At 65.3% G+C, this 57,671-nt stretch carries 46 protein-coding genes (1 of these 46 running past the window's edge); 29 read left to right on the forward strand and 17 right to left on the reverse strand.

The features are described from left to right. Nucleotides 1–143: 143 nt before the first annotated feature. Complete coding sequence (sodC, locus tag VGN46_RS09375) at nucleotides 144–674, forward strand: superoxide dismutase [Cu-Zn] SodC (protein ID WP_331643023.1); 531 nt, start codon at nucleotides 144–146, stop codon at nucleotides 672–674. A gap of 134 nt (nucleotides 675–808) precedes the next feature. Here the strand turns inward: sodC and VGN46_RS09380 are convergent, their stop codons facing one another. From VGN46_RS09380 to VGN46_RS09395, 4 genes are all read right to left on the reverse strand, one after another. After that, on the reverse strand, nucleotides 809–1,876 hold the full coding sequence (locus tag VGN46_RS09380; RefSeq protein ID WP_331643025.1) for a GGDEF domain-containing protein: 1,068 nt from the start codon (nucleotides 1,874–1,876) through the stop codon (nucleotides 809–811). Nucleotides 1,877–2,212: 336 nt separating this feature from the next. Next, nucleotides 2,213–3,133, reverse strand: coding sequence for an oxygenase MpaB family protein (locus tag VGN46_RS09385; RefSeq protein ID WP_331643027.1), 921 nt, complete (start codon nucleotides 3,131–3,133; stop codon nucleotides 2,213–2,215). Nucleotides 3,134–3,136: 3 nt separating this feature from the next. Beyond that, nucleotides 3,137–4,099 carry a CorA family divalent cation transporter gene (locus tag VGN46_RS09390; protein WP_331643029.1) on the reverse strand — a complete coding sequence of 321 codons (963 nt, stop codon included), beginning with the start codon at nucleotides 4,097–4,099 and terminating at the stop codon, nucleotides 3,137–3,139. Nucleotides 4,100–4,159: 60 nt separating this feature from the next. Continuing rightward, nucleotides 4,160–4,585 carry an OsmC family protein gene (locus tag VGN46_RS09395; RefSeq protein WP_331643031.1) on the reverse strand — a complete coding sequence of 142 codons (426 nt, stop codon included), beginning with the start codon at nucleotides 4,583–4,585 and terminating at the stop codon, nucleotides 4,160–4,162. A 136-nt stretch (nucleotides 4,586–4,721) separates the two neighbouring features. On the opposite strand from VGN46_RS09395, the gene VGN46_RS09400 reads away from it, so the two are divergent. The 4 genes from VGN46_RS09400 to VGN46_RS09415 all read left to right on the forward strand — a co-directional run bounded on the left by VGN46_RS09400 (nucleotide 4,722) and on the right by VGN46_RS09415 (nucleotide 12,082). Further along, a complete protein-coding gene (locus VGN46_RS09400) occupies nucleotides 4,722–5,012 on the forward strand; it encodes a GNAT family N-acetyltransferase (protein WP_331643033.1) in 291 nt (96 codons plus the stop codon). 140 nt (nucleotides 5,013–5,152) lie between these two features. Next, nucleotides 5,153–7,207: a S9 family peptidase gene (locus VGN46_RS09405; protein ID WP_331643035.1), complete on the forward strand. Its 2,055-nt coding sequence runs from the start codon at nucleotides 5,153–5,155 to the stop codon at nucleotides 7,205–7,207. 251 nt (nucleotides 7,208–7,458) lie between these two features. Further along, nucleotides 7,459–9,003 (forward strand): putative bifunctional diguanylate cyclase/phosphodiesterase, encoded by a 1,545-nt coding sequence (locus VGN46_RS09410; RefSeq protein ID WP_331643037.1) that lies wholly within the window; start codon nucleotides 7,459–7,461, stop codon nucleotides 9,001–9,003. Further along, nucleotides 8,993–12,082, forward strand: coding sequence for a diguanylate cyclase (locus tag VGN46_RS09415; protein ID WP_331643039.1), 3,090 nt, complete (start codon nucleotides 8,993–8,995; stop codon nucleotides 12,080–12,082). Before VGN46_RS09410 ends, VGN46_RS09415 begins: the two co-directional genes overlap by 11 nt. Before the next feature lie 182 nt (nucleotides 12,083–12,264). Here VGN46_RS09415 and VGN46_RS09420 read toward each other — a convergent pair whose 3' ends face one another. From VGN46_RS09420 to VGN46_RS09435, 4 genes are all read right to left on the reverse strand, one after another. After that, the gene (locus VGN46_RS09420; protein WP_331643041.1) at nucleotides 12,265–12,474 is read right to left on the reverse strand and encodes a cold-shock protein; all 210 of its coding nucleotides are present in this window, start codon (nucleotides 12,472–12,474) and stop codon (nucleotides 12,265–12,267) included. A 54-nt stretch (nucleotides 12,475–12,528) separates the two neighbouring features. Then, nucleotides 12,529–12,741: a hypothetical protein gene (locus tag VGN46_RS09425; protein ID WP_331643043.1), complete on the reverse strand. Its 213-nt coding sequence runs from the start codon at nucleotides 12,739–12,741 to the stop codon at nucleotides 12,529–12,531. Nucleotides 12,742–12,776: 35 nt separating this feature from the next. Then, nucleotides 12,777–12,980, reverse strand: coding sequence for a cold-shock protein (locus VGN46_RS09430; protein WP_331643045.1), 204 nt, complete (start codon nucleotides 12,978–12,980; stop codon nucleotides 12,777–12,779). Between the two features lie 162 nt (nucleotides 12,981–13,142). Continuing rightward, on the reverse strand, nucleotides 13,143–13,625 hold the full coding sequence (locus VGN46_RS09435) for a YajQ family cyclic di-GMP-binding protein (protein WP_331643047.1): 483 nt from the start codon (nucleotides 13,623–13,625) through the stop codon (nucleotides 13,143–13,145). A gap of 87 nt (nucleotides 13,626–13,712) precedes the next feature. Between VGN46_RS09435 and VGN46_RS09440 the strand changes: the two genes are divergently transcribed. The 4 genes from VGN46_RS09440 to VGN46_RS09455 all read left to right on the forward strand — a co-directional run bounded on the left by VGN46_RS09440 (nucleotide 13,713) and on the right by VGN46_RS09455 (nucleotide 17,080). Next, a complete protein-coding gene (locus tag VGN46_RS09440; RefSeq protein ID WP_331643049.1) occupies nucleotides 13,713–14,888 on the forward strand; it encodes an NAD(P)/FAD-dependent oxidoreductase in 1,176 nt (391 codons plus the stop codon). 14 nt (nucleotides 14,889–14,902) lie between these two features. Then, nucleotides 14,903–15,781 (forward strand): NAD(P)-dependent oxidoreductase, encoded by an 879-nt coding sequence (locus VGN46_RS09445; protein WP_331643051.1) that lies wholly within the window; start codon nucleotides 14,903–14,905, stop codon nucleotides 15,779–15,781. Between the two features lie 100 nt (nucleotides 15,782–15,881). Further along, nucleotides 15,882–16,163 carry a hypothetical protein gene (locus tag VGN46_RS09450; RefSeq protein WP_331643053.1) on the forward strand — a complete coding sequence of 94 codons (282 nt, stop codon included), beginning with the start codon at nucleotides 15,882–15,884 and terminating at the stop codon, nucleotides 16,161–16,163. A 62-nt stretch (nucleotides 16,164–16,225) separates the two neighbouring features. After that, nucleotides 16,226–17,080 (forward strand): nitrate reductase, encoded by an 855-nt coding sequence (locus tag VGN46_RS09455; protein ID WP_331643055.1) that lies wholly within the window; start codon nucleotides 16,226–16,228, stop codon nucleotides 17,078–17,080. 4 nt (nucleotides 17,081–17,084) lie between these two features. Here the strand turns inward: VGN46_RS09455 and VGN46_RS09460 are convergent, their stop codons facing one another. Further along, nucleotides 17,085–17,960 carry a PhzF family phenazine biosynthesis protein gene (locus tag VGN46_RS09460; protein WP_331643057.1) on the reverse strand — a complete coding sequence of 292 codons (876 nt, stop codon included), beginning with the start codon at nucleotides 17,958–17,960 and terminating at the stop codon, nucleotides 17,085–17,087. 127 nt (nucleotides 17,961–18,087) lie between these two features. Between VGN46_RS09460 and VGN46_RS09465 the strand changes: the two genes are divergently transcribed. From VGN46_RS09465 to VGN46_RS09515, 11 genes are all read left to right on the forward strand, one after another. After that, a complete protein-coding gene (locus VGN46_RS09465) occupies nucleotides 18,088–18,696 on the forward strand; it encodes a rhomboid family intramembrane serine protease (protein ID WP_331643060.1) in 609 nt (202 codons plus the stop codon). A gap of 163 nt (nucleotides 18,697–18,859) precedes the next feature. Continuing rightward, entirely contained in the window at nucleotides 18,860–19,759 is a 900-nt protein-coding gene (locus VGN46_RS09470; RefSeq protein ID WP_331643062.1) for a hypothetical protein, read from the forward strand. Nucleotides 19,760–19,867: 108 nt separating this feature from the next. After that, nucleotides 19,868–20,467: a hypothetical protein gene (locus VGN46_RS09475; RefSeq protein WP_331643064.1), complete on the forward strand. Its 600-nt coding sequence runs from the start codon at nucleotides 19,868–19,870 to the stop codon at nucleotides 20,465–20,467. 170 nt (nucleotides 20,468–20,637) lie between these two features. Continuing rightward, nucleotides 20,638–22,878, forward strand: a complete 2,241-nt coding sequence (locus VGN46_RS09480) for a DNA internalization-related competence protein ComEC/Rec2 (RefSeq protein WP_331643067.1) — start codon at nucleotides 20,638–20,640, stop codon at nucleotides 22,876–22,878. 162 nt (nucleotides 22,879–23,040) lie between these two features. Continuing rightward, the gene (locus VGN46_RS09485) at nucleotides 23,041–26,337 is read left to right on the forward strand and encodes a GH92 family glycosyl hydrolase (protein WP_331643133.1); all 3,297 of its coding nucleotides are present in this window, start codon (nucleotides 23,041–23,043) and stop codon (nucleotides 26,335–26,337) included. A 185-nt stretch (nucleotides 26,338–26,522) separates the two neighbouring features. After that, on the forward strand, nucleotides 26,523–27,179 hold the full coding sequence (locus tag VGN46_RS09490; protein WP_331643069.1) for a MotA/TolQ/ExbB proton channel family protein: 657 nt from the start codon (nucleotides 26,523–26,525) through the stop codon (nucleotides 27,177–27,179). Nucleotides 27,180–27,182: 3 nt separating this feature from the next. Beyond that, entirely contained in the window at nucleotides 27,183–27,611 is a 429-nt protein-coding gene (locus VGN46_RS09495) for a biopolymer transporter ExbD (protein ID WP_331643072.1), read from the forward strand. Further along, a complete protein-coding gene (msbA, locus tag VGN46_RS09500; protein WP_331643074.1) occupies nucleotides 27,608–29,389 on the forward strand; it encodes a lipid A export permease/ATP-binding protein MsbA in 1,782 nt (593 codons plus the stop codon). The genes VGN46_RS09495 and msbA overlap by 4 nt, the downstream gene beginning before the upstream one ends. A 2-nt stretch (nucleotides 29,390–29,391) precedes the next feature. Beyond that, complete coding sequence (lpxK, locus tag VGN46_RS09505) at nucleotides 29,392–30,372, forward strand: tetraacyldisaccharide 4'-kinase (RefSeq protein WP_414675243.1); 981 nt, start codon at nucleotides 29,392–29,394, stop codon at nucleotides 30,370–30,372. Between the two features lie 197 nt (nucleotides 30,373–30,569). Further along, complete coding sequence (locus VGN46_RS09510) at nucleotides 30,570–31,826, forward strand: ABC transporter permease (protein ID WP_331643078.1); 1,257 nt, start codon at nucleotides 30,570–30,572, stop codon at nucleotides 31,824–31,826. After that, a complete protein-coding gene (locus VGN46_RS09515) occupies nucleotides 31,826–33,061 on the forward strand; it encodes an ABC transporter permease (protein ID WP_331643080.1) in 1,236 nt (411 codons plus the stop codon). The genes VGN46_RS09510 and VGN46_RS09515 overlap by 1 nt, the downstream gene beginning before the upstream one ends. Nucleotides 33,062–33,268: 207 nt before the next feature. Here VGN46_RS09515 and VGN46_RS09520 read toward each other — a convergent pair whose 3' ends face one another. After that, nucleotides 33,269–33,718 carry a glycine zipper 2TM domain-containing protein gene (locus VGN46_RS09520; RefSeq protein ID WP_331643082.1) on the reverse strand — a complete coding sequence of 150 codons (450 nt, stop codon included), beginning with the start codon at nucleotides 33,716–33,718 and terminating at the stop codon, nucleotides 33,269–33,271. A gap of 129 nt (nucleotides 33,719–33,847) precedes the next feature. Here VGN46_RS09520 and VGN46_RS09525 point away from each other — a divergent pair, with 129 nt between their 5' ends. After that, nucleotides 33,848–35,287, forward strand: a complete 1,440-nt coding sequence (locus VGN46_RS09525; protein WP_331643084.1) for a deoxyribodipyrimidine photo-lyase — start codon at nucleotides 33,848–33,850, stop codon at nucleotides 35,285–35,287. 13 nt (nucleotides 35,288–35,300) lie between these two features. Here the strand turns inward: VGN46_RS09525 and VGN46_RS09530 are convergent, their stop codons facing one another. From VGN46_RS09530 to VGN46_RS09540, 3 genes are all read right to left on the reverse strand, one after another. Continuing rightward, entirely contained in the window at nucleotides 35,301–36,701 is a 1,401-nt protein-coding gene (locus tag VGN46_RS09530; protein ID WP_331643086.1) for a serine hydrolase domain-containing protein, read from the reverse strand. 93 nt (nucleotides 36,702–36,794) lie between these two features. Beyond that, nucleotides 36,795–37,961: a cation:proton antiporter gene (locus tag VGN46_RS09535; RefSeq protein ID WP_331643088.1), complete on the reverse strand. Its 1,167-nt coding sequence runs from the start codon at nucleotides 37,959–37,961 to the stop codon at nucleotides 36,795–36,797. A 55-nt stretch (nucleotides 37,962–38,016) separates the two neighbouring features. Beyond that, the gene (locus tag VGN46_RS09540; RefSeq protein WP_331643090.1) at nucleotides 38,017–39,492 is read right to left on the reverse strand and encodes an MFS transporter; all 1,476 of its coding nucleotides are present in this window, start codon (nucleotides 39,490–39,492) and stop codon (nucleotides 38,017–38,019) included. A 101-nt stretch (nucleotides 39,493–39,593) separates the two neighbouring features. Here VGN46_RS09540 and ligA point away from each other — a divergent pair, with 101 nt between their 5' ends. The 3 genes from ligA to VGN46_RS09555 are packed head-to-tail and all read left to right on the forward strand — an operon-like array spanning nucleotide 39,594 to nucleotide 43,326. Next, on the forward strand, nucleotides 39,594–41,984 hold the full coding sequence (ligA, locus tag VGN46_RS09545) for an NAD-dependent DNA ligase LigA (RefSeq protein WP_331643092.1): 2,391 nt from the start codon (nucleotides 39,594–39,596) through the stop codon (nucleotides 41,982–41,984). Then, nucleotides 41,981–42,934 (forward strand): EF-P lysine aminoacylase EpmA, encoded by a 954-nt coding sequence (gene epmA / locus VGN46_RS09550; RefSeq protein ID WP_331643094.1) that lies wholly within the window; start codon nucleotides 41,981–41,983, stop codon nucleotides 42,932–42,934. Before ligA ends, epmA begins: the two co-directional genes overlap by 4 nt. Nucleotides 42,935–42,942: 8 nt before the next feature. After that, nucleotides 42,943–43,326 carry a VOC family protein gene (locus VGN46_RS09555; protein ID WP_331643096.1) on the forward strand — a complete coding sequence of 128 codons (384 nt, stop codon included), beginning with the start codon at nucleotides 42,943–42,945 and terminating at the stop codon, nucleotides 43,324–43,326. A 95-nt stretch (nucleotides 43,327–43,421) separates the two neighbouring features. Here the strand turns inward: VGN46_RS09555 and VGN46_RS09560 are convergent, their stop codons facing one another. Together VGN46_RS09560 and sbcB are read right to left on the reverse strand one after the other, a co-directional pair. After that, nucleotides 43,422–44,111 carry a DUF2461 domain-containing protein gene (locus tag VGN46_RS09560; protein ID WP_331643098.1) on the reverse strand — a complete coding sequence of 230 codons (690 nt, stop codon included), beginning with the start codon at nucleotides 44,109–44,111 and terminating at the stop codon, nucleotides 43,422–43,424. 7 nt (nucleotides 44,112–44,118) lie between these two features. Beyond that, entirely contained in the window at nucleotides 44,119–45,543 is a 1,425-nt protein-coding gene (gene sbcB / locus VGN46_RS09565; protein WP_331643101.1) for an exodeoxyribonuclease I, read from the reverse strand. Nucleotides 45,544–45,605: 62 nt separating this feature from the next. Here sbcB and orn point away from each other — a divergent pair, with 62 nt between their 5' ends. From orn to VGN46_RS09585, 4 genes are all read left to right on the forward strand, one after another. Further along, nucleotides 45,606–46,172 carry an oligoribonuclease gene (orn, locus tag VGN46_RS09570; RefSeq protein ID WP_331643103.1) on the forward strand — a complete coding sequence of 189 codons (567 nt, stop codon included), beginning with the start codon at nucleotides 45,606–45,608 and terminating at the stop codon, nucleotides 46,170–46,172. A gap of 3 nt (nucleotides 46,173–46,175) precedes the next feature. Further along, nucleotides 46,176–47,081 carry a dihydropteroate synthase gene (gene folP, locus VGN46_RS09575; RefSeq protein WP_331643105.1) on the forward strand — a complete coding sequence of 302 codons (906 nt, stop codon included), beginning with the start codon at nucleotides 46,176–46,178 and terminating at the stop codon, nucleotides 47,079–47,081. Between the two features lie 128 nt (nucleotides 47,082–47,209). Further along, nucleotides 47,210–48,613: a phosphoglucosamine mutase gene (gene glmM / locus VGN46_RS09580; RefSeq protein WP_331643107.1), complete on the forward strand. Its 1,404-nt coding sequence runs from the start codon at nucleotides 47,210–47,212 to the stop codon at nucleotides 48,611–48,613. Nucleotides 48,614–48,685: 72 nt separating this feature from the next. Further along, on the forward strand, nucleotides 48,686–49,618 hold the full coding sequence (locus tag VGN46_RS09585) for an isopenicillin N synthase family dioxygenase (protein ID WP_331643109.1): 933 nt from the start codon (nucleotides 48,686–48,688) through the stop codon (nucleotides 49,616–49,618). Nucleotides 49,619–49,952: 334 nt separating this feature from the next. Here VGN46_RS09585 and VGN46_RS09590 read toward each other — a convergent pair whose 3' ends face one another. Both VGN46_RS09590 and VGN46_RS09595 read right to left on the reverse strand, forming a co-directional pair. After that, on the reverse strand, nucleotides 49,953–50,849 hold the full coding sequence (locus VGN46_RS09590; protein ID WP_331643111.1) for a DMT family transporter: 897 nt from the start codon (nucleotides 50,847–50,849) through the stop codon (nucleotides 49,953–49,955). An 88-nt stretch (nucleotides 50,850–50,937) separates the two neighbouring features. Next, nucleotides 50,938–53,904, reverse strand: coding sequence for an alpha/beta fold hydrolase (locus tag VGN46_RS09595; RefSeq protein WP_331643113.1), 2,967 nt, complete (start codon nucleotides 53,902–53,904; stop codon nucleotides 50,938–50,940). A gap of 225 nt (nucleotides 53,905–54,129) precedes the next feature. On the opposite strand from VGN46_RS09595, the gene VGN46_RS09600 reads away from it, so the two are divergent. Next, nucleotides 54,130–57,671: the 5' portion of an autotransporter-associated beta strand repeat-containing protein gene (locus tag VGN46_RS09600; protein ID WP_331643115.1), read on the forward strand. 5,725 nt of this gene lie beyond the right edge of the window; 3,542 of the gene's 9,267 nt are visible here — the first part of the coding sequence; it begins with the start codon at nucleotides 54,130–54,132; the stop codon falls past the right edge of the window.

Raw genomic sequence — 57,671 nt, forward strand, 5'->3', positions numbered from 1 at the left:
GCGCGCGATGGGTCTTGCCGCGAGCACCCATCGCGCGCAAGCGCGCTCCTACAGGGGTAGGCCTTTGCAACCCGTGTGGACGTGGTGTGCACGTACGGTGCAGTATCCCAAGCTACGCCTTATCCACCCACCGGGAGTGCAAGATGAGAAAGATCGCAATCGTAGCCGCAGGGCTGCTCGTGTGCGCCGCGGCACAAGCCGCCGATAACAGTGTGACCGTGCCGATGACCCTGGTGACCACGGATGGCACCGGTGCCTCGGTCGGTACGGTGACGGTCAGCGAAAGCGCAGGCGGCCTGGTATTCACCCCGAACCTCAAGGGCCTGCCGGCGGGTGAACATGGTTTCCATCTGCACGAGAAGCCGAGCTGTGCCCCGGGTGAGAAGGATGGCAAGAAGGGCGCTGCGCTCGCGGCGGGCGGTCATTTCGACCCGGAGCATTCCGGCAAGCACGAGGGGCCGGATTCGATGGCCGGCCATGAAGGCGATCTGCCGAAGATCACCGTGGGCGCCGATGGCACCGATACGACCGCCGTGACCGCGCCGCGGCTGAAGAGCCTGGGCACGTTGAAGGGGCATGCGTTGATGATCCACGCCGGTGGCGACAATTATTCCGATCAGCCGAAGCCGCTGGGCGGTGGTGGGGAGCGGATTGCCTGTGGTGTGGTGAAGTAAATCGCACACCCATCGCGCGCAAGCGCGTTTGGAGGGTGCGGCTGCGCCGCCGTGTCTTCATTCGCGCGCAAGCGCGCTCCTACAACAGCCGCTTTTGTAGGAGCGCGCTTGCGCGCGATTGAGGCCGCGCCGCTTTAGAACAGATCGATGCTGCCCAGGGTGACCGGCGCCGCGAGCTCACCGCGCGCGGTCAGGCTCTCAAACCCCTGCACGCTGTTCCGCCCGTTCTGCTTGGCGTAATACAGCGCCTTATCCGCGCGGTCGAGCACGATCTCGGGGTAATCGTGTTCGCTGATCCGCGCATAGCCGATGCTCACCGTGACGTGGCCGACCTGTGGGAACGCCCACTGCGCGACGTGTTCGCGGAAACGCTCCAGCGCACCGGCGGCGGAGGCCTCGTCTTCCGAGGCGAGCAACATCACGAACTCCTCGCCGCCGAAACGAAACAGCACATCATTCTGGCGGAAGCAGGCGCGCATCTGCTGCGCGAGCATCAGGATCACCTCGTCGCCATAGACGTGGCCCCAGGTGTCGTTGATGCGCTTGAAATGGTCGATATCGAGGATGGCGAGGTAGATCTGCGCTACGTCCTCGGTGAGGAGGCGGCGCTCTTCGTCACGCCGGGCCGCACGCGCCCGCTGGCGTTGCAACTTCAACAGCCGCTGCAAACGCTGTTCAAAGCTGCGGCGGTTGTACAAACCCGTGAGCTTGTCGCGCTCGCTTTCGTTGAGCAGGGCGATGTAGTTGGCGTAGATGCGGGCGAAGCCTTCCACCATCGTGCGCACGCCGTCGAGGCTGTCATCGGCTTCGAGCATCAGTGCGCCGATCGCGACATGTTCGCGGATGATCGGCACGACCAGGCGGCAACGGCCGTCGTCGGTCACGTCGGAGATGACTTCCAGCGTTTCCATGGCACAGACGATCGTGTCCACGGGATCACCATCGCGCATGGGCTCCACGGCTTCGACGACGCAGCGGCCCTCCGCGTTGCGGGTGCAGACGGTGAGCGATTCCACCGGGTGCATCAGGCTGTCGCCTGCCTTGCACAGGGTCACGCTCTTCACCGCGACCAGTTCGGCCATGGACAACACGAGGCTGTGGTCCAGGGCGTCGATGTCGCGGTGGTGGGTGAACTCCGCCACGGAGGCGAGGAGTCGGGATTCCGGCAAGCCACCGGCGAGCGAATGCCAGGCCGCGCTCACGGCCGGCCCATGCCCGCGGCCAGCGTGCCGCGCGTGAACAGTTGAAGTCGCACCGAACCCATCCTCCCCCGAGAAGGCCCCCTGTCAGGCCTGGTGATCGCGACGCAGGAAGAAGTTGCCCACTTCCCCTTGCTAGGTATAGCGACCGCAAAGTCGGCAACTTTAGTGCAAATTCTCGCGAAATGGTGAGAACTGTGACGTGTGTCTCAGGATATCCCTTCACATTTGTAGAAACCCCCTGTAGGAGAGCGCTAGCGCGATGGGTGCTCGCGGCAAGACCGGTCGCGCGCAAGCGCGCTCCTACAGGGCGAGTACCGGTCGCGCGCAAGCGCGCTCCTACAAGGGGGGCCAGGTGGTTAGCAGGGCGCGGTCGACGCCTACGCGGTGGCAGGAGCGGGTGGCGACGCCGTCGGTCAGGGCGGCGCGGAACAGCGGGGCCATGCCGCGTAGGGTGGCGGCGGCCATGCGGGCCTTGATCTGGTCGGGGCCGGTGCGCCGGAGCAGGTCGCTGGCCCATGCCGGGAGGAGGAACGCGCCGGCATGGAGGAAGACGTCTCGCGATAGCCCGGCCAGTGGTACCGGCAGGTCGAGGTCGGCCAGCACCTCGAGCACGACGCGGGTACGCTCGGTGTAAGCGAGCGTGGGGATGACGTCGGCCAGGTAATCGTCGAGGGCCGCCACCGAACCCGGCACGTCGCGCGCGCCCAGTGCTTCGGCGACACGGCGCGTCTCGTTGAAATACGTGTCGGCCGCCGCGTCGGGCACGGCGATCGGCCCGTACGCGCGGAAGCCGGCGAGGAAGCTGGCCATCTCGCTCACGTGTACCCAGGTCAGCAGGTCCGGATCGTCGGCAGCGTAAGGCAGGCCGGCCTCATCCACCCCGCGCACCTGCGCATGGATGGTCCGTACCCGCGCGATCATGCCGTGCGCCTCCGCCGTCGGCGCGTAGGTGGTGCCGCCGACGAAGGTGGTGGTCCGACGCAGCCGCCCGACCAGGTCCTCGCGGAAGTTCGAGTGGTCCCATACGCCGGCCAGCGCGCGCGGGTGCAGCGTCTGCAGGTATAGCGCACAGAGGCCGCCGGCGAGCATCCCGCAGAAGTCGTTATGGATACGCCAGGTCACTGACGTCGGCCCGAACAAGCCAGGATCGCCCGGCGGGTGGTCGTAATCGATACCGCCGGAAGGCGGCTTGGGGAAGGCGGTCATCACCCAGCGCCGGATCGGCGCGGAAGCGGGGCGTAGCAGGTTGCGAAGCATGCTTCAGTCCCCCGACCACCAGCCACGCCATTTAAAGAACAGCACCGGCAGGATCATGCTCACCACGATGATCAGCAGCGCGATCGGATAGCCCCAGTGCCAGTCCAGCTCCGGCATGTACTTGAAGTTCATGCCCCAGATGCCGGCCAGGATCACCGGCGGGATCGTCGCGACCGAGGTGACCGTGAGCACCTTCATGACGTGGTTCTGGTCGGTGCTGATGAAGCCGAGCGTCGCATCGAGCAGGAACTGCAGCTTGTTGGTGAGCTGGTCGTCGAACTCATCCAGCGTGCGCAGGTCGTGCTCGACCACGCGCAGGCGCACCTCCACCGCATCGGGCATCCAGTCGGGCTTCTTCGCCCGCACAAACGAGACGATGCGCTGCACACCAAGCATCGAGGAACGATTGCGCGCCTGCATGCCTTCCAGTCGCCCCACCTCGAGCATATAGCTGCGCAGCACCGGTGTGCCGAGCCGTTCCGGGGTGAACACGCGATCGGATAGCTTCTTCAGCTCGGCCGAGACATCCTCCATGCGCTGCGCGCCGAGGTTCACGATGGCCTCGACCAGGGTCGCCAGCACGTCGGCGCTGTTTTCCCAGTTCTGATGCGTGCAGCTTTCGTTCGCCATGTCGAACGCCGGCGATTCGCTGAAGCGCAGTGTCATCAGTACGTGGTTGGTGACCACGATACCGACCGGCTGCGCCGCATGGCCATTGTTCGTATCGGCGAAATAGGGGATCGACAGGTACATCGCGTCGTCATCCGTACGGATACGACTGGATAGCGCCAGGTTCACGATATCGGAACGCTCGGGCACGCGCAGGCCGGTGATTTCACTGGCGCAGTGGCGCTCGGCGTCGCTGGGTTCGAGCAGGTCGATCCAGATGGGTGCCTTCGGGCGGCCCATCCCGGGCATCCAGACCGTCGGGCGTTCGTGGTGTCCGTGTTCGTGGATGATCAGCACGTGTGTTCGGATTCCTGGCTACCGGGGGCACCGCCGGGCGAACCCGGCGGCGCGGGCAGTCTACGCCTCCAGCGAGGCGTCCAGCGTGATCTCAGCTTTCAATACCTTGGAGACCGGGCAGCCTTCCTTCGCCTGTTTCGCGATCCCGGCGAACGTTGCCTGATCGGTGCCGGGAATTTTCGCCTTGGCGGTCAGGTGGACCTTGGTGATGGAGAAGCCTTCGCCATCCTTCGCCAGGGTGACATCGGCCTTCGTCTCGATGCGGTCGGCCGTGAGGTTGTTGTTGCCGAGCATGAGCGCCAGCGCCATGGTGAAGCACGCGGCGTGTGCGGCGCCCAGCAGTTCTTCCGGGTTGCTGCCTGGTCCATCCTCGAAGCGTGACGCGAAGCCATACGGCGCGTCCTTAAGCACCCCGGTCTGGCTCGAGATGAGTCCCTGGCCTTCTTTGATGTTCCCGGTCCAGACGGCTTTGCCCCATTTCTGCATGATGCTTCTCCGGCGCGTGGTGGTGGGTGATGGATTGTGGTTGCGAAGGCGCGCATGCTTGCGCATCGATAAAGCTAACGCCCCGGCCATCGACAGAATGCGAAAGGGCGCCCGTGCTGGCTTGGAGAGAACGACGATGAGTGCGAACCCGAAACCGCTGGAAATTACCCACGAGCGCGTCAATGCGGTGTTCCTGGTGAAGGTGGATGGGCACGAGTGCGAGCTGGATTACCGGCTGGACGGCAAGACCATGGTTATCACCCACACCGGCGTGCCCGAGCCGGTCGCCGGCCGCGGCATCGCCAACCTGCTGACCCGCAAGGCCGTGGAAGTGGCCGCCGACAACGGCTGGAAAGTCCACCCCGCCTGCTCCTACGCCGTGCGCTGGTTCGAGCGCAACACCGAATACAAGAACCTGCTGGTCTGACCGGCATCGCTGGCTTTATGTAAGAGCGCGCTTGCGCGCGATGGCGTTTCCCGCAAGCCCCATCGCGCGCAAGCGCGCTCCTACAGGGTGATTCAGGTGTGGTAGGTTTCACGACTCCTACACGCCCTGAGCCAAGACCGATGCGTACAACGTGGATCGCCGCCGCCGTAGCGCTTGCCTGTGTCACTTCTGCCCAGGCCGAGCCTGCCCCGAAAGTCGACGATCCGCGCATCGCTGCCATCCTGGAAAGCCTGGCCAAGGTGCGCACCGTGGAATCCGTCGCGCTCTCGCCGGATGGCAAGCACCTGGCCTGGGCGGTGAAGACCGATGGCAAGCCGGTGTTGCAGGTCGCCGATGCCGATGGCCGTAATGCGCGTCGCGTGACCACGACGAAAGGCTGCAGCGAAACCAGCGCGGCCTGGGCCTCCGATTCGAAGCATCTCGCCTTCCTTTCCGATTGCGCCGGCAAGGGCGCGGGCGTGGAAGAGGGCAAGCAGAATGACATCCAGGTGGTCGATACAACGACCAAAGCCGCGCCGCAGCGTCTGACTCACCTCACCGGCTACGTCAGCGGCCTCGAGTGGTCGGCTGACGGCAAGCAGCTCGCCTTCCTTTATGTCCCTAACGCCACCCGCCGCGCCAGCGCGACGGCCGCGGCGAAACCGCAGCTGGGCGAGATCGGTGTGGAAGGGATCGAGGTGCAGCAGGTCGCGACCGTCGGCGCCACGGGCGGTGCGGTCCACGTGCTTACCCCAGCAGGCCTGCACGTTTACGAGTACGCGCTTTCGGCCGATGCCAAACGCATCGCCTATGTGGCCGCCGAGCCGCCGGGTGACAACAACTGGTGGGTGGCCAAGCTCTATGTCCAGGCTGCCAGTGAAGGCGCCAAGGGCAACGTGATCGTCGATACCAACACCTTGAAGGGCCCGTTGAAGGATCTGCAACTGGCCGTGCCGCGCTTCTCCCCGGATGGCGCACGGATCGCCTTCATCGGTGGCCTTATGAGCGACCAGGGTTCCACCGGTGGCGATATCTGGACCGTGCCCGCGAACGGTGGCACGCCAGAGGACATCACCCCGGGTACCCGCACCACGCCGGTGTGGCTGTCGTGGGCCGCCAATGATCGTCTCGTGGTCTCCGAACAGGTCGCCGGTGCCAGCCGCGTCTCGAGCTACGCGGTGCCGGCCGAAGGCGCCGCCACGCCGACCACCCTGTTCGACCTGCCGATGTCGCTCGGCGATGGCCGTCTCTCCATGTCGCTGTCGCTGAACCAGGACAACAGCCGCGCCGCCTTTGTTGCCAGTAGCTTCGACCAGCCATACGAAGTGCATGTCGCCGACCTCGCCAGCAAGGCCGCTCCGGCCGCCGTGACCTCGTTCAACGCCGGCCTCAAGCCGTCGTGGGGCAAGGCCGAATCGATCACCTGGAAGAATGAGGGCCATGATGTCCAGGGCTGGCTGCTCTACCCGGCCAACTACGACCCGGCCAAGCGCTACGGCATGATCGTCACGATCCACGGCGGCCCGGCCGCTGCCGTGCTCCCACGCTGGCCCGGCATCGGCTACGGCGCGGCACCGCTCTCGGCGCTGGGCTACTTCGTCTTCATGCCCAACCCGCGCGGCAGCTTTGGCCAGGGCGAGGCCTTCGTCCAGGCCAACCGCAAGGATTTCGGCTACGGCGACCTGCGTGATGCGCTCGCCGGCGTCGATACCATCGAGAAGAGCCACCCGGTGGACGACAAGCGCCTCGGCCTCACCGGCTGGAGCTATGGCGGCTTCATGACCATGTTCGCGGTGACCCAGACCGATCGATTCAAGGCCGCCGTGGCGGGCGCCGGCATCTCGAACTGGCAGAGCTACTACGGGCAGAACCTGATCGACCAGTGGATGAAGCCGTACTTCGGCGCCTCGGTGTACGACGACCCGGGCGTTTACGGCAAGAGCTCGGCGATCAACTACATCAAGCATGTGAAGACCCCGACCCTGGTGGTCGTGGGCGAGCGCGATGCCGAGACCCCGGCCCCGCAGTCGTTCGAGTTCTGGCACGCGTTGCGGGCCCAGGGCGTGCCCACCTCGCTGGTGGTTTACCCGGGTGAGGGCCATGGCTTCGCCCGCGATGCCAGCCGCCGTGATGTGCTGGCCCGTGCCCTGGCCTGGTTCGACAAGTACCTCGCCGCCCCGGCCAAGGGGGGCTGACCGCCCCCCCGGGACGAACGGCACGGATTGCGTTTTTCTGCGGAGGCAGCATCATGCGTGCTGGACCCGCCAGTCTCACCCAAGGTGAAGACGGCGGGACGCGGCATGGTCAGGGGCATTAAAGTTGGGAGTGCCCATGGCCGATAAGCCAGGGATAAGTCATATCGCGCCCGGGCTGTCCCCAGGTTCCCTGGCGATGTCACGATGGTTGATGGGTCCCAGCGCCTGGCACAGCCAGGCCGGAGCGAGGCGTGCTGACAATTAGCGTCGAATACGGCATCCACCATGCCGTCTCGAAGTGCGCACGCTGGCCCTTTGCGGGGCCGGGCGAATCCAGCTGCTCCGGGTTCAGCACCAGCGGTGCCGGCTTAGGCTGGCTGGTCTCGCTGGTGGTGGTCCTGGCGGTGGCCTCCATCGTCATCGCCATGCTGGTCACCCAGCGCCGCAAGCTCAATGCCCGCCTGAAGGATCCGCGCGAGGAAGCCCGCCGGGCCCTGGCATTCCATGCATATCACGACACCCTGACCGGGCTGCCCAACCGCGCCTTCCTCATGCGCGAGCTTGAGGAGGCCCTGAAGGAGTCGCGCGAGGCGATGCTCGCGGTCATGTTCATCGACCTTGATGGCTTCAAGTCGATTAACGACACCCTGGGCCACGAGGCCGGCGATACCTTCCTGCGCGCCGTGGCGTCTTCATTGCGCAGCAGCGTGCGCGAGCGCGACACCGTCTCGCGCTTCGGCGGCGATGAATTCGTCGTCGTGGTGAAAAACTACGGCGGCATGGAGAACCTGGTGCGGGTGTGCCGCAAGGTGCTCGACCTGGTCTCCCAGCCAGTGAACGTCGCTGGCCAGCTCGTGGCGGTGAGCCCCAGTATCGGTGTCGCGATCGCCCCGCAGGATGGTCACGAAGCGGATAGCCTGATCCGCAACGCCGATGCCGCCATGTACGCGGTAAAGGAAACCGGCAAGGCCGATTTCCGCTTCTACGAAGAGGGCATGCTCGAGGCCGCCCGCGAGCGCCTGGCGTTGACCGTGGAACTGCGCGAAGCCCTGCAGCGCGGCGAGCTGGATGTGGAATACCAGCCAAAGCGCCACCTGCACGATGGCAGCCTGGCGGGCGTGGAAGCGCTGGCACGCTGGCACCACCCGGTGCGCGGCGATGTACCGCCCAGCGTCTTCGTGGCGGTGGCCGAACGCTCCGGGCTCATCCACGGGCTGGGTGAATACGTGCTGCGCGCGGTGCTTGCCCAGGTCCAGGCCTGGGATAAGGCCGGCCGCCACGTCGATTACGTGGCGATCAACCTTTCGATGCACGAGCTGAGCCGACCGGCGTTTGTCGAGACGCTGCATCGCGTGGTGCGCTCGTTTGGCGTGGATCCGACACGGATCCGCTTCGAGCTCACCGAATCCACCGCCATGCGCGAGCCGGAAGAAACCCTGCGCCAGCTGGTCAAGCTGCGTTCGCATGGCTTCGACCTGCTGATCGACGATTTCGGCGCCGGTTACTGGAACCTCAGCCACCTGCGCGAACTGCCGGTGGGCACGATCAAGATCGACCAGAGCTTTGTCCGTGGCAGCGATTCGAACCTGGCCGATCGCGAGATCACCGAGGCGATCATCGGCCTTGCCAAGAAACTGAATATGCGGACCATCGCCGAGGGCGTGGAAACCGAAGCGCAGGCCGATTGGCTGCGCGGCCTGGGTTGCGATATCGGCCAGGGCTATTTCTTCGCTCGCCCCATGACAGCTGATGCCTTCAGCCGTTACCTTGACCCTTCGATGGCTTATGCAGGCTGAGCGTACGCACCGGCCCCTCCGCTTCCTGCTGTTGCGCGCCTTCCTTATTGCCTTCGTTGCCTCGCTGTCATGCCTGGGTGTTGCGAGCGCACAGGTCGCGCCGAAGGTCGGCGTGGATCCGTGGGCGGCGTACGAGACCGCCTGGTTCGATAGCGTCGGCGTCGCCGATGGCCTGCCGCATTCCACCACCACGGCGATCGTGCAGGATAAGGCCGGTGTTATCTGGATCGGCACCTTCGGTGGCCTGGCCCGCTATGACGGGTACCGTATGCAGGTGTTCGGCCAGGAGCCGGATTCCTACGGCGGTGCGGTGCTCCCGGATGCCTATGTGCGTGCGCTCATGCCACTGGACGACGGCGGCCTGCTGGTCGGTACCAATGCCGGCGGCCTGCTGCGCTTCGATCCGAAAACCGTGCGCTTCCACCTTTATCCGGTAGGGAAGGGTGGCACCGCCAACGGCAAGGTCTTCGCGATCGCCCGCTCGGGGGATCCCGACGTGTTCTGGATCGCCACCGAAGGCGGCCTGGATCGCCTGCAGCTTTCCACCGGGGTGATCACCCACGTCTCCGGCCAGCCCGGCGACGACCCGTCGATGGTGTCGCGTACGTTCGCTGTCAGCGAAGATCGTGCCGGCAACCTGTGGCTGGGCCTGGACAACGGCGTGTTCGAGCGCAAGCCGGGTGGCCACTTCACACGCGTGACCTCGAGCGATGCGGAGATCGATGCGATCCTGCACGACCAGGTCTGGACGCTGTACGAAGACAGCAAGGCGCGCATGTGGATCGGCACAGGGCAATCGGGCGCTGTCTACGTTGCTCCCGATGGGCACGCGCATGCCGTCGCCGGCTTATCCGGCAAGACCGGCATGGCCCGCCGGCGCACGATCCGCGCGTTCCGCGAGACGCCTGAGCACGTGCTGTGGTCTGCGACCGATGGCGCGGGCGTGATCACTTACGACTTCAATACGGGCCAGTTGCGCGCGTTGGCACATGACGCCGCCATGGCCTCGTCGCTGCCCGGCGATATCACCCGCGATATCCTGCAGGACCGCACGGGCAATATCTGGGTGGCAACGGAACTAGGCGCCGCGCACTACGATCCGAACGGGCGCAAGGTGTTCTCCGTGCTGCCCTCGCCGTTGCAATCGCACACCTTGTCGAACGCCAACGTGCATTCGGTGTTTGTCGATCCGCGCGGGCGGATCTGGCTCGGCCTCGGCATGGGGCGCATCGATGTGCTCGACCTCGGCAGCGGCGGCATGCGCCACCTGCAACTAGGTGGCGAGCAGGCCGAGCGCGATGTGCAGGCGTTCGTCGTGGCACCGGATGGTTCGATCTGGGCCGGTGCGCAGGGCATTTCGCGCATCGATCCGAATACCTTCGCGCTGCAGAGCTCGGTGATCCCGAGCCTGGATGGCCGGCTCATCCTTTCCATGCAGCGCGATGGCAACGACCTGCTCATCGGCACCTACGATGGCTTGTTCCGCTACGACACGGTCAGCGGCGCGCTGCGCCAGATGCGCCACGATGACAAGGATCCGCGCAGCCTGGTCGGCGACCAGGTTCGCTACATCGTGCGCATGGCGCATTCGTGGTGGTTCGCCACCATCAGCGGTATCAGCATCTCGTATGACGGCCAGCCCGGCTTCGTGAATATCAGCCATCAGCCTGCGGATCCCGCGAGCCTGCCGCAGGATTACACCGGGTCCATGGCGTTCGATTCGCATAAGCGCCTGTGGCTGGGCACGTTCGGTGGTATCGCGTACCTGGATGATTTCCGTGAACGCGGGCCGTTCCATTTTGGCGTGATCGGCGCGCGCGAGGGCCTGGTCAACACCAAGATCAATGCGTTGCTGGTGGATAACGACGACCGCGTGTGGGCTTCGATGGCCAACGGCGTGGCGATGGTCGACGCGGCCAGCCACCGGGTGTTCGACCTGGGCATTCGCGATGGCCTGCGTATCCCGAGTTATATCCATCGGGCGGCAGCGGAGGCGCCCGGTGGCGAGCTGATGTTCGGCGGCCTCGGCGGCCTGACCGTGGTCCGCCCGTACTGGATCGCGCCGCAGATGGCGTCACCGCGCCTGGCGATCACGCACATCGCGATGAACGACAAATCGGTGCCGCTGGCCCAGCTGCCGGAAGAGGGTGGCCGGATCAAGCTGGATGGCGATGGACGGAACCTGCGCGTGGATTTTGCGTTGCTGGATTACCGGGCGCCGCAGGAAACCCATTACGCGTATCGCATGGATGATACGGATACGGCGTGGAACGAGGTGGCGCGCGGCATCCCGCCGAGCGCGATTTATACGAACCTCGCCAGCGGGACGTATACGCTGCGTCTGCGGGCGACGATGCGTGGCCTGGATGCGCGGACGATCGAGACGTCGGTGCGGGTGGACGTGGTGCCGCGCTGGTATGAGAGCCCGTGGACGTTGTTGTTGGGCGTGGCGTTGGCCGTGGCGATGTTCTTCGGCCTGGTGTACCTGCGCACGCTGTATCTGCGCCGCCGTGCGGAGCTGTTGCAGGCGCAGGTCGAGGCGCGTACGCGTGACCTGAAGGCGGCGAATGAGCGGCTGGATCACCTGGCGGGTACGGATGAGCTGACGGGTTCGTTGAACCGGCGGCGTTTCCTGGAGCAGGCCGAGCGGGTGCGCCAGGGGGCGGCGTCGGATGGCATTCCGTTTAGCATGGTGTTGCTGGATATCGATGACTTCAAGACGGTGAACGATACGTTTGGCCACCTGGCGGGGGATACGGTGATCCGCGAGACGATGCGGGTGATTTCGTCGATGTGTCGGGCGGATGATTTGGCGGGGCGTTTTGGTGGTGAGGAGTTCATCCTGTGCTTGCCGGGGGCGCTGGCGGAGCATGCGTTGGATATCACCGAGCGGGTGCGCCATGCGTTGGCGTCGCAGGTGATCGTGCACGGGGATTACCGGATCCGGATCACGGTGAGTGCAGGCGTGGCGATGTGGCGTTCGCCGGAGTCGCTGAACTCGCTGCTGGGCCGCGCCGATGAGGCGCTCTACGAAGCGAAGAACGACGGCCGCAACCGCAGCCGCATCGCCAGCCTCTGATTCGAATCGGTTCATTCGCTCACGCGAATGCATGTTTTGATCGAACAGGCTCGCCTTCGGCTTCGCAGGGCTTGGCTTACGCCATCGCGTTAGCGCGCAGACGTGGTCGCAGGAGTCCACCCTGTGGGCGACATTTTCCGCTGCGACGTGCAGTGCTTGTAACGATATCGAGACCGGCGGATTCAGGCCTTTTGCACCGCCGTTGCTTCCAGGCCTTTCTGGCCTTGAACCACAACGAATGACACTTTCTGTCCTTCCTCGAGAGATTTGAAGCCGCTCCCTTCAATGGATCGGAAATGTACAAACACGTCGTCGCCACCATTGCGTGAAATGAAGCCGAATCCCTTTGCATCATTGAACCATTTAACTGTACCGAACTCTCTGTCGCTCATGACACATCCTTACGTTGACCCCTGTGTTCCGAACCGAGGTATTGCTCGGGTTGGTTAGAAGGGAGTTTCGTCGTTGTTAACCCGAACTTCGGTCGCGTACCAGGGGCCATCCACGCCTTGGTGCAGCTCGAACTCGACGCGCTGGCCAGCATGCAATCGAATTGCATCTTCAGGCATGCGTGGCTCGTTGGGTTTTTCAGCCTGCGACTCGGCGGCGAACAGGGCTTTCAGCCAGGCGGGCATATGAAGCCAGATTTGCTGGAGCATGGCTCGATCCTCCTTGGTGGAGTACGGCGCTGTCGTCACTTCGGTTTGACTTTCTCGGCCTGCGGACCCTTCTGCCCTTGGACTACCTCGTACTCAACTTTCTGTCCTTCCGCGAGACTCTTGAATCCCTGGGCTTCAATGGCGCGGAAATGTACGAAGACATCGGGACCGCCCCCATCCTGGGTAATGAAGCCAAAGCCCTTCGCATCGTTGAACCACTTAACTGTGCCTGTCGCCATGACACGTTCCTCGGTTTGCCCCTGCATTGCCACATTACGCTGCAGCGATACACAGCAACATCGGGGAGCGATGGCGATCGCTACGCAATTGAGGCAGGCGGTTCGTAAGTCTCGGAATGCGAAGCGAATCTGCGGGTGCCCGTTCTGGGATGCGATCCTGAATTAGTCGCGGAAGTTTTCGAACTGGAGCGGGAGTTCGAAGTCGGCCTTGCGGAGCAGGGCGATCGCGTCCTGCAGGTCGTCGCGCTTCTTGCCGGTCACGCGGACCTTCTCGCCGTTGATCTGCGCCTCGACCTTCAGCTTGGCTTCCTTCAGTTTCGCGATGATCTTCTTCGCGATCGGCTGCTCGATACCCTGCTTCACCGTCACCTTCTGGCGCGCCTCCGCCAGGTTGGTCTCCAGCTTGCCCACATCCAGCGCACGCAGGTCGATCTGCCGGGCTGCCAGGCGCGCACGCAGGATGTCGTGCAGCTGGTTCACCTGGAACTCGTTATCCGCCCTCTGCGTAATCGTATTTTCCTCCAGCTCGAACTTCGCGCTCGTTCCCTTCAGGTCAAAGCGGCTCGACACCTCACGGTTTGCCTGTTCCACGGCATTACGCAGTTCGTGCTTATCCACTTCCGAAACGATGTCAAAAGAAGGCATGGGGAAAATCCTCGTTAAGGGGTACAGCCGACAAGTCTACGCGACAGAGCTACCATATGCGTTTGCACCATCAGGCAGACCCCACCCATGGAATACGATGCCATTGTCATCGGCGCAGGCGCTGCGGGCCTGATGACAGCCATCGTCGCCGGCCAGCGCGGCCGGCGGGTGCTCGTGCTTGACCACGCCAACAAGGCCGGCAAGAAGATCCTGATGTCCGGCGGCGGGCGCTGCAACTTCACCCATACCCACACCACGCCCGCCAACTTCCTCAGCCGGAACCCACATTTCTGCAAATCCGCCCTGGCCCGGTATACCCCCTGGCACTTCATCGACATGGTCGAGAAGCACCGGATCAAATACCACGAGAAAAGTCCCGGACAGCTGTTCTGCGATGACTCCTCCAAGTTGATTGTCCGCATGCTGCTGGACGAATGCGCCGCGGCCGGCGTCCGGATCGAGCTGAACACGCCCGTGACGAAGATCAAGGCAGGCGAGGGCGGGTTTGGCTGTGAGACCCCGCTGGGCCGGTTCAGCGCGCCATCCCTGGTCATCGCCACCGGCGGGCTGTCGATTCCCAGTCTCGGCGCCTCCGGCTGGGGGTACGAGGTAGCGAAACAGTTTGGCCACAGCGTGCTGCCGGTCCGTGCGGGCCTGGTCCCGCTCACCCTCAGCGGCAAACACCAGGAACGTTACGACGGCCTGGCCGGTGTGGCGCTGCCGATCGAAGCCCGGGCGAACGGTGCCAGTTTCCGCGACGCCATGCTGTTCACCCACCGCGGCATCAGTGGCCCTTCGATCCTGCAGATATCGTCGTACTGGGAGCCTGGTGTCGACCTGCACCTGGACCTGCTGCCCGGTGAGGACGCGTACGAGCTGCTGAAGGCGGGCCGCGAGGAACGCCCGGCGGCGGAGTTCCGCACGGTGCTCTCCAGCCTGCTGCCGCGCCGCCTGGCCGAGCGCCTGTGCGAGGTGTGGCTGCCGAGCAAGCCGATGCGCCAGTACCGTGACGCCGAATTGAAGGAGATCGCGGCACAGTTGCAGGATTGGCCGCTGGTCGCCAGCGGCACCGAGGGCTACCGCACGGCCGAAGTCACCCTCGGTGGCGTGGATACCGACGAGGTGTCCTCGGCCACCCTCATGTCCAAACGCCAGCCCGGGCTGTATTTCGTCGGCGAAGTGCTCGACGTCACCGGACACCTGGGCGGCTACAACTTCCAATGGGCCTGGGCCTCGGGGCACGCCGCGGGCCAGGCCGTCTGACAGGAGCATCCGTTATGCGTATCGGCTTTATCGGTCTGGGCAGCATGGGCGCGGGCATGGCCGCGAACCTCATCAAGGGTGGCCACGAGGTCACCGTGTGGAACCGCAGCGCGGAGGCGGCGAAGGCGCTGGAAGCGCAGGGCGCGAAGGTCGCCGCGAGCGCTGCCGAGGCGGCGAACGGCGCCGAGGTCGTGCACAACATGTTGGCGAATGACGCCGCCGTGCGTGAGGTGATCCTCGGGAGCGTGCTGCCCGCCCTGGACCGCGGTGCGATCCACGTGAACCACGCCACGATCTCCGTGGGCCTGGCCGAGGAGTTGGCCGAGGCCCACGAAGCGAAAGGCATCGGTTTCGTTGCTGCTCCGGTCTTTGGCCGCCCCGAAGTCGCCGCGGCTGGCCATCTCAACATGCTCGCCTCGGGCAAGCCGGAGCACGTGGCGAAGGTCCAGCCGCTGCTCGAGTTGCTTGCGGCAAAGGTCTGGCCGTTGGGCGATGACCCGATCCGAGCGACGGTGGTGAAGATCGGCGGCAACTTCCTGATCGGCGCGGCCATCGAGAGCATGGCGGAAGCCAGCGCGCTCACCCGTGCCCACGGTGTCGAGGCGAAGGATTTCCTTGAGATCATGCAGAACACCTTGTTCTCGAGCCCGATCTACAAGGTCTACGGCGGCATGATCGCCGAGAATCGTTACGAGCCGGTCGGCTTCAAGCTCAGCCTCGGCTTCAAGGACGTGGGCCTGGCCCGCGCCGCCGCCGAGGCAAAGCGTGTGCCCATGCCGGTGGCCAGCGTCCTCCATGACGCCTTGCTGGAGTCGTTGAACCGCGGCGATGGCGATATCGACTGGGCCGGCCTGGCCCGCGTAGCCGCCGCCCGGGCTAACCTGAAGGATTGAAGCGTTAGAGCGTTTTTACGCACGTCTTCACAATCGCTACGCCACCCGGTTGGCGACAATCGGGCGGCACGATGTCGTGCGGCTTCCCAGGCGAGAAGACATGACCGCAAGCTGGAAAACGGTGTACGAGGGCCAGCACGAGGGCCGGGCGGTGACCGTGCGTGAATCGCAGGACGGCACGTTCAAGGTGCTGACCAAGCAGACCGTCCATGACGAAGGCATCGCTTACCAGGACGGCCACCGCTTCGTCCACGTTTCGCCCGCCAGCGTCGGCGAGCAGGTCGAAAGCGAGGTGAACTCCCGGGATTCCCTGGAAGAGGCACTTCGCGAACTGCACTTCTCCTCGGCCACGGTCTCCGCGATCGTCGACGGCCTGCCTTGACGCCCCAGCGCGCCTTTCTGCCATGATGGAGGCACGTTCCCCCATCCAGGCGCGCTCCGTCCATGGCAGAAACGACCCCGGCGTACGAGCGCAGCGTACCGCGCATCCTGATGTGCGAGCCCACGTTTTTCGAGGTCAGCTATGTCATCAATCCCTGGATGACGGACCATGTCCATGACACCACCCGTGAGCGTTCCCAGCGCCAGTGGGATGCCCTGCGTGAGACGGTGCACCGTCACGCCGATGTGGTGATCCAGCCGCCGGCCGCCGGCCAGCCCGACATGGTGTTTGCCGCCAACGCGGGCCTGGTCTTCGGCAACAGCTTTGTGCCTAGTCGCTTCCGCTACGACGAGCGGAAGGGCGAGGAGCCGCATAACCGCGCCTTTTTCACTCGCCACGGCTTCGATATCGTCGAGTTACCCGAGGGTGTGTATTTTGAAGGGGCGGGCGATGCGCTGTTCGATCGCGGGACGAGCCGCCGCCTGTGGATGGGGCATGGCCACCGTTCCGACGCGGAGGCCGCACCGGCCCTGGCGCGGTTGCTCGATGTCGAAGTATTGCCGCTGAAGCTGGCCGATCCGCGCTTCTACCATCTGGATACGTGCTTCTGCCCGCTGGCCAACGGCTATGTACTGTACTTCCCGGCCGCCTTCGATGCGCCGTCGCTCGCCCTGATCGAGCGTCATGTCCCGCCCTCCGAGCGGATCGTTGCCGATGAACCGGATGCCGTGGCGTTCGCCTGCAATGCGGTGAACATGGGCCGCATCGTCATCCTCAACCGGGCGAGCCCCGACCTGCGTGCGCGGCTGGAAGCTGCCGGCTTCATGGTCATCGAGGTCGCCCTCGATGAGTACATGAAATCCGGTGGTGCGGCGAAGTGCCTGACCCTTCGCCTCGACGAACCGATGGGCGCTTAGCAGGTCAGGCGTCGCGCCAGTCAACCACGCCATCGATGATGGTGTTGGTGCGGCCGCCGACCCAGACGTGCTCGCCGTTGATGCGGATGATGATCCGCGCATCGTGGCCGACCTCGCGGCCCTGGCTCACGATGTAGCCCCTGGCCAGCGTGCCGCTGTCATCATGGCTGGCGACATAGGCGGCGATCAGGCCATTGGCGGCACCCGATGCGGGGTCCTCGACGATGCCGACACCGGCGGGGAAAGCGCGAACGGCCAGGCCTTCGGCCGTGCGGGCAAAGACGCACAGGCCGAGCGTATCCGTGGCGAGGGCCAGCGCGCGGATCGCGGCATGGTCCGGGCGCCAGCCGCGCAGGGTGGCTTCGTCGGCGAATTCGGCTAGCCACCAGCGGCGACCGCCTTCGACACAGGCCGGCTTCAGCGGACCCAGGGTCACGCCATAGAGCACACTCGAAAGGCATTCACCGCCGCGCGAGGCATCGCCGACCACCCGCGCCCTGGGTGACTGCACGAACAGCTCACGCTGGGCGCCGCTACCTTCGACCAGGATCGGCAGCACGCCGGCGCCGCATTCCTGCCAGACCACGCCAGCGGCATCCGGCGTGATCAGCCCGGCATCGAGCGCGGCATGCGCGCTGCCGATCGTCGGGTGGCCGGCAAAGGGGATTTCCTTGCTAGGGGTGAAGATCCGCGCGCGGTAATCGGCGCCTTCCGCGCGTGCTGGCAGGAGGAAGGTGGTTTCCACCAGGTTGGTCCAGTGGGCGAAACGCTGCATGCGTTCGTCCGACCAGCCCTGGGCGTCGATCACTACGCCAAGGGGGTTACCCCCGCCGTGGCGGGCGGCAAAGACGTCGAGCTGCTTGTATCGAATGGGGGACATCGGCGGGGGAGCGAGGGGGGAAGAGGTGAATGATAGCCGCGTCCGGGGGTGCGACGGGGTTCACAAGGCCGGGCGTTGCCGCCAAGATGCGCGCTGGCTCGCCGTTTCCAGGACGCAATACCCACGCATGATCACCACGATCCTTATTATCCTCGTGACCTGTGTGGTCTCGTTCATCGCCTTGCAGAACCGTAAGCTCATGAATGACCTGGTGCTATGGCCGCCAGCGATCAACCGCAGCCGTGAGTACTACCGGCTGGTCAGCTATGGCCTGGTGCACGCCGATTTCGGCCACCTGTTCTTCAACATGCTCACGCTGTTCTTTTTCGGCCGGGCGATCGAGACCGTCTACACGAATGCGATGGGGCCGCTCGGTTTCGTCACGTTCTATATCGGCGCGCTGCTCTGTTCGATCCTGCCGACCTACATCAAGAACCGGAAAAACGCGGGTTACACCAGCCTCGGCGCATCCGGCGCGGTATCGGCGGTGCTATTCGCGTTTGTCCTGTTCGCGCCGTGGTCGCGGATCCTGGTCTTCATCGTCCCGATGCCAGCCATTCTTTACGCCATTCTTTTCGTGGCGTATTCGATCTACATGGACCGTCGTGGCGGCGATAACGTAAACCACGGCGCCCATCTGTGGGGTGCCGCTTACGGTGTCATCTTCACCATCGCGCTGCGCCCTGGTGTGCTCCCGCGCTTCCTTGAAATCATCTCGCAGCCCGGCGCTTCCTGATTCGGAACTGAACTTTTCCGACAAATTGATGTGACTTCGGGCGATACCTGTTACATCATCGGACTACCGGATCCCACAGATCGTTTTGATCATCCGGCATGCACGCGGGTTTCCCCGCTGGGGGGCGGTTCGCGTCGGCTACTACCGCAGGAGGAGTTTGCGCATGGCAACCACCCGTAAGTCTGCCGCGAAGAAGTCCACGGCGAAGAAATCTGCTTCGAAGAAATCCGCTGTCAAGAAGGCTGCCGTCAAGAAGGGCGCTGTGAAGAAGGCAGTGGCGAAGAAAGCCGCGCCGAAGAAGGCCGCGGCACGCAAGGTCGCTCGTCCCGCCGCGAAGAAGGCGGTAAAGAAGACGGCGAAGAAGGCGGCGGTGAAGAAGGCCGCAACGAAGAAATCCCCGGCGAAGAAGGTTGCCGCGAAGCGGGCCTCAGCACCGAAGAAGGCTGCCCGCAAGGTCACGCGCCCGGTCGCGAAGAAAGCATCCGCGAAGAAGGCCGCGCCGAAAACCGCCGCCCGTAAGGCTGCGGCAAAGAAGGTCGCCGTGAGGTCGTCGCCGAAGACCGCCGCCGCGAAGACCGCCGCGAAGAAGGTCAGCGTGAAGCCGTCGCCGAAGACCGCGGCCGCCAAGACCGCTGCGAAGAAAGTCATCGTGAAGGCGTCGCCGAAGACGGCAGCTGCCAAGACCGCGGCACGCAAGGCGCCGACGAAAAAGGCCGCGCCGCCCCAGGCCACCGTGAAGAAAGCAGCGGCACCGGCCCCGGTACCGGCGAAGAAGGCAGCGCGCACCGCGCCGCGTCCGCGCCCGGCGCCGAAGCCGGCAGCACCCGCCGACGAGCCGGTCCAGCACATCACCCAGGAAGAGGCCGTCGCGCACATCCAGGCGCTGCTCGAGGCCAAGAAGGAACGCGATCGCCAGCCGCCGACATGGCCCGCGGGAGATCGCAACGGTAATCCGGGCGGCCAGGCCGGCAATGAAACCGATGCACCAAAGGTGCCCTCGGCAGAGGCCAGCTATGCCAACGCGTCGCACGAGCGTGGCGACCAGCAGAAGAACAAGGGCTGATCCGTTCTGCCTGAATGAAGGGAAAGGGTCGCTTTCGCGGCCCTTTCTTTTTTAGCGCGCGTTCAACGAAAGCGGCGCAGTGTGGGAATCACTCCCATGAGGCCCACCATGCGCCGACTTTCGCTGTCATTGCTGGCTTTGCCCGCCTGTCTCGCGCTCTCCGGGTGTTACTACGACCCGGATTACGGTTATGTGCGTAATAGCTCGGGTGGCGATGCGTACTACGGCACTGAAACCACGACGACGGTCGTATCGGGCGGCGTCGGTTATGTGGATCCGCAGCCCTATGGTTACGGCTATGGCGGTTATTACGGCTATGGTCCCGGTTGTTGTTACGGCGGTACCACCGTGATTTACCGCGATGGTTACGGTCGGCGGTACTACGGTGATCGTTATGGGCACGGGCGGCCGCCACCGCCGGGTGGCTGGCAGGGCCGTCCACCGCCGCGTCCTGGCGGCGGCGACTGGCACGGGCGTCCACCACCGCCTGGCGGTTGGGGTTCGCGCGGCGATGATCATCGCCCCCCGCAGGGGCGACCGGATCGTCCGCCAGGTGGGTGGCAAGGCGGCAACCGGCCTTCACCGCCGCAGGGCGGATGGCACGGTAACCGTTCGCAGCCGCCGTCGAACGGCAGCGGACCCCGTTCGCCCCAGGGTCCACGGGGTCGCGATCCGGACCGCGGCGCGCCACGCAACCACAACGACTGACTCGCCTACGAACGACGCGGCGTGCACTTACAGGGCGCGTTGGGCCATTCCCTGACGAGTACGACCTACGCTGGTGAACCTCTTCACCATCGCTGGGCATCGTGTCGTTTCGCGCACCTCCTTTCACGTTATGCACGTTCGCCGTCGCTGCTCTCGCCGGGTGCGCGGTCGTGCAGGCGTTCCCTTCGCTGCCGTCGTTTCCAGTGCTTTGCGCGGCGGCGTTGCTCGCGCTGGGCATGCTCGCGCTGCGCCGGTGGCCCGTGCTGCGTTTGCCGGCCATCGTCGTGCTGTTCGCATGCTGGGCGTCGTTGCATGCGGCACAGCGGATGGCTTCGCGGCTGCCCTATACGCTGGAGGGCACCGACATCGTGCTGACCGGGCGTGTCGCCGATTTGCCCCGGCGCCGGGGCGGCGACATCGCCTTTATGTTCCAGCCGATGCCGCATGCCGACGAGCCACGGCTCGGTGGCCCCTTGCGCCTCACCTGGTACCGCGCCGCGCAGGCCCCCGCGCCCTGCGAATACTGGCGACTCGTCGTGCGCTTACGCCGCCCGCACGGGGTGGTGAACCCGGGCGGCAACGATGCCGAGCGCATGGCGCTTATCAAGGGCGTTGTCGCTAACGGCTACGTGCGTAGTTCGCCTGCCAATGCCCGCCTCTCCAGCGGCCACTGTGTGGATGGCTGGCGCGATGCCATCGGCCAGCGCCTGGACCGTGAACTGGGTGGGCGCGACGCACGCGTGCTGAAGGCGCTGGCCATCGGTGATACGCGCGGCCTCGACGCGGCCGATTGGGATATCGCGCGTGCCACCGGCACCTCGCATCTCATCGCCATCTCAGGCTTCCATGTGGGCGTCGCCGCAGGTGGTGGCGTGCTGCTGGCCCGGGGTGTGTACCTCCTGCTGCCCTGGCTGGCGACACGCTTGCCGCGGCGGATTGCGCAGGCCTTGCTGGGCATGGGCGTGGCGCTCGCCTACGGGCTGCTTGCCGGCATGGGCCTGCCCACCGTGCGTACGTTGCTCATGGTGGCCGTGCTGGTCATCGCGGCGGCGGCGCGTCGCCGCGCAGGCGGGCTCGCGTTGTTGTCGCTGGCGCTCGTGGCGGTGCTGGTGGTGGATCCGCTGGCCGTCCTCTCCGCCGGATTCTGGTTGTCCTTCGCCGGGGTGGCGTTTCTCATGGCCTGCGTCGCACCGGTGAACCGGGGCTGGCGCGGTCGGCTCGCGGCGATGCTGCGAACGCAGGCGGTGATGAGTCTCGCGCTGTTGCCGATGTCGCTCTGGTTGTTCGGGAGCGCGTCGCTGGTCTCGTTCGCAGCGAATCTTGTGGCGGCACCGCTGGTGAGCTTCGCGGTCATTCCGCTGACGCTGGTGGCGTGCGTCTTCTTGCCCGTCGAAGCCGTCGCCTCACCCTTGCTGCAGGTGGCCGCATGGCTCATCGAGGGGCTTTGGCGCCTGCTGGCGCCCATGGCTGCATGGCCCGGCGCGCAGGTGACGGTACCGAACGCCGGCCTCTGGCCCACGGTTCTCGCCACCGCGGGCGCGGCCTGGGTATTCGCGCCTCGGGGCCTGCCCCTGCGTGGTTTCGCCTTGCTGTGTTTCTTGCCGCTGCTATGGCCACCCCGGGATGCGCCGGTGCACGGTGCGTTCCGTGCCTGGGTACTCGACGTGGGGCAGGGGCTGGCCGTCCTGCTACGCACGCGGACGCACACGCTGGTCTACGACACCGGCCCCGAGTTCGGCGGCGGGCATGATGCAGGCGCTGGCATCGTTCTGCCGTCCATCACCGCGCTGGGTTTAGCGCCGGTCGATACCCTGGTGCTGAGCCATGGGGATAACGACCATACGGGGGGCGCGCGCTCCGTACAGCGGCGCTATCCCGCGGCGCGTGTCATATCCGGCGAGCCGGGCAGGCTGCGCTTCACGGCGGAACCGTGTGCGGGCGTGACCTCATGGGCCTGGGATGGCGTCACCTTTCGCTTCCTCACGGTACCGCTGCCCGCGACCGGCAAGGTGAAATCCAACGAACGCTCCTGCGTGCTCGCCGTGGAAGGTGCGGGCGGGCGCCTGTTACTCACTGGCGATATCGGCACCTCCTCGGAGGCGCGGATGGCGAGCGAGGATCTGGTTTCAGCCCTGCCTACGGTCACGACCATCGCCCACCATGGCAGCCGCCATGCGTCGTCCGCGGCGTGGCTGCGCAAGGTGCGTCCGCGCATCGCCATTGCCGGTGCGGGCTGGCGCAGCCGGTTCGGTCATCCGCACCCGATGGCTGTGGACCGGCATGCGGCGGTGGGTGCCCAGGTCTACGACACCGCCCGCAGCGGTGCCGTGCGCGTCGACATGCCGGTTCGTGGCGAGCCCCATGTCGTTCGCGAGTGGCGCCGGCCCGCTGATCGCTACTGGAGGGAATAGGACGTGGGTCACAGCAGCGTCGATGTGTTGCACTGCGGTTTGACAAGATCGATTTAGAACGATTTAAATCCATGATCTACACCATTAGGGGAGCACCGCGTGACCGAACCGAAGCTTGGATGGAGCAGGGCGGCGCTTGCGCTTGCTATCGCGTCGATCGTCATGCCGGCCGGCGTACTGGCCGCGACGCCGCCGGGGTTCCACAGTTCGTTCGAAGCCGGTGAGCCCGCGCTCTCCGCCGCCGCGTTTGGCGGCCTGGATGTCCAGATCGCGGGTGGCCCGCCGAAGGATGCGGTCCTTACGGCAAAGCCCGATGTCGGCTTCACCGGAATGCATTCGCTCCATTACGCCGGCACCTCCACCGGTTCGCCGTTAACCGCGCGCCTGTTCGATACCGCGGTGGCCGTCGCTGACGACACCACGCTGTCCTGGCTGGTCTTCCCGCGCTCCAATGGGGATGACCTGAGCAACCCCGCGAATTACGTCAGTGTCGACGTGGTGTTCGACGACGGGTCGAAGCTGTCGACGAAGGGCGCGGTCGACCAGCACCGGGTTCCCGCCACGGCCAAGGGGCAGGGCATGGGCCGCGTGCTCTACCCGGACCAGTGGAACTACGTGAGCGTCGACCTTGGCAGCGTCGCCAAGGGCCGCAAGGTGAAGTCGATCGAACTGGCCGCCGATGCGCCGGCCGGCAAGGCCTTCGAAGGCTGGGTCGACGATATCCGCATCGGCGCACAGCCGGTGCTCGCGAGCAACCATCCCACGGACTACGTGGATACGCGCCGTGGTTCCAATGCGAACGCCAACTTCTCGCGCGGCAACAACTTCCCCGCCGTGGCCATGCCGCACGGTTTCAACTTCTGGACTCCGGTCACCAACGCTGGCTCCAACTGGCTATACCAGTACCAGGATCGTAATGGCGCCGATAACCGACCGCGCATCGAAGCCTTCCAGATCTCGCATGAGCCGAGCCCGTGGATGGGCGAGCGTCAGACGTTCCAGGTCATGCCGGCCCAGGCCGAAAGCGGCGCCCCCGCGCTGAAGCGCGAGACCCGCGCGCTTTCGTTCACGCACGCCGAAGAAACCGCGCACCCGGATTATTACGGCGTCCACTTCGATAACGGTATCCGCACCGAGATCACCCCGACCGATCACGCCGCGCTGTTCCGCTTCACCTTCACCGGCAAGCGCGCCCAGTTGGTGTTCGATAACCTCAACGACAAGGCGTCGGTCAGCCTCGACCCTGCCGGCCGCAGCATCCAGGGCTGGTCGGATGTGAAGAGCGGACTCTCCACCGGGGCGACGCGGCTGTTCTTCTACGCCGAGTTCGACAAGCCGGTCGCCGAGAGCGGTCGCCTTACTGGCGAGAAGCGCGACGCCGCATCCGCGTGGTTCGGCTTCGATACGTCGAAGAAGGGCGGCAAGCAGGTGACGATGCGCATCGCCACCTCGCTGATCAGTGTTGACCAGGCCAAGGCTAACCTGGGCCAGGAAGTCGCCACCGGCGATACCTTCGACAGCGTGCGCGAGCGTGCCCGCAGGGCATGGGATGACCGCCTGGGCCGCTTCCAGGTCGAAGGGGCGAGCCGCGACGAACGCACCATCCTTTATTCGAACCTTTACCGCCTGTTCCTGTACCCGAACCAGGCTTACGAGAACACCGGCACGAAGGATGCGCCGAAGTGGCAGTACGCCAGCCCGTTCTCCGCGGCGGCCGGTGCAAACACCGATACCCACACCGGTGCGCGCATCGTCGATGGCAAGCCGTACGTTAATAATGGTCTGTGGGATACCTACCGCACCGCGTGGCCGGCCTATGTGCTGTTCACCCCGACCGAAGCCGGCCAGATGATCGATGGCTTCGTCCAGCAGTACCGTGATGGCGGCTGGATCGCCCGCTGGACCTCGCCGGGTTACGCTGACCTCATGGTTGGCACCAGTTCGGATGTCGCTTTCGCCGACGCCTGGCTGAAGGGTGTGCGCAACTTCGACGTCGCCAATTTCTACCTGTCGGCGATCCGCAATGCATCCACCGTCAGCACCGATGTGAAGGGCGCGGGCCGCAAGGGGATCGAGCGCTCGATCTTCAATGGCTACACCGACGACAAGGTGAGCGAGGGCCTGTCGTGGTCGACCGCCGGCTACATCAATGATTTCGGCATCGCCAACCTGGCCGACGCCCTGTCGAAGGACAGCGCGAACGGTGGCGGGTACAAGAACTACGCCGACGATGCCCAGTGGTACCGCGGTCGCGCCGTGGGCTACGCCAACCTGTTCAGCCCGGAAGTGAGCTTCTTCGTCGCCCGTGACCCGGCCGGCAAGTGGCGCTGGACGGCGAAGGACTTCAGCCCGATCCGCTGGGGTGGCGACTACACCGAGACCAACGCCTGGAACATGGCGTTCGACGCGCCGCAGGATGGCGCCGGCCTGGCGGGCCTGTACGGTGGTCGCGAGCAGTTGGGAGTGAAGCTGGATCAGTTCTTCAGCACCCCGGGCAAGTTCGATGTCGGCGATTACGGCGATGTGATCCACGAGATGCTCGAGGCCCGCGACGTCCGCATGGGCCAGTACGGCCATTCGAACCAGCCGTCGCACCACATCATCTGGATGTACGACGAGGCCGGCCAGCCGTGGAAGACCCAGGACAAGCTGCGCGATGCCATGTCGCGGCTCTACGTAGGTAGTGAGATCGGCCAGGGTTATCCGGGCGATGAAGACAACGGCGAGATGTCGGCGTGGTGGGTCTTCGGTGCCGCCGGCTTCTACCCGCTGCGTATGGGCACTCCGGAATACGTGATCGGCGCGCCGTACTTCCCGCACATGAGCATCAAGCTCGAGAACGGCGCCACGCTCGACATCCGTGCACCGGGCGTCAGCGATACCAACCGTTACGTGCAGTCGCTGAAGGTGAACGGCCAGCCGTGGACCAAGCTCACCCTGCCGCACGACCTGCTGGCGAGGGGCGCGACGCTCGAGTTCACCATGGGCCCGGCTCCGTCGAACTGGGGCACCGGTGCCGATGCGCTGCCGGGTTCGATCACGCCGGAAGGTGCCAAGCCAGCCCCGTTCCACGATGTGCTACAGGCGGCCGATCTCACGCTCGATGGCAAGAAGTCCGCGTCACTCGCCCCGGCGGTCGATAACGACTCCTCGACGGAACTGGCGCTGCCGTCCGGCAAGGCGGTGATCGTCGATCGCCTGACCAAGCCGGCCACGGTGGCGATGTACACGATCAGCTCCGGCGCCACGGCCGCCGCGCCGACGGGCTGGAAGCTGGAAGGCTCCGCGGATGGCAAGCACTGGCAGGTCCTCGACCAGCGCCAGGGCGAAATCTTCCCGTGGCACCGCCAGACCCGTGCGTTCGCCATCGCCACGCCAGCCAGCTACGCGCACTACCGTCTCACCCTCGATGGCACCGGTCCCACCGCCGTGGCCGAACTCGAGCTGCTAGCCAAATAACCGCCACCCCCTGTAGGAGCGCGCTTGCGCGCGATGGGAGCTTGCCGCAAGCCCTATCGCGCGCAAGCGCGCTCCTACAGGGGCCCGGCCGTCCCTTACGTTCAGCCAGTGTGAAGGCCTACTCAGTCCCCCAGCCGGGCCCTGCTATCATGCGGGCCTGACTGATAAGTACCCTTGGGGTTCACGTGCTCGAGATCCTTCTTGCCGGCGGTTGGGCGCTCCTGCCCATCCTCATCTGCTCGTTTGTCGCCCTCGCGATCGTGCTCGAGCGCTTCTGGGCGCTGCGCCGCGCGGCCGTGCTGCCGCCGGGGCTGGGTGCGGAGGTCCGCGAATGGGCCCGTTCATCGAAGCTGGATGCCTCGCACCTCGCCGCCCTCGAAAAAGGTTCGCCTTTGGGTGAGCTGTTCGCTGGCGCGCTGGCCGTGCGCGATCGCCCGCGCGACATCATCAAGGAACGCATCGAGGACACTGGCCGCCATGTGGTCCACCGCATGGAGCGTTACCTCAACACGCTGGGCACGGTCGCCCTGATCGGCCCGCTGCTCGGCCTGCTCGGCACGGTCATCGGCCTCATCCGCATGTTCATGAATGTCATGGCCGGCGGCATCGGCGATCCGACCAAGATGGCCGGCGGTATCGGCGAAGCACTGATCTGCACCGCGTTCGGCCTGATCGTCTCGATTCCAGCGTATGTGTTGCATCGCTACTTCCGCTCCAAGGTGAGCGGCTACGTGGTCCAGATGGAGAAGGAAGCGACCGCGCTGCTCGACGATCTCTCGGCGCGTGCACCGGCGCCGCGTCGTCGCGCCACCGATGCCCAAGCCTCGGCGCAGGTTGGCTGATCCATGCGTATTGGTGCCCGTCGTGAGGACGATTTCGAGATCAACGTGATCTCGCTGATCGACGTCCTGCTTACCCTGCTTATGTTCTTTGTGCTCAGCACCACGTTTGTCGAGCATTCGCGGCTGAAGGTGAACCTGCCGAAGTCGGATGCAGAAGCGCGCGATTCCACCGACAACGCGCTCACCGTGGTCGTCGATCGCGATGGCCATTACTCCGTCGGCAGCGATGAAGTGCTGGGCGAGGGCATCGAGCCGCTCAAGAGCGCCATCGAGCGCGTGGGTGGCGACAACCACGATCGCCTCGTGGTCATTCGTGCCGATGCCATGACCCCGCACCAGAACGTGGTACGCGCCATGGATGCGCTGGGCCAGGTGGGCTTCACCCGCCTTTCGATCGCCACGACTCCCACTGAGAGGGCGGGCGCCCAGTGAGCGCCCAGCCCAAGAAAGTCTCGGTCTGGGATGCCCGGACCTGGGCGACCTATAAGCGGTTGCTGGGTTACACGAAGCGATTCCGCACGGCGGGTTACATCGCCATCATCGGCATGATCGTCGACCCGATCTGCCTGTCGGTGTTCACCGGCCTGCTGAAGCCGATGATCGACAACCTGTTTGTCGAGAAGAACGCCGAAACGATCTTCTGGATGCCGATCTGGATCATCTGCATCTTCCTCGTGCGCGGCGTGGCGTCGTACGTCACCGATTACGGCATTGCATACGTCGGCCGCAACGTGGTCCAGGCCATGCGCATTGACGTGTTCGCGGCGTACCTGCGCCTGCCGTCGGCGTTCTTCGCCCGCGAGCCGTCCGGGCAGCAGATTTCGCGCATTACGTATACGAGCGAGCAGGTTGCGGCTGCTTCGGCGGATTCGCTGAAGGTCGCGATCACCGAGGGCTTCACCGTCATCGGCATGCTCGGCGTCATGCTGTTCTACAGCCCCTACCTGACGCTGGCGCTGCTGGTACTGGTGCCTTGCGTGGTCGCGCTGGTCACGGTCATCAGCCGCCGCTACCGCAAGATCAGCAAGCGCATCCAGGGCAACATGGGCACGGTGACCAGCGCGGTGGAAGAAGCCGTCGCGGCCAACCGCGAGGTGCGCATCTATGGCGGGCAGGGCCGCGAGGCCGAGCGCTTCGCCGAGATAGCCGAACGCCAGCGTCGCCTCAACCTAAAGGTTTCCGCCACCAGCGCGGCCTCGGGCGCGACCATCCAGACGGTTGGCGCGATCGCCCTGTCCGTGCTGGTGTTCCTGGCCACGCGCCCGGATGTGCTCTACACGATCTCGCCCGGTATTTTCACATCGGTGCTCACTGCCATGGGCGCGATGATGCCCTCGCTGAAGCGCCTGGCCGGTATCCAGGCCAGCCTGCAGAAGGGCGTGACCGCGGCTGAAGATCTGTTCGCGACCATGGACCAGCCGGCCGAAGTCGATACCGGCACCGAAGTGCTTGAACGCACCCGCGGTGATATCCGTTTCGACGATATCCACCTGGTTTACGAGCGTAACGACCATGTCGCGCTGCGCGGCGTCACCCTGGCCTGCGCGCCGGGCACCGTCACCGCGCTGGTCGGCCGTTCCGGCAGCGGCAAGTCCAGCCTGGTGAGCTTGCTGCCGCGCTTCTACGAGCCGACGAAGGGCCGCATCCTCGTCGATGGCCGCGATTACACCCAGTACACGCTGCCATCGCTGCGCAAGCAGATCGCGTGGGTGGGGCAGCATGTCGTGCTGTTTGACGACACCGTGGCCGCGAACATCGCCTATGGTGAAATGGCTAATGCTTCCGAGGCGGACATCATCGCGGCCGCAAAAGCGGCGAACGCCATGGAGTTCATCGAGCGCATGCCAGAAGGGCTGAGCACCCGCATCGGCCAGGGTGGCAACTCACTGTCCGGCGGCCAGCGCCAGCGCATCGCGATCGCGCGTGCCATCCTCAAGAACGCCCCCATCCTCGTGCTGGATGAAGCCACCAGTGCGCTGGATACCGAGTCGGAGCGCCTGATCCAGGATGCGCTGACCCGGCTCATGCGCGACCGCACCACGCTGGTCATCGCCCACCGCCTGTCGACGATCGAACACGCCGACCAGATCGCCGTGATGGAGCAGGGCAGGGTCGTGGAGCTTGGCACCCATCGTGAGCTGCTCGACCAGGGCGGCCAGTACGCTGCCCTGCATCGCATGCAGTTTCACGAGCAGGCTACGGCGGGTTAAGCGTGGCGCTGGGGGCGTCGTTACAGCGAAAATGGTACGGGGTGGGGCATCCACCCTGGTGGACGCGCCCGCTGGAAGCCCTGTACACGCGCGTCGTCAATCGGCGCGCCGCGTCGTTCCGCAGTGACCCCTCGCAGGTCGTTCGCCTGTCGGTTCCGGTCGTCGTTGTCGGCAACATCACCATTGGCGGCACCGGCAAGACACCCCTCATCGTCGCCCTCGCGCAGGCCATGGCCGAACGCGGCTTCCGCCCGGGCGTGGTCAGCCGCGGCTACGGTGGCAGCGAGCGCGGGCCTTATTTGTTGCAGGAAGGCGATGACCCGGCGAAGGTAGGTGATGAGCCGTCGTTGATCCGGCAGAGTGGCGTGCCGGTGGCGATTGGCCGGGAGCGGCCTGAAGCCGCGCAAGTGCTGATCGATGCGGGGTGCGACCTCGTGCTCGCGGACGATGGCCTTCAGCATCACCGCCTTGGCCGTGATGTGGAGATCTGCGTGCTCGATGGCGAGCGTCGCCTCGGCAACGGTCATCTTCTTCCGGCGGGCCCGCTACGCGAGCCTGCCGCACGGCTGGCGACCGTCGACTTCATCGTCGTCAATGGCGGTACGCCGCATGCGAATGAGATCGCCATGCATCTCGAAGGCGGTGTGGCAGTCAACATGGACGATCCGACGCTAATCGCGCCGCTGTCCGATTTCGCCGGCCGTCCGGCGCATGCGGTGGCGGGCATTGGCAATCCCTCGCGCTTTTTCGCGAGCCTCGCCGCTCACGGTATCGCCGTGGATGGTCATCCGTTCGCCGACCATCACGCCTTCACCCGCGATGACTTCACCTTCGCCGATGGCTGCCCGGTGTTGATGACCGACAAGGATGCGGTGAAGTGCCGGGAGTTCGCGCGGGCCAACTGGTGGCGCGTGCCGGTGCGCGCGGTGGTGCCGGATGCGTTCTGGGATGCGGTAGCCGTCAAAGTGCGCGCCGTCCGATAGCCAGGCAGTCCCCACGACGAGGCGTCGGATGGCTGGCGGAAATGTGCCTGGGTTTGCCTCTTGCGCCGTTGGGTGGTGTTATGGTGCCGGGAGCACGGCGGGGGCCGTGCAGGGGAACCAGGGAGAAACGGATGCTCAGCGGCTATTACGTGCGGCTCGCCTTGACGAGCATGCGGCACAAACCAGTGCTTGTTGCCATGATGATTCTCGCGCTCGCCCTGGGCGTCGCGATGAGTATGTCGGCGTACACGATCCTGCACACCATGGCGCGGGATCCGATTCCCGGGAAGTCCTCGCAGCTCTACGCCGTGCAGATCGATAATGGCGGCCCGCGCAGCCGGAAGCCGGGTGAGGATGAGCCGCCGGTGCAGATGACCTGGCGCGATGCGTCAGCCTTGCTCGCCATGCATCACGCGCCGCGCGAGGCGGCGATGGTGCAGGTCGGCTTCAGCATGAAAGCCAGCGACGCTGCCGGGAAAGGTGAGCATGTGACCGGCCGCGCAACGTCCGCGCCGTTCTTTGCCATGTTCGATGTCCCGCTGCGTTTTGGTCGCGGCTGGACGGAAGCGGAGGAGGGGGATCGCGCGCGGGTCGCCGTGATTTCTGCTTCGCTTAATGATCGTGTCTTCAACGGCGAGGACAGCGTGGGCCGCACGCTGATTCTTAATGGCGATGCGTGGCGCATCGTGGGTGTCGCCGGGGCATGGGATCCCCGTCCGCGTTTCTTCGATGTCGAAGGCGGCCAGGCGTTCGACGAAGGGGAGGATGTCTACATTCCGCTGAAAACCGCGGTGAGCCTGGAGATGTCTACGGCGGGTTACGAGTTCTGTGACGCAGGCCCGCGTGGACAGACCTACGCAGACCTGCTCGCGTCGGAGTGCGTGTGGTTGCAGTACTGGGCCGAGCTGCCGACGGCAGCTGCGGCGAGCACCTACGCGGATGGCCTCGCCGCGTATGCCGAAAATCAGCGCGCCGCCGGGCGTTTTGGCTGGCCGGCTAATGTTCGCCTGCGCAACGTGCAGGACTGGCTCGTCGCACGCAAGATCGTCAGTGACGATGCGCGGCTCTCGACAATGGTTGCGTTTGCTTTCCTGGTCATCTGCATTGTCTGCGCTCTCGCGCTGATGCTTGCTCGTTCACTGGAGCGATCGGGGGAATACAGTCTTCGTCGTGCACTTGGTGCGACACGCCGCACGGTGTTCCTGCAGGCTGCCACGGAGGCAGGGCTGATCGGCACCAGTGCCGGCGTGCTTGGCATCGCGTTCACCCTTGGCGCGCTGGCGGCGATGCGCAGCCTGTTCCCTGGCGACCTTGCCCGAATCGCATGGATCGATGGGCCGCTACTTGCCGGCACGGTGGCGTTGGCCGCGGCTTCTGCCGTTATCGCAGGCATCTATCCTGCGTGGCTCGCGATGCGTACCGCGCCGGGCCTGCAGTTGAAGGGAGGCCTGTGATGCTTAACGATATCGGTCCCATTCTTGCCGCCCTGAAGCGTAGCCGACTTGGTGCGGGGCTACTGATCCTTCAGATCGCGCTCACCCTGGCGGTTGTCGGCAATATCCTCTTCATCATTGGCGTACGTACGGCGCATCTCAGCCAGTCGACCGGTGTCGACGAGCGAGACATGTTCGCCATCGGCTACCGTCTCGATCATCCCGAAGGTGCGCGTGGCCAGCGTGAGACCGACCTGGCCGCGCTGCGCGCATCCCCGGCGATAGCCGATGCGGTTGCCACCAACAGCTACCCGCTGCGCGGCAGCGCCTGGACCGAAGGCGTTAGCCTGCGAGCGGGCGCCACGGATATCCAGTCGCAGAATGGCAACGTGGATGTTTATGCATTCGACGAGCGGGGCGTCAGCGGCCTTGGGTTGAGGTTGGTTGAGGGGCGGGATTTCCAGCGCGATGACGTCACCGATGGCAGCTTCAACCGTGCACCACTGCCACCGGTCGTCCTCGTGACGCGTTCGCTGGCCGAACGGCTCTTTCCGGGGCATTCGGCGCTAGGCCAGACCGTGTACCTCACGCCTGAACCGAACCACCCTTTGCGGATCGTCGGCGTTATTGAGCGCCTGCAAACCGGGAACGCCGCCGGGACGACCGACCTATCTGCCGCGGAAGACTCCGTTGTCGTCCCTATGGTCGACCACGGACCGCATGGGCTCTACCTGGTTCGGGCACGCGCGGGCCAGATCGGTGCCGCCATGGCCGCCGCGAGCGAGGTGCTGCGTAAGGCGAATGGGCAACGCATGTTCGGCAAGCTGCGGCCACTGAGCGAGGTGCGCTCAGCAGCGTACGAGCGTGATCGGGCGATGGCGATCAGCCTCGGCGTTATCTGCACCATTCTCGTGTTCGTCACCGCGCTCGGCATCGTCGGCTTGACAGGCTTCTGGGTAGAGCGGCGCAAGCGTCAGATCGGTATTCGCCGGGCGCTCGGTGCGACGCGCGTCGCGGTCGTCCGTTACTTCCTTGTCGAGAACGCGATGCTATGTGGGGCGGGCGTCGTTATCGGCGCCATCGCCGCGTGGGGACTCAACGCGTGGTTCGGCGATCACTACGGCGTGCCACCGATCCCGGCCTGGATGCTAGCGGCCAGCGCCGTTGGCATCCTGGCCCTCGGCCAGCTCTCCGCGTCGTTTCCCTCGACACGTGCGGCGCGCGTCGATCCGGCGAAAGCTATTCGGGCTTGCTGACGGCCTGGCGTCATTGCTTCGTCGGTGATCGCGCGCAAGCGCGCTCCTACACCAGACCTGCGCACCCCGGCCCGACATCCCCCTGTAGGAGCGCGCTTGCGCGCGATGGCAAAGGCGCAGCCGAGCCCCGCCGCGAGCCGCGCCGAAATCCAGCACAAAAAAGGCCGGGACAAGCCCGGCCTTTCAGATCAGCGACAGAGAGCGGGATTACTGCACCCGCTGCACATTCCCCTGATCATCGATCACCACGGTATCGCCTTCGCGGATACCCGATGCGTCCTTGACCGTCACGTTGGTATACCGGCCATTACCCATCTTGATCTGCAGGGTGTAGTTCTCGCCGCCGCCGCCCTTGCCGATGGCGTTGCCGGCGAAACCACCACCGACGGCGCCGCCGACGGTGGCGAGGGTCTTGCCCTTGCCCTTGCCGACCTGGTTGCCGAGTACGCCACCGGCGATCGCGCCGATCACGGCGCCCGCGGTTCCGTGGTCACGGCCCTGGGTCACGTTGGTATCGATTCGCTGCACGACGCCGCACTGGTCGCAGCGCACGTAGATGCCATCGCTGCGGGTCAGGGTGACGGCGGCTGCCGGCGTGGCGACCGCCGCGGCGAGCAGGGCGGCCATGGGGATACCGAGGATGGTCTTGATATTCATGTGGATCTCCTTTCTTGTCGCGTGGCCGGGCAGGTGGGGTGACCGCGCGTGCGCACAGTCTTAAACAATCAATCTGAACAGATGTAGATCGGCATCCGCTTTTCACTACGTAATGGCGATACTAGGTGGATGACTACCGCTATCGTCTGGTTCCGGCGCGACCTACGTCTTGCAGATAATCCCGCCCTTGTCGCTGCGGCCGAGGCGCACGGGCGGGTGATTCCGCTTTATATACACGCTCCGGATGAGGAGGGGGAGTGGGCGCCAGGGGCGGCTAGCCGGTGGTGGTTGCACCATTCGCTGGAGGCGTTGGATAGGGGACTTGGCAGGCATAAGGGTGGGTTGCAGGTGGTGGTCGCGCGCAAGCGCGCTCCTACAGCGGCGTCGAAGGGTGGCAGCCTGGAGGTTTTGCGGCAGGTCATCAAGGAGACCGGGGCAACGGCGATCTACTTCAACCTGCTTTACGACCCGGCTATACGGAAGCGGGACGCTGGGGTTCGCAAGGGGCTGGAGGCGGACGGGATCGATGTTGCGTCCTTCAACGCGAACCTGTGGTGCGACCCTTGGGAGATCGCTACCCAGCAGGACGAGCCGTACCGGGTATTTACCCCGTTCTGGCGCAACCTGCGTACCCGCATCGATGCTCAGGCGGCGCTTGATGAGCCGACCCCGTTGCACCTGGACGCCCTAAAGAAGGCCGACACGATCGACGGCCTCGGCCTGCTTCCCGAACTCGATTGGGCGAAGGGTTTCCACGAATGGACGCCCGGCGAAGAGGGCGCACAAGAGATGCTCAGCCTGTTCGCCGACGACGCCGTGGGCCATTACAGCGAAGGCCGCGACCTCCCGGCGCGGCATGGCACCTCGCGCCTTTCCCCGCACCTGCACTTCGGCGAGATATCGCCGCGCCAGGTGGCCGAGCGGCTGCGTGGCCACTTCGCACGGAAGAAGAACGCTCCCGACCTGGAGCCTTATCTACGCCAGCTCGGTTGGCGCGAATTCGGCCACCATCTGCTTTGGCACTTCCCGCACACGCCGAAGAAAAACTTCAACACGAAGTTCGACACGTTCCGCTGGGAAAAGCGCGACGCCCACGCCCTGAAACGCTGGAAGCAGGGCAAGACCGGCATCCCCATCGTCGATGCCGGGATGCGCGAGCTCTGGGCGACCGGCTGGATGCACAACCGCGTGCGCATGCTGGTCGCCAGCCTGCTCACCAAGAACCTCCGCCAGCACTGGTTGCTCGGCGAAAAATGGTTCTGGGACACCCTGGTCGACGCCGACCTCGCCAATAACGCCATGGGCTGGCAGTGGGTGGCCGGCAGTGGCGCGGATGCCGCACCGTACTTCCGGATCTTTAATCCGGTCACTCAGTCGGAGAAATTCGACCCGCAGGGCGCCTATATCCGCCGCTGGGTGCCCGAACTGCGCGATGCGCCAGGGCGGCTGGTGCATGCGCCGTGGGAAGACGAGGCCTTCCTGAAGGCGTCGGGCTACCCAAAGCCCATCGTCGATCTGAAAAGCAGCCGCGAAGATGCGCTGACGGCTTATCAGAAGTCGAAGACTTAGGACTGATCCTTCATCACCTCGGGTAAACGATGAACTGGTCGAGCTTGCCGTCAGGCGTAAAATAAGTGGCGGCACCGACGGTCTTGTCAGCACCCTTGATCTTGAAGAACCGATAGAACAGTCCGCCTCGCCGGTCGGTGCGCGTCTGCGTCACGTTCACCGATGAGCCTAACGACTTGAGCGACGAGGCAAAGTCAGCCACCACCTGATCGCTGAAATAGGTGTTCAGCGCATCCGTCATGACGCTGCGATCCGGGCGGCCTTCCTGCAACTGCGCGAACAGGGTTCGCACCGTGCTCAGTGCAGCGGGTGCCGCCGGGTCGGCCGCCTGGGCGAAAAGAAGGGCTTCGATGTCCGAGGTGAGCTTGTCACTCGTACCCGCGGTCCCATTGGTGAGGACAACAATGGCGATGTCATCATCCGGGAAAAGGGTGTTCTGGGTGCGGAATCCCGATGCCTCACCGCCATGGTCCCAGCGCAAATGACCTTCATCGGTGGTACGCACGAACAAGCCCAGGCCGTAATGGGTGCCCGTGCCATTCGATAGCAGGGTCTCCCTGGAGAGCTCCTTCCGGGACGCGCTGGTAAGGAGTCCATCATGCATCAGCCCGATGTCCCAGCGGGCCAGGTCGCTGGCCGTCATGGCGAGGTTTCCCGCCGCCCATATCCAGTATTTCCCTTCAGGATGCGCGGGCCGCGGCGGGCCCAGCGCGGCGACCTCGTACCCTTGCGGATCGCGCGAGTCCCAGGCCGTCGTGCTGGTATCGATGACCGACGTCATGGCGAGTTTGCCGGTCATACGCGTTCGCATGAAATCGTCGAGTGACATGCCACTGGCGATTTCGATGATGCGGCCAGCAATCGCGTAGCCGGTATTGCTGTATTCCCAGCGCGTGCCGGGCTCAAAGCTGAGGGGGCGCTTCCCCCAGTCCGAAAGAATGGCGTTCACCGTGGTCGGCTTCGCCATGTACGGCGCCAGGTAGTCGAGCGGGTAGTAATCGACATACCCGGCGGTGTGCGAAAGCAACTGCCTTATCGTGATGTCGTTAGCCCGAGTAAGATCCGGAAGGTAACGCGCGACCTTGTCGTCAAGCGATACTTTGCCATCCTGCACCAGCAGGAGCATCGCGGCGGCCACGAACTGTTTTGTATTCGAGCCGATCTTGTAGCGCATCTCCGTGGTCGCTGGCGTCCCGGTATCGAGGCGCGCGATGCCATAGGCCTTGGTATAAGCGATCTTGCCGTCCTTCACGATCGCCAGGGACACGCTCGGCACGGACGTGTCCTCAAGTGCCTTGTTAACCACGGCGTCAATGGCTCGCACCGTGTCCGGCGCGAGCTGTGCGGCGGCGCAAACCGGAAGGCATGCGGCAAGCCCAAGGAGGTATCCGAAGATCGTGGTTCTCGTGCGCACGGCGTGGTTCCAGAACGGGCGGCTCGGTGCCGCGAGGTCATGATGGTGTGTTATTCGATCCACACACCCGTGCCGGAAGCCATGAATCCGCGATCAGGTTTTCTTGAGTAGCACGGAAAGAATGGGCGGGGTCACCATCGCCGTCAGCAACGACATCGCCACGATCACGGCATAGATCGTCTCGTCGAACACGCCCGCGGCAAGGCCCAGGCTGGCGATGACCACGCCGACTTCACCGCGCGGGACCATGCCGAAGCCGACGATCGTGGCGCCACGCTTGCCCAGCTTCAGCGCACCCAGGAAACCACCGGCCAGCTTGGAGAAAATCGCGATCACGGTGACCACGAGCAGGGCGAGCAGGGCTTCCGACGAAGCAAGCGCGCTGAGGTTCACCTTGGCGCCGGTGACGACGAAGAAGAACGGGGTGAGGAAGGCGAGCAGGGGAGCGGTCTGTTCCTCGAGCTGGTGCCGCTGGCTCGTCTCCGACGCGATCATGCCGGCCAGGAAGGCGCCGATGATCGCGGCCAGGTGGAAGCGCATGGAGAGGTAGGCCAGGCCCAGGCACAGGGCCAGCACGATGGTCAGCACGGACATCGGGTTGGAAGGTTTCTCCAGCCAGCCTGAACCACGCCGCATGACTCGGGTACCACCCCAGCCGATCACGGCGACGAATCCGACCGCGCCGACCAACGTGCCGACCAGGCTGCCGACATCCACGTTGCCGCCGCCCTGCAACGACGAAACGACGCCGAGCAAGAGCATGGCGAGAATGTCATCGATGACCGCCGCGCCCAGGATGATCCGCGACTCCTGCCGCTGCAGGACGCCCAGTTCCTGCAGCACACGCGCGGTGATGCCGGCCGAGGTCGCGACGAAGGCCGCGGCCACGAACATCGAGCGGATCCAATCGAAACCCGACCCATGCGCCCACAGCGCACCGAGCCCGAACGGGATAAACACCCCGAGGATGCCGACGAGGAAGGCGCTCGCCCCGACCTTCTTCAGGTCGTCGAGTCGTGTTTCCAGTCCGACTGAGAAAAGGAGCAGGATGACGCCGATTTCGGCGAGCACATCGAGCGGTGTACCGGCCGCGATATCAGGCAGCGCAACCCAGCCGAGCGCGCTCGGGCCGATGACGCAGCCGGCGGCGATTTCACCCACGACAGCCGGTAATTTAAGGCGTTGCGCGATCTCGCCGCCGATCTGCGCGGCGACAAAGATGATGAAAAGGGTCAGCAGGATGCCTGCGGAGTCGTGCATGGTGATCGGTCCTGATCAAACGCCGCCGGTAGCCGCGGCTTCCCGAGGGTAGCCGCTATCCGGCCGCCGTGGCGACCCTGGGTTCACGCGTATCGCGCAGGCGGCTGAATACCCAGCTCGCGGCCAGGGTGATCAGGCCCAGCACGATCACCGACCAGCGGAAGGCCCACACGTAGGGGTGTCGGTCGGACGAGCCGAGGAAGCCGGCCATCAACAGGGTTGCGAGGGCGATACCGAAGCTCATCGACAGATATTGCGCGGTCGAGGCCATGGAGGAGGCCATCGAAGCCTGCTTCACGTCTACATCCACATACACCAGCGTATTCATCGAGGTGTACTGCACGGACATCACCATGCCGTACGCATAAACGAACAAGGCGATGATCCAGGTCGGCGTATCGGTATCCAGCAGCGCGAACGCGCACAGCACGGCGCTGACCAGGATCGTGTTGCCGAGCAACAGGCGGCGGTAGCCGAACTGAGCGAGCAGGCGGTGGATGAACGGCTTCACCGTGATCGAGCCCAGCGCCTGCGGCACCATCATCAAGCCGGCCACCAGCGGCGACCACCCGCAGCCGATCTGCAGGAACAGCACCAGCAGCAGGTACATGCCGGACACGCCGAGCCGGGTAAACAGGTTGCCGGCCAGCGCGACCCACACGCTGCGCACCTTCAGCAGGGAGAGATCGCTCACCGGGAACGGCGTGCGCCGGCTATGCCGTACATACAACGCCCCCAGCAGCACGGCACCGGCGCCCGAAGCCGCGATCCACAGCGGCCGGCCGTGGCCGCCGACCGTCTCCGCGACGAGCAGGCATAGCGCCGAGGTGCCCGCGAACAGCACGAAACCGAGCATGTCGAAGCGATTGGCGCGGTCCAGCCGGTAATCCGGCATCTCGCGCGTATTCAGCCACAGGCCGACCAGGCTCACCGGCACGTTGATCAGGAAGATCAGCCGCCAGTGGGTGTACTCGACGATGGCGCCACCGAGCAGCGGCCCGAACACCGAGCCGAGCAGGCCGAAGGTGGCTACCGTGCTCATCGAGCTCACGAATTCGCGGCGGTCGATGCTGCGCACCAGCACATACCGGCCTACCGGCATCAACGCCGCGCCGCCCAGGCCTTGTACCACGCGCGCCGCGACCAGTTGCGGCAGCGATTGCGCAATACCGCACAACAGCGAGCCCAGCGCGAAGACCAGGATCGCACCCGCATAGACCTTGCGTGTACCAAAGCGATCGCAAAGCCACGGGCTCATGGGGATGAAAATCGCCAGGGTCAGCACATAGCTGGTCAGCGCGGTGCGCATGCTCAGCGGGGTGACCTCCAGCGCGTTCGCGATCGACGGCACGGCCGTGTTCACGATGGTGGAATCCAGCGCCTGCATGAAGAAGCCGGCGGCCACCAGCCAGATCAGGCCGCGGTAGCGCGCCTTGCTGGAGGGCTCGGCCGGAGCCAGGGCGGGTTTGTCAGAGGGTAGGGCGTGGACGTCGGGGGTGTGGGGATTTTCGATGACGTCGTCGGCAGGCATGGCCAAGCCATTATAACGGAATGGAGATATTGCTTTTGACGCCTCTTCGGCCGAACCTTTAAGGTCGCGTTGGCCACGCGCCTTCATCACGGATCCTGCACATGCCCCACGCCAACACCCCCGTCGACGCCGCCGCGCGTGCCGCCGAGCTTCGCCAGCGCATCGAGGATGCGAACTACAAGTACCACGTGTTGGACGATCCGGACCTCGCCGACGCCGATTACGACACGTTCGTGCGCGAACTCGAGGGGCTGGAAGCGCAGTACCCGGACCTGGCCACCGATGACTCGCCCACCCGTCGCGTCGGCGCGCGGGCCCACGGCGGCTTCGCCGAGGTCACCCACGCGGTGCCGATGCTCTCGCTGGGCAATGCCTTCGAGACCGAAGGCGAGTCGGACCGGGAGAAATACCGCGAAGTAGCCGACTTCGAACGCCGCATCGAGCAGACCCTGGGTCGTAGCAAGCCGGTATTCTCGGTGGAGCCGAAGCTCGACGGCCTAGCGATCAGCCTGCGTTACGAAAACGGCGTGTTCGTGCAGGGCGCGACGCGCGGCGATGGCGCCGTCGGTGAAGACGTCACGGCCAACTTGCGCACGGTGAAGGCGATCCCGCTACGCCTGCGCGGCGAAGGCTGGCCGCGCGTGCTGGAAGTGCGTGGCGAAGTGATCATGCCGCGCGCCGGCTTCGAAGCCTTCAATGAGCGTGCGCGCCACCGTGGCGAGAAGCCGCTGGCCAACCCGCGCAACGGGGCCGCCGGCTCACTGCGCCAGCTCGATCCGGCGATTACCGCGAAGCGGCCGTTGGCCTTTTTCGCTTACGCCGTGGGCCGCGTCGAAGACGGCGAGCTGCCGGAGACGCATTCGGCCACGCTGCAGCAGCTGCGCGCCTGGGGCTTTCCCGTGTCGCCCGAGGTGTCGACCGCGTCGGGCTTCGACGGCCTGATCGCCTATTTCCGCAAGATCGGTGGCAAACGCGACAGCCTGCCGTACGACATCGACGGCGTCGTCTACAAGCTCGATGACTACGCAGGCCAGCAGGAAATGGGCTTTGTCTCGCGCGCGCCACGCTGGGCGATCGCGCACAAATACCCCGCGCAGGAGCAGATGACGACGGTGGAGGCGATCGAGATCCAGATCGGCCGCACCGGCGCCGCGACGCCCGTGGCGCGCTTGACCCCGGTCTCGGTCGGCGGCGTTACCGTGACCAACGCCACCCTGCACAATGCCGATCAGGTTGCCCGTCTCGATGTCCGCGTGGGCGATAGCGTGATCGTGCGCCGCGCGGGCGATGTCATTCCGGAAGTCGCCCGCGTGGTCGAAGACCACCGCCCGGAGGGCACGGTGCCCTGGCATATGCCGTCGCACTGCCCGGTGTGCAACTCCGAAATCATTCGCGAAGAAGGCGCCGCGGCGTATCGCTGCTCGGGCGGCCTGATCTGCGCCGCGCAACGCAAGGAAGCGCTGATCCACTTCGCGTCACGTCGTGCCATGGATATCGATGGCCTGGGCGATCGCTTCGTCGATGCGCTGGTCGAGTTCGACATGGTGAAGACGCCGGCCGACCTGTATGGCCTCACCGTGGAGAGCTTCATCGACATGAAGCGCCGCGCGGACGAGCGTGATGGCTCGACGCCCGAGACGGTGAAGCAGGGCAAGGTCGCCACCAAGTGGGCCGAGAACCTGGTCGACTCGATCGAGGCCAGCAAGCACTCCACGCTGCCGCGCTTTCTGTTCGGCCTCGGCATCATGCATATCGGCGAGAGCACCGCGAAGACCCTGGCGCTGTGGCTGGGTTCGCTCGCGGTAGTCCGGCGCACGCCCGCACCGGTGTTGCGCGTGCTGCCGGATATCGGCGATGAGGTCGCCACGTCCATCGCCACGTTCTTCGAGCAGGCAGGTAACGAGAAGGTCGTCGATGCACTGCTCGCCGCGGGCATCACCTTCGCGGATGAAGGTGCGCCATCGCCGAAGCTGCGCGACCGCCTGGGCCTGGACGTCCTGCTCGATTCGGCCAAGGTGCCGAAGCTCGGCCCGAAAAGCACGGCACTGCTCGGCAAGCAGTACGCCTCGCTGGAGGCGCTGGTGAAGGCCAGCGAGCACCAGTGGATCGTGGCTGGCGTGCCGCAGGCTGCGGCATCGAACCTCACCGCCTACCTCGCCGATCCGAAGCAGGCAGCCGAACTGGCGCGCAGCGACTGGGCGATGCGTGCGCTGCTGGAAGCCCTGCCGGCGCAGGCCGCCGCAGCGTTGCCGCTTGAAGGCCATACCTATGTCATCACCGGCGCCATGGAAACGCTGAAGCGCGACGATGCGACGGAGCGCCTCGAATCGCTGGGCGCGAAGGTGGCTGGGTCGGTGTCGAAGAAAACGACGGGCGTGTTCGCGGGCGAAGCCGCGGGCTCGAAGCTGGACAAGGCCAACGAGCTGGGTGTTCCGGTGCATACGGAAGCGGATCTCATCGCGCTGCTCGAACAGCACGGGGTCGCGCCGTGAGCCAGGATCTGAAGCACCTGCGTCTGCGCGCCGCCACGTACGCGCGCATCCGCGATTTCTTTGCCGAGCGCGGCGTACTTGAGGTGGAAACACCGATGCTCTCGGCGGCAGGCAACACGGATCCGAATATCCAGAGTTTCCACACGCGCTTCACCGGCCATGTCGATGCAGGTGCCGCACAGCGCTGGATGCGAACCTCGCCCGAGTTCCCGTTGAAACGCCTGCTGGCTGCTGGCCTGGGCGATTGCTATGAACTGGGCCGGGTCTTCCGCGATGGCGAGGCCGGCGGCCGGCACAACCCGGAATTCACCATGCTTGAGTGGTACCGGGTGGGTTGGGATGATGCGCGCCTCGCCCGCGAAGTGATCGACCTGCTCGAGAAGCTGATGCTTCAGGCGGGGCGTACGTTCGATATCGTGGAGACGACCTACCGCGGCCTGTTCCATGATGCGGTCGGCGTGGATGCCCTGAGTGATTCCATTGAGGTGTTGCAAGCGGCGATGGGCGATGTGCACATCAACGGCGAAGGTCTCACGCGTGATGACTGGCTCGACCTGCTGATGACCCACCGGATCCAGCCTACCTTCACCCGTGACCGGATCACCGTGGTCTCGGATTTCCCGGCCTCGCAGTGTGCGTTGGCGCGAATCCGCAAGGTCGAGCCGCCGGTCGCCGAGCGCTTCGAGGTATATGTCGGGCCGTACGAGGTGGCCAACGGCTACCACGAACTCAACGACGCGCAGGAGCAACGTTCCCGGTTCGAGCGTGATAACGCCGTGCGCCGCGAACGTGGGCAGCATGAGGTGCCGATGGATGAAAACCTGCTGGCCGTGCTCGGCAACCTGCCCGACTGCGCAGGCGTGGCGCTGGGCGTGGAGCGCTTGCTGATGGTGCTGGCCGATACCGATCGTATCGCCGATGTGCTTGCTTTTCCGTTTGACGAGGCATGAGGGGAAGCATGCTGAAGGCTATCCACCACGTCGCGATCATCTGCTCGGATTACCCGCGGTCGAAGGCGTTCTACACCGAGGTGCTCGGTCTGAAGGTGATCCACGAGGTGTACCGCGAGGCGCGCGATTCGTGGAAGCTCGACCTGGAAGTAAGTCCGGGTGTGCAGATCGAGCTGTTCTCATTTCCCGCACCACCACCACGGGTGTCACGCCCGGAAGCGCAGGGGTTACGGCACATCGCGTTCGCGGTCGCCGACATCGATGAAGCGGTAGCACGCGTGATATCCCACGGCGTGGCCTGCGAGCCGATCCGCATCGACGAATACACCGGCAAGCGCTACACCTTCTTCGCCGACCCCGACGACCAACCCATCGAACTCTACGAAACCTGACACCGCTCCGGTATTTTGTAGGAGCGCGCTTGCGCGCGATTCGAGGTCGTGGCAAGCACCGATCGCGCGCAAGCGCGCTCCTACAGGGCGGGGCTTTAGAACTCGAGTTCCTGGGCGGCGCAGAGGTAATCGACCATCGGGGCCAGGCGCTTGAAGTTATCGACCACGAACGGCAGCAATTCGGCCGAACACGCCATCGCCTCGTCGAAATCCTGCCCGGCGGCGAAGTTTTTCCGCTTCAGGTCTTCAATCAGCTCGTGGTTCGCATCGAACCCGCGCGGCGGCCGGGTCAGGCTTTCGCCCCACCATGCATAGCGTTCCTGGAACGCCTTGGTATGCGTCGCGCGCTTCCACGAATCCGGGTTATCGGCGAGGAAATCGCGCAGCTTCTTCAGCACCGGCGATTCCGGATGCCACATGCCACCGCCGACGAAGCATTCGCCCGGCTGGATGTGCAGGTAAAAACCCGGCGCCTGGATCTCATGCCGGCGCTCGTGGAAGAAGCGTGAGCCCTGCCAGTTCTTGTACGGCTGCTTGTCGTTGGCGAAGCGCGTATCGCGGTGGATGCGGTACAGCGAGCCGCCGACCTTGCGCGGGTCCGCCCGGAAATGCGGGCTGATCTTCGCCAGCGGCGCCTGCATGTCGGTGATCAGCGCGGTGAACGGCTCGCGCACGTGGCGCTCGTAGTCCTCCTTGTGCGCCTGGAACCATTCGCGGCTGTTATTACGGGCCAGCGCCTTGAAGAACCTGAAGGTGGCGGGCGTGAAATAGGCGGTATGCGGCATAAGGGACTCAGAGCAGGGTTTCGCCCCACGCCTCCAGCTCATCGAGCAGGGGCAGGGGCGCGCCGGGTAGCAGGCGCAGGGTGGCCAGTTCGGTGCTGTAGTCAGCCAGGGTCAGTGTGGTCAGCGGGCCCTGGCGGGTGAGTCGATCCACGCGGAAGGCTTCCCAGCGGTCGTGTTCGTCGACGGTCAGCGTATCCGGCCAGTTGCGGGCGCGGTAGCGGAACAGCAGCTCGGCATAACGCGGATCGCGAAAGGTGAAACGGCCGCTGCCCAGTTGCCCGGGCGGCGTGGCGCGCACTTCAGAAAGCAGGCGGCGATCGGCATCGGGCAGGAAGCCGCCATACAGCGCGAGCTCCGGATCGCCAGCCGGCGGCATGTCCGCGGCGGCACCGTAGACCCGGCGCAACTTCTCCGCCAGGCCCGGGGCCTCACGCAGCATCGCCAGGTGCCGGTCGACGAGGGCCATGTCCAGGCCCAGCCGGGCATGGTCCACGCCCTTCAGCACGGAAAGCGGTGCCAGCGCCGGCGCGTGGTTCGCACGGATGGTCCGCAGCGCGATCCGTTCCACGCCTTCGGGAAGATCGGCCCGCGAGGTGAATACGCGGTCGGCGATATCGCCGGGCTCCAGGCTGAGCAGGTCGGTCGGGTCCACGCTGAGGTCGTAGACGATGACTTCGCCGGCCCGCGACGGGTGAACGGATAGCGGCACGACCACGGTCAGGCATTGCCGGCTGGCCGGGTAGCGCGACGAGACGTGCACGACCGGTGTCATCGCCGCCACGTCGAGCATCTCGAACACCCGCTGCTTGCGGCGCAGGCCGAAGTACCATTCCCACAGCTTGGGCTGGTGGGTGCGGATGAGCCGGGCCAGGCCGATCAGCGCTTCCACATCGGAGAGTGCATCGTGGGCGCGATCCTGCTTCAGCTGGTTGGCGGCGGCCAGGTGCTCGAGCTTGAAGCTCGGCGTGCCGTCTTCACGCGTAGGCCAGGTGATCCCATCGGGCCGCAGCGCCTGGCACAGGCGGACCAGATCGATCAGGTCCCAGCGTGAATTGCCGTTCTCGTATTCACGGGCGTACGGCTCGTAGAAATTGCGATAGAGCAGGTGGCGGGTGAACTCATCGTCGAAGCGCAGCGAGTTGTAGCCGACGCCGCAGGTGCCCGGCATGGCCAGCTGTTCATGCACCACGGCGGCAAAATCCGCCTCGGAGAGGCCTTCACGCTCGGCCCGCTGCGGGGCGATACCCGTGATCAGGCACGCGGCCGGCTGCGGCGGCATATCGCGCGGCGGCTTGCAGTACACCATGACCGGCTCGCCGACGATCTCAAGGTGGGCATCGGTGCGGATGCCGGCGAACTGGCTGGGACGGTCCCGCCGCGGGTCGGCGCCAAAGGTCTCGTAGTCGTGCCAGAAGAAGGTCGGTTCGGCCATCCGGGCATGATCGCATGCGGGGGGAGGGCGAGGTAGACTGACCAACACTCAAAGGAGCCCTCATGACACCAGCGCACGAAGACAACCTCATCTGGATCGACCTTGAGATGACCGGGCTGGATACGGACAACGATTCCATCCTGGAGATCGCCACGGTCGTGACGGACAAGGATCTCAAGGTGCTGGCCGAGGGACCGGTGTTCGCCATCAGCCACAGCGATGCCCGCCTGCAGCAGATGGATGCCTGGAACCGCAACCAGCATGGCCGCTCGGGCTTGTGGCAGCGCGCCGTGGAATCCGACGTCTCGCCGGAGGAAGCGGAGAAGGCCACCATCGCCTTCCTGCAGAAGTGGGTGCCCGCGGGCAAGTCGCCGATGTGCGGCAACTCGATCTGCCAGGATCGTCGCTTCCTGCATCGCGAGATGCCGGCGCTGGAGCGCTACTTCCACTACCGCAACCTCGACGTCTCCACGCTGAAGGAGCTGTCGCGCCGCTGGTCGCCGGAGATCGCGAAGGGCTTCTCGAAGGATTCGGCGCATACCGCGCTGTCCGATATCCGCGATTCCATCGAAGAACTCGCCTACTACCGCCGCTTCATGGGCCAGATCGCCGGCACACAGCAGGGCTGAACCATGGTCGCCAACCTCTTCGCCACGACGCTTGACTGCAATGGCCGCGCGCTGGTGCTGGATCGCCCGCGCGTCGCGGGCATCATCAACGTGACGCCGGATTCGTTCTCCGATGGCGGCCAGCACACCACGCTGGAAGCCGCCTACGCGCATGCCATGCGGCTCGCGGAAGAGGGCGCCGACCTGCTCGACATCGGCGGCGAATCCACCCGCCCGGGTGCCGACGATGTATCGGCCGAGGAAGAAATTCGCCGGGTCGTCCCGCTGATCGAACGCCTGGCCGCGGCGACGACACTGCCGATCTCGATCGATACGTCGAAGCCCGAGGTCATGCGCGCCGCCGTGGGCGCAGGTGCGGGCCTGATCAACGACGTGTTCGCCCTGCGCCGCGAAGGCGCGCTGGACGCCGCGGCGGAACTGCGCGTGCCAGTCTGCCTCATGCATATGCAGGGCGAGCCGCGTGGCATGCAGGATGATCCAAGCTACGACGACGTGGTCGGCGAAGTGCACCGGTTCCTCACCGACCGGTTGTTCGCCTGCGAACTGTCCGGTATTGATCGCAAACGTGTCCTCGTGGACCCGGGCTTCGGATTCGGCAAGAACCTGGAACATAACCTTGCCTTGCTGCGCGCCACCGCGCGTTTCGCCGAGCTCGGCGCCGGGGTGTTCATCGGCCTGTCGCGCAAGAGCATGATCGGCCAGCTTACGGGCCGCACCGACCCGGCCGCCCGCGCCGCCGGCTCCGTGGCCGCCGCCCTTATCGCCGCCCAGCGCGGCGCGGTGATCGTCCGCGCCCACGACGTGGCTCCCACGGTCGATGCCCTGAAGGTCTGGGACGCCGTCAAAGCCGGCGACACCGCCCCCCGCATCGACAAGCCCGCCATGCCCCGCTGGCCCGACGACGAATAAAGCCCCGGGGCCCTTGTAGGAGCGCGCAAGCGCGCCCCTACACCTCAGCCATCTGGCCTGTCCGGGCGCAGGGGTTCCGGGGCACCCCGGGAGGGGTATGATCCCCGTCCCAGGAAGGAGTTAGCGCCATGAGCGAACGTAAATACTTCGGAACCGACGGCATCCGTGGCCAGGTCGGCTCCTACCCGATCAGTGCCGATTTCATCCTGCGCCTGGGCCGCGCCGCGGGTGCCGTGCTGGCGCGCCGCCGCGCCGTCGACAACCGTCCCAGCGGCACCGGTCCGGATCGCCGCGACCATTCGCGCAAGGTCATGGTGGTGATCGGCAAGGACACCCGGGTCTCCGGCTACATGTTCGAATCCGCCCTTGAAGCCGGCCTGGTCGCCTCAGGCGCCGACGTGCGCCTGCTCGGCCCCATGCCGACCCCGGGCGTGGCCTACCTCACCCGATCCCTGCGTGCCGATGCCGGCATCGTCATCAGTGCCTCGCATAACCCGCACCAGGACAACGGCATCAAGTTCTTTTCCGGCCAGGGCGAAAAGCTCGACGACGCGCTGGAGGCGGAGATCGAAGCCGAACTCGAGGCGGAATTCGCCACCGTGGCCTCCGAGGCGCTGGGCAAGGCCAAGCGCGTCGACGACGCGGTGACCCGCTACGCCGAGTTCTGCAAATCCACCGTGTCCGACGAGTTCTCGCTCAACGGCATGCGCATCGTGCTGGATTGCGCCCACGGCGCCACCTACCAGGTCGCGCCCAAGGTCTTCAGCGACCTCGGCGCCGAGGTCACCACGATCGGTGCCGAGCCCGATGGCCTGAACATCAACCGCGGCGTCGGCTCCACCTCGCCCGAGGCGCTGGCGCGCACCGTGGTCGAGAAGGGCGCCGACCTCGGCATCGCTTTCGACGGCGATGGCGATCGCGTGCGCATCATCGACAAGGACGGCACGGTCACCGATGGTGACGACATGCTCTATGTCATCGCCCGCCACTGGAAGCAGAAGGCGACGCTGCCCGGCCCGGTGGTCGGTACCCTCATGAGCAACTACGGACTACAGCGTGCGCTCAAGCAGCTGGAGATTCCGTTCATCCGCGCCAACGTTGGCGACCGCTACGTGCTGCAGCAGCTGAAGGAGCACGGCGGCATCCTCGGCGGCGAGACCTCCGGCCACGTCCTGTGCCTGGACCGCTTCACCACCGGCGACGGCATCGTCGCCGCCCTGGCCTTGCTTGAAACCCTTGCCGACACTGGCGAAACGTTCGCCGAGGCCCGCGCGGGGCTGGTCAAGTTGCCGCAGACCATGCTCAACGTCCGCGTCGAGGGCGCCAAGGCGGCGCTCGGCACGGACACGGTGAAACAGGCCCTGGCCGAGGTGGAAGCCGCGCTGGAAGGCCGTGGCCGCGTCGTACTGCGCGCCTCCGGCACCGAACCCCTGGTCCGGGTCACGATCGAGGCCGCCGATGCGGATGAAGTGAACCGGCTAGCGGGACAGCTCGCGGAAGCCGTAAAATCAGCAGCCCAGGCCACCGCCTGAGCCCAAATCACGCCTCCGGCCGGCGCGGTCACCCCGCGCCGGCTTTTTCATGCCCGAATGCAGGTCACCCCGATGAAGAAGGTCCCCACCCTCGATATCCGCCGCTATGAGACCGATCGCGACGCGTTCGTCGCCGAACTCGGCGCCGCGTACCGCGAATTCGGCTTCTGCTGCATCAGCGGCCACGGTATCCCCAAGGAAGCCATCGATGGCGCCTACGAGGCGTTCAAGGCGTTCTTTGCGCTGCCGGACGAGGTGAAGCGCAAGTACCACATCCCCGGTGGCGGCGGTGCCCGTGGCTACACCCCGTTCAAGGTGGAAACGGCGAAGGATTCGAAGTTCGCCGACCTGAAGGAGTTCTGGCACGTCGGTCGCGAGATCCCACGCGATTCGAAGTTCGCCGACGTGATGCCGCCCAACGTGTGGCCGGAAGAAGTGCCGTCGTTCAAGGAAGCCGGTTACGGCCTGTACCAGGCCCTGGATGACCTGGGTTCGCGCGTGCTGCGCGCGCTGGCCCTGCACATCGAGCTGCCGGAGAACTTCTTCGCCGACAAGGTGAACGTGGGCAACTCCATCCTGCGCCCGATCCACTACCCGCCGATCACCCAGACCGATGTGCCGAACGTCCGCGCCGGCGCGCACGAAGACATCAACTTCATCACCTTGCTGGTCGGCGCCAGCATGGCTGGCCTGGAAGTATTCAGTGACGGCGAATGGCTGCCGATCACCAGCGAAGGTGACGCGATCGTCGTGAACATCGGCGATATGCTCCAGCGCCTGACCAACCACGTCTATCCCTCGACCACGCACCGCGTGACCAACCCGCAGGGCGATGCCGCGCGCAAGGCGCGTTATTCGGTGCCGTTCTTCCTGCACCCGAACCCCGACGTGGTGCTGGATGTGCTGCCGTCGTGCATCACCCCGGAGAACCCGAAGCGTTACCCGGAGCCGATCACGGCGCACGAGTACCTTCAGGAACGTCTGCGCGAAATCAAGTTGATCTGACACCCTCTTAGCGGGTTTTTCACCGGGAGGGCCGCACAGTCGGCTCTCCCGGCAGCCGTTCCTCCTCCCCAGAGATCCCCGCCATGACCTCCCGCCCGCGCTCGCAGGCCAAGCGCTTGTCACCCCAGAAAAAGGGCGCCACCCGTTCGGCCGCCCAGCGCGCCCGCCGCGCCCGCACCGTCAAGGCCCGCGGCCGCGCCTAAGCGGTTGCGGTTGCGCCTCCGGCGCACTTCCGTCGGTCCGCGCGACGTTTTCGCACGCGGGCGATCGCTTGCAAGCAAGCTCCTACACAAACCCTGCGCAGATCTCATGTAGGAGCGCGCTTGCGCGCGATTCACGGCGCGACAAGGTCGGAGGGCGCGGCCTTCTCACCCTTGTGCAGAAACGGGTGGGCGAAGACGGCGGCCAGGATCACCGTGACACCCAGGTAAAACGCCCACCCCAGCTCACGCTGCTCGCCGAGCAACGGAATGGCCAGCACGATCGCATACACCGGCTCCAGGTTAGTCACCATCTGCGTCGCGAACGCCGAAAGGTGACGCAGCGCCGACAATGCCAGCGCGAACGGCAACAGCGTGCAGCCAAAGGCCAGTACCACCATCAGTACCGCATCGTGGCCGTTGGGCAACACGAACGCAGGCCCCGGGATGAACGGCGCCGCCAGCGTGAGAAACACCGTCCCGGCGCCCAACTCCACGCAGGTCACCGTCAACGAATCCGCGTGCTCGATGTAGCGCTTGTTCAACGCACCGAAGAACGCGACGAACAGCGCGGATAGCACGCCAATCGCGAGACCCAGGTGCATGTCATCAGGCACGCCACCAGCGACCAGTGCCACGCCCGGGACCACGGCGGCACCGAGCAACAGCTCGCGCGCCTCGAACGGCCGCTTCGCGATCCACGGCTCGACCACCGAAAGGAAGGCAGGGCACATGGCGATACAGGTAGCCGCCACCGAGGCATTGGCCAGTTTGATCGCGCCGTAAAAGGTGAGCCAGTGCAACGCCACCACCACGCCTATGCCGGCATAGGTCATCAGCAAGCGCGGCGGCATCGCCCGGAGGCCGCGCCAGACGCGCGGCACGCAGAGCAGGGCGGCGGAGACCAGTAACATGCGCCACCACACCAGCGGCAGCGCCGCCAGGGTGATCAGCTTGCCGAGGATAGCCGTGAAGCCCCAGAGCAAGACGCAGAAGTGGATCTGGAAGAGGGCTTTGCGGGTCGGCGACATCCGCGCACTTTACCCGACCCGCCCGTGTAGGAGCGCGCTTGCGCGCGATGGGGCTTGTCGTAAGCACTCATCGTGCGCAAGCGCGCTCCTACAGGGGGTTGAGGAAGTTGAGGACGGCGGCGTTGAAGGTGCCGGGGCGTTGTAGGGGCGCGAAGTGGGTGACGTCGGGCAGGAGTTGAAATGTGGCGTTGGGCAGGGTGCGGGCCAGGTACTCGGCGTGGTCCCGGCGGATGAACTCGTCGCCTTCGCCAAGGACCACGTGCGTCGGTGCGCGGATCGTGGCGAGCTGAGTGGCGGTGTAGTCCGGCTGCGTGGACTGCATGGCTTGCACCGCCTCGAACACGTCATCGAAGCGTTCGGGATGGGGCGAGAGCCGGGCATACGTACTGCGGTGGTTTTCGAGGATTCGCCCGATCACGGGTGTGAACTCGAATGGCTTCACTCCACCCGGGTCAACGTTGCAGGCGAAGAAGAACAACCGTGACACGCGTTCCGGCGCCAGGTCGGCCAGGACCAGGCCGGTATCCGCGCCGTCGCTCCAGCCCACGATCGGCGCGCTGGCTACACCTAAGCGGTCCATGATGGCCTCGACATCGCGCGCCATGCCGTCGTAGCGGAAGGGCTCGCCATTCCAGCCGCTGCGCCCCTGGCCGCGGCTGTCGATGACGATGGCCTGGTAGCCGTGGGCGACCAAGGCCGGGATCAGGTAGGCCCAGTTTTCGCTGCTGCCCATGCCGCCGTGGAGGAGTATCACCGGTGCGCCCTTGCCGAACACGCCGTACCAGATCGTGTTGCCACCCCGTGCAAGCATGCCGTGCCGCAGCGGCACCGGCAGGGCGGGAACGCCTTCGGCTTGCAGAGTGGTGAGGTCGTCGTCGGTGAAGGGCATGCCCGGCACTGTAGCGCGTACACCGCCCCGTGTAGGAGCGGGGGGGGGGGCTTGGGGGGGGGCGCTCTTGAGGTCGTCAAGGAGGGGTTGGCAGGTGACGGCGTTGGCCTTGCCGCTCTCAGGCACCATCAGTGGGGCGAGGGCGGCGATCGGGGCGGCGAAGAACAGGGCGACGGCACCGCCACCGCGCAGGATCAGCGGGCCGGCATGGACACCCGGCGAGGGGTTGGCGAACGTGCCATGCACGTACAGCGGCGAGCGCAGCGAGAAGATGCGGAAGCCCTTGGTGTGCGGGACGATATCGAGGTTGAGCTTCTCATCCTTGAAGTTGATATCACCGTTGACGTTGATCAGTGCCTTCTCGGTATCCAGGGCGAACACCCGCGACTCCATCACGCCGTTGGTCGATACCAGGTCGGCCGCCATGCAGTTGATCTTCACCACGTCATCGCCGAAGAAGCGGCCGACCACGTAGCTACCGACATTGAGGCCAGCAAGTTCAAGCAGCGAGGAACTCACCGCGCCATCGTTGATCAGGAGTTTGAGCTCACCATTCGAGCTGCCCAGCAAGGCCGCCGGCGAATTGCCCACGGCCGTGAACGACGCATCGCCATTCATCTCGCCGAAGCTGGTCTGCATCGGCGCGAAAGTGGGGAACAGTTCCTTCAGCTTGAGATGACGGGCACCCAGGTTCAGGCGTCCCTTCAGCGGCTCGGCCTTGCCATCCAGGCGAATATTGCTGCCTACGGTGCCACCGGCCACACCGAACTTCAGCGGATCCAGGGTGAGCACGGCATCCTTCATGATCAGGTGGGTTTCCACGTTGCTGATCGGCAGGCGTTCGCCGTGGACGATCTTCGCGCCGACGAAATGCACATCGGCATCCATGGCGTTCCAGCGATCGGTTTTGAACGGCTCGACCGGCAACACCTTGCCATCCGGTTGTTTCTTCACGTCGCCGCGCTCGGCCTTCTCGGCATCGGAACCTCCGCCAACCAGCGGGGCGAGATCGCTGAAGAGCAGCTGGTTCGATTTCAGGTTGCCGACGAGGCTGGGCCGGGCGCCGCCGGTGTTGAAGGTGAGCGTCCCGCCGAGATCGCTGCCACCGACCTTGCCGGTGAAGTTCTCGTAGACGAAGGTGCTGTTGTTCTTTTTCAGGTTCGCCTTGAGATGGCCTTCCGTCGCGAACGGCGGCGTATCAGGCAGGGTGATGCCGGTCAGGTCGTACAGGTGCGACATGCTGGTGCCGGAGAACCACAGGCGGATATCGAGCGCGCCCAGGTTGATCGGATCGGTGAGCGTGCCGACAAAGGCGATGTGGGTGTCGCCGAAGCGCGCATCGGCCTGCACGGGGAACGGGCGACTCGCATCGCGCAGCGCAAGCACACCGCCCGTGCGCGCCTTGGCTGCCACGGTCGATTTCTTGTAAGTGCCCTTGGCGTCCCAGGCGAAGTAGTAAACCTGCTTGCGCTTGGTCTCGTCCTGCTGATCGTTTTCGTCGGCTTTGCTCTTCGCCATTTGCTTTGCGCTGGCGCCGGTGGTTTTGTTCGCCTGTGCACGTGAATCCTTCTCCTGCTGCGCCATGATCTCGTCGAACGGAACACCCTTGCCGAGCGGGCTGACATCGATGCCCATGGCGATCTGGTTTTGTGCATCGGTCAGGTCGATATGACCCTTATCGAATGCAATGGCGTTGAGCTCGAGTTGCCATTCCGAGGGCCCACTGCTTTCCGGAAGTTTGAAGGTCCAGGTGTTGCTGCCATCCTTCTGCCGCTCCAGCGCGATCGCCGGCTGCCCCAGGCGGATCTCGGGGATGACGATGCGGTGGGCGATCAGCGGGAAGGGGGCCAGGCGGAAGTCGATCGTATCGAGGTGGGCGAAACGGTTGTTCTTTGCCCAGCTCGGGTTGGTGACGACGATATCGCGCGCCGTGAAATGCGGCCACGGGATCAAGCTGACCAAGCCACCCTCGCCGGGCTCACGGGCCCAATGCGCGGAGATATCGCCCTGGATCGCGAACGGCCGGCCGATCGCCTCGGACACCTTCTCGTTGATCGTTGGCTTCAGCCGGTTCCAGTCGAAGAACGCGATGAAGAGGATCAGGGCGATGACCAGCAACACAACGATGCCGACCACCCACGCCAGGATTTTCCTGCCTCGCCGCATTGACGTTCTCCGTATTAGTGCATGCGAGCACTTGGTAACGCGATAGGCGCCAAGGTTTTGTGTTCATGGCCTGTCCCGATTAAGCAACGTATGTGCCGTGTGATGACGCCGGCTCGCGTTAGTTGCCTTATTGGCTTATAGGCATGCCTCTTTCGTGCAGCCCAGCCGTGATACCGCTGCCTAAGCTCCCTTGGAAACCCATGGACATGGGACAGGGGCGAATTCATGAGCACACGTGCAACGAACGCAGGCCGTCTTCCACGCCACCGCGGTGTCTACCTCGCACTGGCATCCCTCCTCGCCGCACCGTTCATACCCGAGGCTGCCTACGCGCAGTGCTCGCAGGTCACCAATACCATCACCTGTTCGGGTGTGAATGGTGCGCAATTCAGCAGCGCGACGAATAACGTCACGGCGAATATCCTGCCGGGTGCCACGTTAACGGTCTTTCCCCTGCTCGGCGGTTCGGGCATCAACCTCACCGGTAACGGCATCACGTTGAACAACCAGGGCACGATCGACCCGAACCTGGGTGGTGGCCTCAGCATCGTGTCGAACGGTGTCTTCGCGGGCAATGCCAGCGGGAACGCGGTCACGATCAACAACCTGGCCGGTGGCACGATCAAGGGCCTGGTCAACGTGGGTTCGATCCTGGGCATCGGTGGCCAGGCCATCCTCACCCAGAACGGCACAGGTGGCACGACCACCATCGTCAATAACGGCACCATCGACATGACGGCGCTCGGCCTGGGCCTGCTCACGGTATCCGATGCGCCGGCGGTGATCTCGTACGGCGGCGCCCGTACCAACATGACCAACACCGGCACGATCACCGGGCGGATTGCTTTCGCGCCCTCACTCACGGCGAACCAGGGCAACACCTTCGTCAATGCTGGCTCGATCAGCGGCAGCGTGAACCTGGGCGATACAGCGACCGGCAACACGTTCACCGCGGTGTCCGGGTCCAGCGTGACCAACAATGGGACCTCGCTGGTCACGCCGATCCTTACGGTCAGTATCAACCTGAGCGGTGCCGGTATCGTCGATGGCGGCTCGGGCACGGGTAACAACAACTTCCTGGTCTTGCAGAATGATGCTACCGGGCCAGGATCCGGTACGGGTGGCGCGGTCACCTCGATCGACGCCGCGCAATACATCCACTTCCAGCACCTGACGGTCAACAGCGGTACGTGGAACCTGCTCGGTGCAGTGGCGGGCGCCGACACCACGATCAACGATGGCCTGGTCAACTTCAACAACGCGGGTGCCTTTGGCCCCGGCACGCTCACCGCGAATGGCGGCGCGATCGCCGCGTCGCAAACCGGTCTTGTGCTCGCGAATAACGTGTTGCTGAATTCGGGGCGCCTGACCCTGGGCGGTACCAACGCCTTCAGCCTCAATGGCGTCATCAGCGGCACCGGTGGTCTTACCGTGTCCGACACGGGCGTCATCCGCCTGGGTGGCAGCAACCTGTTCAGCGGTGGCGTCAATCTCAACGCCGGTGGCCTGGTACTCGGAAGCGCCGGCGCGCTGGGTTCCGGCACGCTCACCGTGGGCGGCACCGCCTCGCTGGATACGGTGGCGAACTTCAACGTCGCCAACAACATCGCGGTGAACGCGGGCGCCACGCTCAACCTGCTCGGCAGCCAGGCGCTGGCGCTGAATGGCACGCTCTCCGGGGCGGGCAACCTCACCAAGAGTGGGGTGGGTACATTGACGCTCGGTGGCGCGAACCTGATGACCGGCGCCTTCAACATCACGGGCGGTGCCGTGGCGCTGGGTGCGGGCGGCTCGCTGTCGCCGAGCGCAGCCGTGTCCTTGAGCGCCGGCACCACCCTGGATATTTCGGCCGCGGCCAACCAGACGATCGGTTCGCTGGCCGGCGCGGGTGGTTCCGTGACCCTTGGCGCCAGGACGCTCACGCTGGGCGGTCTCAACACCAACACCAGCTACGCGGGCACCCTCGTCGGCACGGGCGGCCTGGTGAAAGTAGGCACCGGGGTGTTGACGCTGTCGGGTGACAACTCAAACATGACCGGTGGCGTCGCCCTCAACGGCGGCGGATTGCTGGTGAGCAGTGGCAATGCGCTTGGCCCGGGTGCGCTTTCCGTGGGCGGTACGGTGACGCTGGATGGCACCGCGGCCCTCGCGCTGAACAACGCCGTGAACCTCGGCGCGGGTGGTTCACTGAACCTGCTTGGCGGCCAGCCGCTTGTCTTCAACGGGGTCGTCAGTGGGGCCGGCAACCTGGTGAAAAGCGGTGCCTCGCTGCTCACGCTCAATGGCGCAAATACGTTCAGTGGCGGCACGACCACCCTGGGTGGCGGCCTTCTGCTCGGCAACAGCGCGGCGCTAGGCACGGGCGCGCTTAATGTCAACGCGAACACCACCATCGATGCATCGGTGTCGGGCCTGTCGCTTGGCAACAGCATCAACCTCGCCGGCGGTGCCGCGCTCAACGTGCTGGGTGGTCAGCCGCTCACCTTCGGTGGCGTAATCGCAGGCACCGGCGGCATCCAGAAGAGCGGTGCGTCGACACTGACGCTGGGCGGTGCAAACAGCTTCACCGGCGGGCTCACCGTCAATGCGGGTACCGTCGCGCTGGGCGCGGGTGGCAGCCTCGCCGCAAGCGGGTTGGTCGACCTTACGACCGCCGGTGCTGGTTTCGATATCGCCGCGGCCGGTAACCAGGTCATCGGCGGATGGGCGGGTGTCGCCGGTACAACGGTCGCGCTCGGTGCCAATACGCTTACGTTCGGTAGCGATGGCCTTTCGCGCGCCATGCTCGGCACGATCAGTGGCACGGGTGGCCTGGTCAAGGTCGGCGCAGGCGTGCAGACGCTCGGCGGTGCGAACACCTTCGCGGGTGGCGTGGCGCTCAACGCGGGTGGCCTGCTGCTCGGTAATGCCGGTGCGCTCGGTACCGGCACGCTCAGCGTCGGTGGTGCCAGCACACTGGATACCTCGGCGGCGTTCACCCTCACCAACAACGTGAACCTCGGCGCGGCACTGACCTTGCCGGGCTCGTTCAACACGACCTTGAATGGCGTGATCAGCGGCACGGGCAGCCTCGTCAAGAACGGCGCGACGACACTCGCGCTAGGCGGCGCGAACACCTTCAGCGGCGGGGTGAACCTCAACGCTGGCACGCTGCAGCTCGGTAACGATGGTGCGCTTGGCACGGGTGCGCTGGCCGTGGGTGGCAACGCGACGCTGGCTTCCACGGGTGCGCTCAATCTTGCGAATAACGTGAGCCTCGGTACGGGTACGTTGCTTACCTTGCCAGGCGCCCAGAACCTCACCCTCGGTGGCGTTGTCTCCGGAGCCGGCGCGCTCACCAAGAGCGGTGCGTCGCTATTGACGCTCAACGGCGCGAATACATTTAGCGGCGGGTTGACCGTCGGCGGTGGTGGCTTGCTGCTAGGAAATAGCAACGCGTTAGGTAGCGGCGCCTTGACGGTCAGCGGCGCCAGTACGCTGGATAGCAGTGCAGCGATTGCGCTCGCCAATAGCGTGAACCTCGGCGCGGGGCTGAACGTGCTCGGCAGCCAGGACATCGCGATCGGCGGCATCGTCTCGGGCACCGGCAACCTCACCAAGAACGGCGCATCTGTCCTGACCCTGGGCGGTGCGAACACCTTCAGTGGCGGCGTCAACCTCAACGCCGGCGGCCTGGTGCTCGGCAACGGCGGGGCACTTGGCACGGGCTCGCTCAACGTCGGAGGCCAAGCCTCGCTCGACACGAGCGCGGTCGTGGTGGTCGGTAA

The organism is Luteibacter sp., from assembly GCF_036500425.1.
In the GTDB taxonomy this organism is placed as follows: domain Bacteria; phylum Pseudomonadota; class Gammaproteobacteria; order Xanthomonadales; family Rhodanobacteraceae; genus Luteibacter.

Excerpts from the sequence above, each read along its gene's own strand:
- sodC (WP_331643023.1), top strand. The coding sequence starts at position 144 with ATGAGAAAGATCGCAATCGTAGCCGCAGGGCTGCTCGTGTGCGCCGCG.
- VGN46_RS09385 (WP_331643027.1), bottom strand. The coding sequence starts at position 3,133 with ATGCTTCGCAACCTGCTACGCCCCGCTTCCGCGCCGATCCGGCGCTGG.
- VGN46_RS09395 (WP_331643031.1), bottom strand. The coding sequence starts at position 4,585 with ATGCAGAAATGGGGCAAAGCCGTCTGGACCGGGAACATCAAAGAAGGC.
- VGN46_RS09400 (WP_331643033.1), top strand. The coding sequence starts at position 4,722 with ATGAGTGCGAACCCGAAACCGCTGGAAATTACCCACGAGCGCGTCAAT.
- VGN46_RS09405 (WP_331643035.1), top strand. The coding sequence starts at position 5,153 with ATGCGTACAACGTGGATCGCCGCCGCCGTAGCGCTTGCCTGTGTCACT.
- VGN46_RS09415 (WP_331643039.1), top strand. The coding sequence starts at position 8,993 with ATGCAGGCTGAGCGTACGCACCGGCCCCTCCGCTTCCTGCTGTTGCGC.
- VGN46_RS09420 (WP_331643041.1), bottom strand. The coding sequence starts at position 12,474 with ATGAGCGACAGAGAGTTCGGTACAGTTAAATGGTTCAATGATGCAAAG.
- VGN46_RS09425 (WP_331643043.1), bottom strand. The coding sequence starts at position 12,741 with ATGCTCCAGCAAATCTGGCTTCATATGCCCGCCTGGCTGAAAGCCCTG.
- VGN46_RS09430 (WP_331643045.1), bottom strand. The coding sequence starts at position 12,980 with ATGGCGACAGGCACAGTTAAGTGGTTCAACGATGCGAAGGGCTTTGGC.
- VGN46_RS09435 (WP_331643047.1), bottom strand. The coding sequence starts at position 13,625 with ATGCCTTCTTTTGACATCGTTTCGGAAGTGGATAAGCACGAACTGCGT.
- VGN46_RS09440 (WP_331643049.1), top strand. The coding sequence starts at position 13,713 with ATGGAATACGATGCCATTGTCATCGGCGCAGGCGCTGCGGGCCTGATG.
- VGN46_RS09445 (WP_331643051.1), top strand. The coding sequence starts at position 14,903 with ATGCGTATCGGCTTTATCGGTCTGGGCAGCATGGGCGCGGGCATGGCC.
- VGN46_RS09450 (WP_331643053.1), top strand. The coding sequence starts at position 15,882 with ATGACCGCAAGCTGGAAAACGGTGTACGAGGGCCAGCACGAGGGCCGG.
- VGN46_RS09455 (WP_331643055.1), top strand. The coding sequence starts at position 16,226 with ATGGCAGAAACGACCCCGGCGTACGAGCGCAGCGTACCGCGCATCCTG.
- VGN46_RS09460 (WP_331643057.1), bottom strand. The coding sequence starts at position 17,960 with ATGTCCCCCATTCGATACAAGCAGCTCGACGTCTTTGCCGCCCGCCAC.
- VGN46_RS09465 (WP_331643060.1), top strand. The coding sequence starts at position 18,088 with ATGATCACCACGATCCTTATTATCCTCGTGACCTGTGTGGTCTCGTTC.
- VGN46_RS09470 (WP_331643062.1), top strand. The coding sequence starts at position 18,860 with ATGGCAACCACCCGTAAGTCTGCCGCGAAGAAGTCCACGGCGAAGAAA.
- VGN46_RS09475 (WP_331643064.1), top strand. The coding sequence starts at position 19,868 with ATGCGCCGACTTTCGCTGTCATTGCTGGCTTTGCCCGCCTGTCTCGCG.
- VGN46_RS09485 (WP_331643133.1), top strand. The coding sequence starts at position 23,041 with ATGCCGGCCGGCGTACTGGCCGCGACGCCGCCGGGGTTCCACAGTTCG.
- VGN46_RS09495 (WP_331643072.1), top strand. The coding sequence starts at position 27,183 with ATGCGTATTGGTGCCCGTCGTGAGGACGATTTCGAGATCAACGTGATC.
- VGN46_RS09510 (WP_331643078.1), top strand. The coding sequence starts at position 30,570 with ATGATGATTCTCGCGCTCGCCCTGGGCGTCGCGATGAGTATGTCGGCG.
- VGN46_RS09515 (WP_331643080.1), top strand. The coding sequence starts at position 31,826 with ATGCTTAACGATATCGGTCCCATTCTTGCCGCCCTGAAGCGTAGCCGA.
- VGN46_RS09520 (WP_331643082.1), bottom strand. The coding sequence starts at position 33,718 with ATGAATATCAAGACCATCCTCGGTATCCCCATGGCCGCCCTGCTCGCC.
- VGN46_RS09525 (WP_331643084.1), top strand. The coding sequence starts at position 33,848 with ATGACTACCGCTATCGTCTGGTTCCGGCGCGACCTACGTCTTGCAGAT.
- VGN46_RS09535 (WP_331643088.1), bottom strand. The coding sequence starts at position 37,961 with ATGCACGACTCCGCAGGCATCCTGCTGACCCTTTTCATCATCTTTGTC.
- VGN46_RS09540 (WP_331643090.1), bottom strand. The coding sequence starts at position 39,492 with ATGCCTGCCGACGACGTCATCGAAAATCCCCACACCCCCGACGTCCAC.
- ligA (WP_331643092.1), top strand. The coding sequence starts at position 39,594 with ATGCCCCACGCCAACACCCCCGTCGACGCCGCCGCGCGTGCCGCCGAG.
- VGN46_RS09555 (WP_331643096.1), top strand. The coding sequence starts at position 42,943 with ATGCTGAAGGCTATCCACCACGTCGCGATCATCTGCTCGGATTACCCG.
- VGN46_RS09560 (WP_331643098.1), bottom strand. The coding sequence starts at position 44,111 with ATGCCGCATACCGCCTATTTCACGCCCGCCACCTTCAGGTTCTTCAAG.
- sbcB (WP_331643101.1), bottom strand. The coding sequence starts at position 45,543 with ATGGCCGAACCGACCTTCTTCTGGCACGACTACGAGACCTTTGGCGCC.
- orn (WP_331643103.1), top strand. The coding sequence starts at position 45,606 with ATGACACCAGCGCACGAAGACAACCTCATCTGGATCGACCTTGAGATG.
- folP (WP_331643105.1), top strand. The coding sequence starts at position 46,176 with ATGGTCGCCAACCTCTTCGCCACGACGCTTGACTGCAATGGCCGCGCG.
- glmM (WP_331643107.1), top strand. The coding sequence starts at position 47,210 with ATGAGCGAACGTAAATACTTCGGAACCGACGGCATCCGTGGCCAGGTC.
- VGN46_RS09585 (WP_331643109.1), top strand. The coding sequence starts at position 48,686 with ATGAAGAAGGTCCCCACCCTCGATATCCGCCGCTATGAGACCGATCGC.
- VGN46_RS09590 (WP_331643111.1), bottom strand. The coding sequence starts at position 50,849 with ATGTCGCCGACCCGCAAAGCCCTCTTCCAGATCCACTTCTGCGTCTTG.
- VGN46_RS09595 (WP_331643113.1), bottom strand. The coding sequence starts at position 53,904 with ATGCGGCGAGGCAGGAAAATCCTGGCGTGGGTGGTCGGCATCGTTGTG.